Below are 52136 nucleotides of genomic sequence, written 5' to 3' on the forward strand. Positions count from 1 at the left end.
CAATATACCAAAGAATTCATTATATGTGTTTTTAGAGAGAGCAAAAGAGTTATTGAATGTATCTTCTTTCCATTTAATTTTTCTTCCGTATAGATACACAAATTCGCAGGTGAAAGAGATTGTGTCTATTTCGAATTCACGAGAGAGGCATATTCAATATATGTTTGAAGTAAATGAATCAGGATTTGTATTTAAAAATACCATTGTTTATATTGCTTCTGAATGGAATCAAGAGATGCAATTGAGGCTTTTGAAAGATTTATATCGTGTTAAGATGTGGAATGAACAAACACATGTATCTGAAGGTGATGTAAATGCAATTGTGAAATACATATATAATCATTATTTTATGAGGGAACAAAATATGCAAATATCAGCATGAAGAACTACATTCAAATTCATTTTTGATGTGGTTCTTTTGTTTTGGAATAAATGAATAGTGACTTCTCTATAATGAGATATGGTGTAAAATACCTACAAAATAGTTTTTCTTTTGAAAAGCATATACACAGGTTTCTGTGATTAATGTTATGAGAAGTACAGCTCGACTACCTATGACATTAATACTGTAATGAATGGCGAACCGAATAAGATGTGTAGCGAGCAGATAAAGTCGATAATGCGGGTGGTGACCCGTAAGACCCTTCTGTGTAAGGGTACTCAAGAGAAGGTAGATGAATGAAATATATTCATCTACCTTTTTCGTTCTATTTAAGGAAGTGAATACCTTTTTGGACGATTAATGATTGTATTTGTTCAATATCTTCATCTGTTAAACTACCTAACTCGCCATGTCGAGTAGAATCATATTTTGAAACAATCATTAACCCTGCAATCCCTAAAGGATTCTTAGGTAATTCTTTCATGAGGCCATCTTCATCACATAATCCTATAAATTCAAATCCGAAAGGAAATGATTCTAAATACCCGCCACCAATTAAATCTTTTAAGGATTCTAATGTATTCGGAACTTCTTTTATGTATGCTGTTTTACCATCAATCTATATTAATCGGATTGTCTCACTCATGAGATGGAAAACTCCCTTCAAATTAAAATAAATGCTATTAATAGTATTATACATGAAAAAAAGACATCCTAATATGGATGCCTAACTTTTAAGGTGTATTTTTGTAGGATTCGGATAAATCCATAATCATTAGTACAAGGTTTTTTTTGTGCTACCTCAGATTATTAGATGCTATCTCGAATGCTTTTCTGGCTTCATCATTTTGAAGATTTGCAGTTTCACCTGCTCCAACTTTTATTAATTCTTCCGCAAAACGAATATCTCTATCTCGATATTCCTCACCAGTTATATGTAAGTACCAGTGACATAATTCATGGAGAAGAATCTTCTCAAATTCATTTTCTTCAACTGAAATCAAAAATTCAGACCTAAAAATAAGAGATTGTGTTCCTGTGTCATATGCGCCCAAATACATTATTCCTAAAGGTTCATCGGGGTTAAACACAATGTTTGGTCGGTTGTTTATGCCCCAGTGTTTTGGAATAAGATAATCCATTTTATTTTTTACTGTTAAAGGGGTGAATGAACAATGACTTCTTAATTCATTAACTTCCTCTTTTGTAGCAAGTCTGATATTTTCATCTTGGAAAAACTCTACATCAAATTCAAGCTGATGTACTCCGAAAGAACCGAATAATGAGATGGTTTCATAAAACTCTGCGTCCTCATCTTCGTATTTCCCTTTGCGAATCACAAACATAATTTTTTTGTTTTTCGTTAGTCCATCATCATAAGTATAGTAGTCACCAATTATTATTGTTTCCATTATTAACTCTCCTCAATTTAGAATATTATAATCTCTTTTTATAATTATTTTTTACTTCTTTTTAATGAATGTTCCTGATGTGCTTTCATCATACAAGACTGAATTCTATTCAAATTATATTTTTTATGTATGTATTGCACGTATTTTTTGCTATCAGATACCTGACGTTCTCCAATCTTATTGCATTTTGGACAACGTAATAGTGATTTATTTGGTAAAATTCGTTTCCTTTTTGTATGGTCCACAATTAATGTGTCTTCTAACATAAGTAATTCCACCTTAAATTTTATTTCAATGCACGTTTGCATTACCTGGTTTTTATAAGTTATTTTATTATACTTCAATTTCTCAGCAATTATAATTTCTGAGAAAACTCAATAGAATACAGTAGATATTTTATAAATTAGGTATATTTCATATTGGATGAAGAGGAGCGGTTTCAGATGACTGTATTTTATGGAGTTGAATTAGTAGAGGAATCAGGCGTAATTAATGAATTAGGAAAGTTTAAAGATATATTTCCTGCCATTTTTACAGAAGAAGACGTGATGGAAGGTAAAGCCAAGATGGATATTGAAAAGGCAAAAGAACTATTGATGTTTGTTATTGGGAGAGAAAAAGTGGAAAAGAAGATTTTACGTGAAATTGAGAATGTAGGTATATTAAGAGGAGCAGATGTTTCGCCAAATATCCTTCAGATACGTAAGTTAAACGTATTAGAATGCTCTACAAAAGGTGATAAGCGTTTTTCTGCATTATCCGCAAAAGTTTCAGTACATGACGTATTTGACACCATAGAAAACCATTACCAGAAGTCTAAAGTGTTTAAAGACGAAAGTGGTTCTTATTACACTTGTAAAAAGTGGGAGAATGCAAAAGGGAAAAAACCTGTTGCGTGTAAAATAGGAAATACGATTCTATCAATTGAATATCTATCAATGTTTTATGAATTACTTTGGTACAAGTATTTAAAAAGTAATGAGTATTTAATAGATGTATTAGCTAAATTTGATGAGTACCATGATATGTTTAAAAGTAAAAAATCAATGGTATGTCAAGCAGATACAATTCGAGAATACATGAAAAATGAAAATGATGAATGGTATGCGAAAGACGAAAGAGGGAAAGCATTATTGGAGAAGTGTAAACCACTTAACCAAGCTCTTCGTATTGGAAAATCAGATGATAAATTTAAAGACATTCAAATTGAAGTGCGTTGATATCATGTACATAAAGAAAGGAATATTGTAAAGTAAGGTAGGGGTATCTCTCTGCCTTTTTTATATGGATAAAAGAATGATTTGCAAAAGTATTTTTTTAGGTTTGTTATGCAGTATGAAATAAAAGGAGATTAATGAATAATGAAAACAGAATTTCTAATAGATGAGAATATTGATAGGTTGTTAAATAGATTGGGTAAAGTGAAAGAAGAACACAAGCTAAATTTTGAAAGAATAGAAAACATAGTTGTTGTTACGAATGAATTGACTGGACAAAATATACGTGTTTATGTCTGGGGAAGTGAAGAGTTATTAGACATTGAAAGTGCCACAGAAAATCGAAATGGCTTAATCATTACTCGTAGAAATGGATTCTATGAAGTTTTTAGTAATGAAGTGAGGAATCAACTTGACCTTGTTGTTAGGTCAGAAAAATTGTTATATAAAGTTAATCAACCCAAACATATGGTAAATTGGATTGTGAAACAATTTCAAGATAAAGATTTTGAAAAGAAATTTGGTGTAAAGTAATACAAAAATTCTATAGTATAAATAACAGGTAGATAAGGATTCTTTCTTTTTTTATATACATAGAATAATGATATTTAAAATCGTTTATAATAAGTGATTATATAAATAGGTATTCAATACAGAATGAATTAAAAAGGAGATTGATTAATAATGAAAAAGCAATTTACAATGGATGAAAATATGGATAGATTACTGGATTTATTACACAAAAAGAAAGAAGAGCATGGATTAGATTATCAAGGTATTGGTGAAGTCGTTGCTGTTTCCAATCCATTAACAGGTCGAAGTATACTTGTTGATGTTTGGGGGCATGATGAGTTATCAGAATTAAAAGATGAGACTCGTCGCATAGCAATTTATGAAGTATTTAAAGATGCAAAAGAAAATCAATATGGTGTAGTGGTTGAGCCAGAAAAGTTATTGTATAAAGCGAGTCAACCAAAACGTATGATGGATTGGGTAGTTAGTGAGTTAAAAGATAATCAAAACAGAGAATTAATCGAAAAGAAAATAGAAACGATGGATGGATATTTTCAATTAAGCTGTTATGACTCATTGATTGAAAATCTATCAATAGAAGAATTAAACAAGGTTCTTGAGAGCTTAGAAGAGGAATGTACAGATGTTGCAGTTGTGATGGATAACAAAACATATATTGTTGAAATTAAAACTGTGGACGATGAAAAGGATTTACATGTTTTATCAGCAGAGGAATATAAGCGTAGATATGGAGTGTCAGAGGAAGATTTTAACGATAAATTTGATATGTAATATCGCCCATCAAGATAGAAAGGCTACGAAACTCGTAGTCTTTTTTGTTTATCTTAAATTTAATTTCTATTTGATTTCTTTTTGCAATTATTCACTTCTTTATATAATATGAATATATGAATGGAAAGGGGTTATTTTCTGTGGATAATATATTAGTTGAACAAATAAAAAAAGAGTTAGTGCAAACAATTGAATGTTTAAATTTGGAGCATTTAGATGAGTACAAAAAGGTAATAAAGAAATATTTTGATGTATTGGAGAGTATTAAGGGTTTAGAGAAGAAGAAAAAGAGTTTACAGAATGTTCTCGCTGATAATACAAGCCAATTAAAAGAAGATGTTTATATAGAGAATACAGAAGATAATAATGTAGAAGCAGAAACCACAGATTTTAAGGAGAAAGAATCTGATAGTATAAAGATTGAAGAAAAAGAAATAGAAGATGATAAAATACATAACTCCTTAGATATTGCCAAAAACAAGATGTATTTATTTGAACGGAAAATTAGAGGTGGGTTCGTACCTGAAATTGATGGTTTTGTACCTGAGAAAGTGATTAGAGAGTTAGGATTGAAACATCATGATTATGTCTATGCAATAGAAGATGGTTATGCAAATGGAGACATGAAAAAATACAAATATTCTTTAGCAAAACGAACAGAAAAACCTGTTGATGATAACCGAGTTCAAGTTAATTTATGCCCAATAGAAAAAGATGGCAATATGTTAGTTGTACGGAAAAGTTTAGAAGATGGACGAGATATAAAGTTTGGAGAGGTACCCTATTCATTCCTATTAAATGTGGATGAAGTTATTGATTTGAAACTAAAAGAAGAAATGATTGTAGACATTGCTTATCCTGCTGATAAACCAGATAGAGTAAAGGTTATTTGGATTTATGATGTAAGAGATAGTGAACCAGAAGCAACATTGGTTTTTCAAAGTAAGCGTACAGCAAGTAAAAAAGAAGAAAAACATGTGGAAGAAGATGAAATTGTAATAGATGAAGATGCTTTAAAAGGAAAAAGTATTCTCATTATAGGGAATGAGCCTAAAAAGGCCATCTATAAAGCCAGTATTGAGCAAAGAGGAGGTTCTTTTCTATGGGCAGATGCAAGAAGTCACGTTACGATACTGGAGCCACTTGTAAAGAAATCTGATATGGTTATATTTTTACTCAAAGTATCTAAACATGTTGCGATGAAGCAAATCAAGGCACTGTGTAAAGAAAGAGATATTCCATTCCTTACTACATTTAGCACAGGAAAATCTACCATTGTAAAAATGGCAGAAGAGACAGAAATTTAAAACATAAAGCAAAGAGAAAGCCGTCTTAATGATGGCTTTTTGTATGTATTCTTATGTGGTTTTCATTCTTTCTACTTCATCTGTAAAAATAATCTCTCCGTTTCCACCTTTGATAACCTCGAATCCTGCTTCAGTTAACTCTTTATCAAACTCTTCATCTGTCATGTTGTTAAACATGTTTGTAATCCGTTTTTCCATTTCTTCTATGCTCTCCATTTACGTCACCTTCTTTTAAATCATTCTGTAGACTTTCTAATTGAAATTCTATATAATTCATTATATATAGTCAATAAAAATAATATTTAAGGGGGATGGAATAATGAATGATGCTAAGATAGATTGGGAATCTGAATTAAGAGACAATCTCCTATTTCAATTACATATACATTATAAATATAAAAAAGAGGATTTAAAAAAACAAGCTACAAGAGATTTGTTTTGCTTATTCTATAAAGAATGGGAACGAGAAAATAAATCAGTGGAAATTACAGAAGGTATTAAGATGTGTATTCTTGCAATTAGTAAAAAAATAGGATGGGTAGCTGAAACAGATGGTGAGTTGGTATTGAATATAAACAGGAGCGATAGCAATGATGAAAATAAGTAAATCTGTTCAACGAAAACTGTACAAAATGTTTGAAGAAGTAGTTGATAGAGGGAGTTCTGATAAAATCCAAGTAATGTTAGACTTTAGTAATAAAGTGGATTTTAATAAAGAGCGTGAACGAACAGATTCTTTAAAGAAAGAATTTTTAAGTCATTTGGAAGATGGGATAGTTAATTAGAAAAAAGAGGGTGGAAAGAATAATGAAAAAGTCTGATAAAAAAGATGTTTTGGAAAGAATGCTTTATGAAGTAGAAGTGGAATCAGATTTAGCGGAAGAAGGCGGATTTTCCGAGTATGACCAGAGTGAAATAGAATTTTTACATAATACTTTAATAAACCATCTAAGTGCTAAAGGAATAGAACTTTATATGGATTTCATTGAGAATTGTACTAAAGTAGGTATACAAAAGAAAAAAGCCACTACAAAAGAAGAAATGATTGAGAATTTAAAAAAAGATGGCAGATATAGAGGTTGCAGATAAAATTAAGTATTATCTTTTTAAAATAATATAATTTTATGTTATATTTTATATGCAATATTTAAAAAAATATGTACATAACAAAACAAAATACAAAATAATAGGATGCTATAAAGTAGCGTCTTTTTTTATATAATAAATAGATTTCGATATAAATAAGGTATAAAAGATTATTGATTAAAAAGGAGAATTTAAAATGTTTACAGATGTACAACGAAAAATGATTAAAAATGGCGTAAGGAATTTAGAGATTTTTGGTTACTCAGGTAAAGTAACAGAAGAGAATATTTTAACTCATCCCTTCTTTTCAAAGTATTTCAAGAAAGAATTAGAAAATTGTTTAGGGGAAGGTTATGATAAAGATATTAAAGGATTATTGAGTGTAATCGAAAAAAGAAGTAAGATTGCATAAATGGATATAAATAAATTAATTAAAAAGGAGATTTTTATATGAGAACATTAGTTGTTTCAGAAACTTCATTTATAAAAAATGAAAATAAATTCAAGGTTGAAGGCGTTACTTCGGACGTAAGTCTTCGTAGAGGATACAAAACAGAAGATGATGGTGTATTATGGGGGATGCAACATGCTACTGTTATGAAAGCAAATTATAGTGAAGATGATAAGTTACATAGTAAAAGAATGAGAGAATACGCTCCAATTAAAAATGGAGAAACAGTTGTAATTGAGGGTAATGAATATGTAGCCAGACTTTTAGGTAACTATTCTTCTTGTGTTATTTTTGACCCGAAATAATTAGTGATAATGATGTATTTGTAATAAATATAGAAAGGACTTCTCATATATGAGAAGTCTCTTTTTTTAGTCATAGATTAGCATACTTTTACATATTATAAGTTACTAATATGTAAATCAGGTATTTCAAATGAAATTAATTCGTGATAAAAAGGGAGAGCTTATAAATGACAAATATTAAAAATGAACTTAAAGAATTCACTTAGTTCTATTACCACAATAAAATGAAAAAGACATTCGTTTCGATTATGATGAAATGAATGTCTTTTTATTTACTATAGTCAATATAATTTATTGTTGTTATAATAAAAATAGATACCTTATGAAGGGGAGACTGATGAAATGTTTAAGATTTTTGATGAAAATAGTAATAGATTATACGACTACCAGGATTTTTTGAGAAAAGATATACCTTATCAAATAGGCTTAGATGGAAAAGTATATAAAGCTATGAATGTCTTTGAATTAGTAGAGGTTCCTTATGCAAAATTACTCCATGTTTCTGAACGGAAGGATGAAAGAGGAACGTTAATAACAGAAGGTGATATTTTACAGTTTCCATTTGCGAGAGGTCTTGTAATCTACAAAGACTCAAGTTTTTGGATTCATTGGTTAGATTGGAACCAGAGATGCTGTTTCCCTGCATATGATTCGTTAGGAATGGAACGAATATTACACACTACGGAATTGAATTCTCTCATTATTGATAGTATTTATTTGAAAGAAGAGAATTTTGATGAAAAAGCTTTAAAACAAGCAAAGATTCATGTGAAAACACATCATGAGTATGAATTATTAACTCTCTTACTAATCCGTATGTCCAGTCTAAAAGATTTTGAAATGCGAACAGAAGACAAAAAATTATGGAAAGAAGAACCAAAGGATAATGATATTACAATTTATGCAAAATTAACTGAGAAAGAATTCTTTAGGATTTTACAACATCATGATTGTAAATGGAGTTAAAAACTAAGGTTATCTTCATAACTTTTAATGAATGAAGGATGAATGAGAAATGTATGTATATTTTTTAGGGGTTGATGACCATTTTTGTTTGCAATTCGTTTCAAACAGAAGGAAAGCTGAAAGATGGATAAATCAACAATTACAACTATATGAAATTTGCTATAAGGGAATGATTAGTGAATACAAAGTTTTGGCGAATAGAGAATTCGTTAAACAAATAGATAGATTTAAAGGATATGAAAGTAGTATCAATGAAAATACCTTCTCATGTAGAAGGTTAGGCAATCAGCTGAGAAAACGATTGGAAGAAGAAGGGGAAAGGAGAAAGTAATAATGGAGAAAAACTTGATTGAAGCAGATATAAAATACATAGAAGCAGAGAGAGACATAAATGAAATATATGAATTTCTTTCATTTTTAGGATGGGCAGTTTATTTCTCTTTCTTTAAGATTGTTTTGGGGAGAAACTTCCCGAATTGGGTAGACATTTCAACTATCAAAGGATTCTTTTTTTATGTAGTTGTGAATGGTTTACTGTTTGGAATAGCTGTATGTTTTGTAATTCGGGAGTGTTTATTAGCAGGAAAAATAGAGAAATTAGAAAGTCAATTGAAGAGAAAAGGAGTAGTTTAAAAATGAGTGTACAATCACATTACATCATGATTGGAGCTAACATTGGATACGACAAAGAGAATGAAGAGGATTGGGAAAAGTATGAGGTATATAGAGAGGGGAATCATCCATCTAAAATACGATATATAAGTGATGGAAATACAGGTAAATACTTTGTCATTGGTAAAGTATTAGCATATGACCCCGAAGGATTTGAAGGATTATCTTTGTTTGAATATGATGAATCGTTATACGTGGAGGATAAAAAAGAAATTAAAGAGCATGTGAAAGAGCATTTTGATATGGATATAGAGCCTACCTTAATTGTTTTTACACATTGGCGTTAGAAAGGAGAAATTGTATGAAACTCAGTGCCAAATCATTAGCATTACTATTAGGTTGTTCGTTCCTTTTATTTGGATGTAGTTCAGAAGATACAAAGGGAAACAATACTAAAGGAAATGAATCTATTAGCAAGAAAGAGAATGAAACAAAAACAGTAAGTAATCAAGGTCTGAAACCTATAGAAGAATTAGTTTATAACCAAGTTGATAGACAAGACGATAATACAATGTATACTTATAGAGTTTATTACAATCATACAAATAAATGTGTAGTAGAACAGCATGTAGCAGTAGATAACAGTCTTTATGGTGGAACGGCTATGACTTCGAATCCGTTATTAGATAGTGAGACAAAACAGCCTATGTGTGGGAAATCAATTGAAGAAGCAAAGGCACTATTTCAAGTGAAAGAAAAATCAAATGATTTAAATAAAGGATGAGTAGGTATGAATAAATATGTTGTGATTGTTTATCTGAGATATGATGATTGGGAAATTATAAATGTAGAAGCTAATTCAAAATTACATGCATCTATTAAAGCGGTAAATGAAGTAATGGGGTACGAAGTATATAAAGAAAACAACATTATCTTCGAATCAATTGAAGAATTAAATGATGTTGTAGGAAGTTTAGGGATTCTGCGTGTAGGAGAGGTTCTAACAAGAGATTAACTGGAGTTCTTTATATATAAAATCATAATAAAAAACTTATAAAAGGAACGGTTAATAGATTAAATTTATATGTAAAAAAGCCCGTAAAATAAGGGTTTTTCATGAAAAATATGGTATAATTAAAGGGTAACTGAATCGAATTGTAGGGTGGTATTGGTTCACTCTTTTCTACTTCAAGTAGGAAGGAGGTGAATGAATATGGATGAAATCTTCTTAGCGATTATTAAGGGTATGTCCAGTGGTGTTTCAAGAGCAATTACTGAACATATTCTGAAAAAGCCTTCAGATAAAGAAGAAACCACCCTGCACAAGTCGAAGAGTCAGGATGGTTCGAAAAAAGAAACAAATAATTAAATTATGAACCAAGCCACTTTGCAAGTAATTTGGTTACAAGAGCGGGAGTGTTGGAGCACTCTCGCTTTATTATTATACGTTGTTTGTTCGAAATTATGAGGTTCACAAATTGAATCCTCAAATACATTATAACATAAGCGATGTAATTTCAAACATTTATTTGATTGTCTACTCCACAAAAAAAGAACCGCTACTCGATTCTTTTTTTGTAGTATCAACTATAAATACTTTTTTAACTACACTTTAATGAAAAAGGAACAAGAAAACCTTCTTCTAATTCATCTTCCTCTATAAAATGGTCAAATGCTGATTGTTCAAATTTCACTCCCATTCGATGCCAAAAAGGTACAGCATCAGGGATAGCTTCGCCCCAAATTTCAGTAATGGTTTCCTGATTTTTAAAATGATTGATAATGTCTCTGCCATGGCCTTTTCTCTTTTCTATACATTGAATATATTCTATGTATACAGAGCCATCTTCTTCAAATGTAGTTTCTCCATAAGCGATTGGTACATCGTTGTTTAGATACAATATTCTATGTTCCATATGCTTTAAGTGCTTTAAAATATCTCCAGATACTTTTTCTTTCATAACCTTATAATCCTGTGTGTAAGTAATCATGTCCTACATCTCCTCATAATTCATTGATTTTCAATACCTGTTTTATAAATATCTACTTATCATATGAGAGAATAAATATTTTTATAATGAAATAAAAAAGACCTGGATAAATAATATCCAAGCCTAAAAATAACTTCTTATTGTCTTTATTACTCTTTCTAAATCCTGCTCTTGTAGTTTACCGATTTTGTACAATAGTTCTTTGTAATGGACAGTGTTTATTTTTGAACATCTGACTACAGATGGCTTAGTTAAACCTGCTTTTTCCCAATCTTCAAGAACTACATCAAATTCATTTCTTGCTTTTTGACTGGTAACAGTAGCAACTAAACGGTCTAATTCAACAACCATATTATCATTACTGATGATGACAACAGGTCTTCTTTTCCCGTTTATTTCTAAATACCAAATCTCGCCACGTTTATTCTTCATCATTCTCTCCCCAAAGCATTTTTTCTTTTTCTTTTTCTAATTCTTCTTTGGGTGGTCTATTGTCAAAATACTTATCAAATAGACTACCTAATAGTTTTATCCGTTCACTATTATCCATTTCATCAATAGAATTCATAATTTCTTCAGCAGTCTTTTTCATATTTTCACCTTCTCAAGGAATTGTTTTCTAAATTATATCACATCCTTTTATTTTAGAAGTGTAAAAAGATAAGATATAGACGCATCCATTCCTCTTATACTATTCTCAAACCTACCTAATTCTTTGTGCCGTAACGTTCAAGCAAGACTCTGTTTGCATAGGCTGTAATATAAACCGCTTCTTCTTCATTTTTGAATGAAACTGTCTGATTTGCCCATTCAGTGTAAATAGGTTCAACAATTGTTTCGTAGAAGTCATGAAGGTCATCAACTTCAAAATCAATTTTTCCAGACTTCTCAAATGTAGTAGCTATTACAGCTATTTCACACATTTTTGCTACTTCGTCAACTTCATACATTTTTGCCACCATAATAAATCTCTCCTCTTTATATCTCTTAATATAAGAACCAGTTTTTTAATATCAAAATATTATACGGAGTTTGTATGGATGGTATTCAATCGGATTCAGAGCATAAAAAAGAAAAGAAAATATTAATATAAACATAAAGAATGGTAATGAAGAATGATAAGGAGGTGAAGATATGAATAATAGATTATATACAGTTAAACAATCCATTGTACAAAAAATGTTTAATGTGAATCGTAATAAACTAAAATCAAATGTAGTTCTATCGGGGTTATTAGGATTTTGTATAGGTGATGCTTTGGGTGTTCCTGTTGAGTTTCAGCCAAGAGATAAAATGAATAAGATAATGACAATGACAGGTTATGGGACACATAATCAACCACCAGGTACATGGTCAGATGATAGTTCCCTCACTTTTTGCCTAACAGAAAGTTTAATTCATGGCTATAATTTGAACGATATAAAACAAAAGATGTGTGATTGGTATTACTTTGGATATTGGAATGTGAATGATAAATTGCCCTTTGATATCGGGAGAACAACATTCAAAGCTCTTTCAAAAATAAAGTCAGGGATAGTTTTGGAAGAAGCAGGAGAGAAGGATGAAAAAGATAATGGAAATAGTTCGTTGATGAGAGTATTACCGTTAGCTTTCTATTTAAAAGATAAAAAAGATGAAGAAAAATTCCCGATTATAGAAGAAGTATCAGGAATCACCCATGCTCATATCCGTTCAAAGATTGCTTGTAGTATTTATGTAGAGTTTGCTATTCAATTGATAAAATATCATTCACGAGAAAAGGCATATGCAGGAATGAAAGAAGTTATTATTTCTTATTACAATAACAAAGGGTATGAAGAAGAATTAAAGCACTTTGAACGAATTATAAAACGGGATATCTATACGTATCAGGAGCATGAGATAAAAAGTACAGGATATGTTGTAGACTCTTTAGAAGCTTGTTTATGGTCTTTATTAACAACAGAAACCTTTTCTGAGGCGGTATTAAAAGCTGTGAATTTAGGAGAGGATACGGATACAATCGGAGCTTTAACTGGTGGTTTAGCAGGGATATTCTACGGAGAAAACAATATTCCAAAAAAGTGGATTCGAACGATTAGTAAAAAATCGGATATATATGATTTAGCTAATAGATTTTATCAATCCCTTCAAAAATAAGAGCATAATGCTCTTTTTTATTTTGGTTCATCATTTATTTTTATGAAATTTTAGAAGAATGAATAACCCCATTATCAAAATCTAAAATAAAGAGAACATGAAAAAACAGGTATTTTTATAAATTGATTAAAAAGGTGGAATTAAAATGAGAAGCAAAGAGTTTGTTGAGAGATTAGTATATAGAGGGATTGAGTGTAACGTTCATAAAATCACTTCAAATGAAATGAATCGGAAAGGATTTTTAACAGTCACAGATGCACCAGTTGATGTTTCATTAAATCACGGATTTTATGTAAATACTGGAGCAATTAAAAGTTGCATCGACTTATACTTCAAAAGAAAAGAGTTAGAATTAAATCAATAGGGAATAAATTTTATTTTTGAATGTATAATAATTCGAATATAAAAAACAGGTATTTAACTAATTTATTTGACAGGGAGAGAATTAAAAATGGCTAACCATGAAGTTGTAGTAGAATTGAAAGTAAAAGGATTAAAAAAAGAGAATGATGCTTATGATTTAGTGAACTCTATGATGTATTGCGAGTTTTGTAATGCAAATGGTTTTATTCAAGGTCGTTTAGCAAATTTCACTTATGAGAAAAAAGAAAAAATAGGAATTTGCATAGTAGATTGTACAATCAATTCAAAAGAAGGTGGAGTTGATAGTGTATTAGAAACGTTAAGAAATTGTGAATTCTGTCATAAGGGACATGAAATTATTTGGACCAAACTAAGCGAAAAAGAAATTTCTTATAGTTGTATTGATGAAATTTCAAATGCGTTTGCTAATGATTTCTATGAACCTCAACAAGAATATCCATCTCACATAAAGTTTTCAGAAAACCATGTGTTTGATGAAGAAAAATCTGTAAAATGGAATCGAGAAGAAGTAGAAAGACAAAATGAACAAGTAAAACAACGAAAAATGGAATGGAATTCTGAAAAGAGCAGATTAAATGCTAAGTTACAAAATGACTGCGTTCAAATCTTGAAAGAAGATTACGGTCTAAATGAAGCTCAAGCTGAGAAACTATACGGATATGTTTACAATGATAAACATTCTTGTATGCATGACTTCTTTATTTATTTAGAAGAATTTGCGGGAGTTACAAAGGAAATCCTTTCATTAGGTTAAAAGAGACGAAAATTCGTCTCTTTTTTTATAAAAATACATGGAGGAGTGCTTTAAAATGTCAAATTTGAAAATTAATGAAGAGAATGGGATGTATATAGTATCAGATGTAACAGATGGCGGTTATGTAAATAGAGCTTGTTATCATAATTATCAAAAATGGGAAACAGTATGGAACTCTGAATTGGAGTTAAAAAATATATACTTAGACAAGGAATGTGTGAATAAGATTTTAATAGATAAGAGAAAAGAGGACTTGGATTATAACAAAATTATTAGAGCAAGAGGAAGACATTTAAGGGCCTTAAAAGAATACTTAGGGATTTCTAAAAAGAAAGTAGATACGCCAAAAAGATTCTTCTTATTAGGCTCCCACTTACTGTCTTCGAATTCTGGAATATCAGAAAAAGAATTCATTGAAAAGGAAGAAATTCTAATTGAAGCAAATGGAGGTCGTTCTCCATTACGGTTAAAAAAACGAATTACAACCCATACTGCGGTAACAGAAGAAAAGAAAAAATTAGTAGAGGAATATAATCAAAGACTACAAGAGTTTCGAGCGTATCATCAAGAAATGATACACAAGATTTTTAAAGAGAATAAGTAAATGTATGAAGAAGCATAATTTAAATGCTTCTTTTTTGAATAGGAAATTAAATATATTTCTATAATAGCAATGAATATAAAAAACAGGTGTTTCAATGAATCTAATCAAAAGGGAGAGAGTGTAAATGAATGTAAACTCAAATGGATATGTAAAAAAATCTGTAGTATTTGATGATATTTTAAAGGTGATTAAAGAGAAATATGCTGAAGTTATAAGAATCAGACGTTTTTCTTTTTTGAATACAAGTGGCTTAATGGATGTTAAATATCAAGTAGAGGACAGAACATATACGGGAGAAATATATTTTAATGAAGTGTATAAGGAAGATTATGAGTACACTGAAATGAATAGTCCACATGTGTTCCTTAGTATGAGAGGATATGGAGCTCCTGATATCATTCATGGTATTGTAAAAGAGTTTGGAGGATGTTTTGCAGTAAATCAACATAAATTAAAGGAAATGGTTAAGTATTAAATAGAAGGTATTGTAAATGTAGACTTTAATATATAAAAATACATAATTCATTAGGAGGGTGTAAGTAATGAGTAAATTATATTGGTATGCGTATAGATTAAGAGGATTTAGCCTTGGTTGTCAGCCGAAAGGTTTTATTGATAGAAATGATGAATATGGAAGATTCGGGTCCATAGCATATAATAGACCATTAACAGAACAAGAACTAAGTGATTACGAATTAGATGAGATTATAGAAGGAAAACCAATGGGCATTCAATTAAATTGCTTGCTGAATAAAGGTAATAAGTCTATTTCAGAAGAGGAAAAGGATGAATTCTTAAGTAAACTTGGGGATTTATTAGGAACTTACGGATTTGAAGTTAATGAAGACTTCACATGTGAGTTAGTGGAGTTAGAAGATTAAGGATGGAAAAGAGAAAGAGCAAGAAGTGAAGGAATAATCCTTTGCTTCTTTTTTGTATTTGCATAGAGACATGTGGAATAAGAGATAAGTAGAGTCAGTATAATACATGAATTATAGAAACAAGGTATTTTTTAAAAAATTTATTATAGGAGGCTCATAACAATGGGTGCATGTACAACAGGTTTATTAAACGAAAATATTTCGGTGTGGGATGTTTTTCACTACATAAAAGAAAATATTTGTAATGATGCAAGGGTAGAACATATTACGGACAGATATCTTGAAATATACTTTACAGAGAAAGTAACGATTGAGAAAAGAGTTCTTTCATTCTTCACTAATAATCGGGACTATGTAGAGGAAACAGGCCATAATGGAGAGTTAGTCTTAATTGACATGAGTAAAGGTGGATGCTCATTTGAAGTAATAGAATCTATTGTAAAACAATTTGGTGGTTGGTACATAAAAGACAATAACGAACCGAATGAATTAGATTTCTATGAATTTAATTTGGAGGCATCAAGTCTATCATCTATAGATAGAGAACTGCTTGAAAGGTTAAAAGATGAAAAAGATTGGAAAGTAAAAATAAAAACAATCTCATTCATAAAAAACAATTTAGATTTTATTAAATCTTTATAAGTAGGTAAGGGCTATAGAAATATCTATAGTCCTTTTCTTTTGCATAGATAAATTACTCTGTATATACATATAATAATTGAATTTATAAAACAGGTATTGAAATCAATTAAATTAATGGAGGGTCTACGATGACAGCTAAACAAATTTTATTATTAAATCAACTGAACGAGGTACTATTAGATTTAGAGGAAGAGTGTATTAAGGATGAGGAGTTTAATATAATAATTTCTGAAATGAATGGATTTAACTATTCATTAGAAGAGTTTTCAAGTTTGATTAGAAGTTGTATAGAAACAAGAGGAAGACTTAATTAATAATAGTAAGTTTTTTCTTTTGTTAATAATCCAAATAAACAAACATGTAGATGTATGTAATAAACGAAACTATAAAACAGGTATTTTAAATTAAATGAATTAATATTGGAGGAAAGTAAAATGACAACAGTTAAAAACACAATGGCAATCAATACAGCAAAAGGTGAAATCTCAGCACTTGCAGTAAATGATGATGCCTATCCATCTATTAAAATCATGATTAATGGAGAGCTTGTTACTGTAGTTGAATTAGATTCGGATAATGATAATTTTAGAATTCATAACTACCAAGGGAATGAAGATGAACCTATCGCAAGTTATGACTATAACCCTGCAAATATCTTTAATTATGAAATCGTACAAGATGAAATTGAACGAATTCGTGAATTAGAAGACGATGGAAGAGATATTGAAGGTGATATTTCCATTTTAAAGCAAGGTCTAAATGAGATTTATGCAATCGTAGTTGGGCAAACAGAACAAGCTATTATTAGCAATACGAATATGTGGGAAGAATGTCATACTTCATTAGATAAAATTTTAAAATTCTTTAATCTAATTGTGGTAGATGACTCTACATATTTTGATGATTACAAATTCTTAGTTGTGAAAAAATAAGGTCTGTAAAAGAACGTATGGTTAATCCGTACGTTCTTTTTTATTTTATAAAATAATTTCATTGACAATAGTCAATGAATAAATATATGATTTAATTGTGAAACTTGAAATTTTGGATTGGTAATGAAAGACATGAGAGGAGAAAAAAGAAACATGAAAAAGACGCTTAAATTTGTAATACCAATGGCAATTGCAACAGTTATGTTAACAGGTTGTGTAGAAGATGACGAAATGAGCAGACAGCAACAAGCGAAAGTTGCAAATGCGAAACATTTAATGGGGGAAACAAAAACACCTAATATTACTAAGAGTTTGGAACGTGAAAATATTCGTCAACGTATATTGGTGTCAAATGACCCAAATACTCTTCAATGGATTTATCCTATGAGTGCAGGTCGTGTAATTGGTCGTTTTCCTGTAAAGGGGAAAGTAACCAGTGGAAATAAAAGACTTACTACATCACAAGCGTATAGTTCAGGGACAGGTACACTTGTAGAGGCACCAGATGAAATGGGCACATATGGCTCAAGTGAAACGTATGTTTTTTGGTTTGACCCTGCTGGTCTTATTCATCAGCATAGGGGGGATTATTTTGTTAGTCCTGTTCCTTATAAGATTGAAGAAGGGTATGGCACTATTTCTACACAAGTTGATGAGTCTGAACAACAAAACACAACTCAATATAAAAAACAGATGGAAGTAGCAAATAAACAAATGGAGGAACTTTCGAAAAATAACGAAAAGGTTCAAGTTTCAAATCCAAAAGAACAAGGGGAGAATCAATAATGAAAACTACATTTAAAATTATTCTGACCCTTTTTGCTTTATCCTTTTTAGGTGTAGCAGTGAAAGTTATCTTTTTTCCCGCACATGTAGCAAGTAAAGCGATAGACACGACAACGGGAGTTATTGACAAAACGCTTAATGCTGATAATGCACTTACAAACTATGAACAGTTTAAAGATGGATATAATGGAGCAAAAGCGATGGTTCAAAACATTCAAAACGCTGAGAAGAGTTTAAAAGATATAGAATCTCTATATGGTGAGCCAAACACATGGACAAAAGATATTCGTTCAAAACATTCTTTCTTACAACAAAACATAGATGGATATCTTATGCAATATCAAAGTATTGTGAAAGATTACAATTCTAATAGTTCTAAAGTGAATCGTAATCTTTTCAAGGATAAAAACCTTCCATCAGAACTACCAGTAGATTATAAAGAGCTAAAATAAAATCAGAAGAGTAGCTGTTTTATACAGATAGCTACTCTTTTTATTGTTTTATATAAATTGAATAATGTAATTAGTTATGAAGCAGATACAACTTTGCTAAAATAGAGAAGGTTTATACAAAAGGTGTAGTTAATTTACATATGAAAAAGGATAGGTGCAATTATGACAACAGAAATTAAGAATATCATAGCTGAAGAATTCAAAAATGGAACGAAACTACTATCTCTGCATCATTACGCTAAAGATGGTGATGAGGTAAAATTAGCAATTGAAAAAGAATGGTTGCCTTACTTACATGACGAAGTAGACTTATTATCTCCTGAAAGCTTTCATGAACGACATCTTATATATATGTATACGCAAGAATTAATAGAGATGCTACCGAAATTAAAAGAAGAAGGAGCGATGGAAGAACAACTATTAATCGTTATAGAAACACTTCTGTTAGCGTTAGACTATATAACTCATGAACGCTTTGCTTATGCACCATTTACAAGCGAGCATAGGGAGGAAATAAATGGCATTATACAGGAATGTTTTTCGATAACAAAATCAAATACTTTCTCAAGCGATGCAAATCGTCCTTCTTTATTAAAATCTAAAATAATCGAAGGAGAAGAAAGCATTTACTGTTTAGATGAAAGAGAAGGAAAGAAAAGATTATATATGGCTGTGGTTTATAAGAAGCCTAAGGATTTACAAGACCGATTCAAACAAATTGCATTTTGGTTAGGTAAGGTTAACCTTAAGCCAAATTCAGATAGGGTGTCTTATCAAGATTCTATAGAAGGTAAAACCAATCATGATTTACATGTTGATTTATTATTCTACCTTAACATGGTAAAACAAACGTTATCCTGGTTCATACATTCGTATTCATGGAGAAATAATGAATTAGCAGGATGTGATGAGATTGATATTATATCTAAATTAGGACTGAGATTCAGTTAATTGTATTTGAAATCTACATTATGACAGAATAAGATAAGTTGAATTGAAAAAAGGTGTATGATTTTTATACGCCTTTTTATGTTGACTATAGTTAATATTATATGTATGATTTACTAAAAGGATAGTTAAATTACAGCGTTTCAAACACTTTTATATAAGAAGAACGATTGAATATATTATAGGGAGAGATGTGACATGGCTAAAAATAAATTTTATGCAGTCAAAAAGGGATTTGATAAACAAAAAAATGAGGTTGTTTCAAATTTAATTTTAACTTCGTGGAATGAAACTGCATCATTGGTTCAAGGTGTGAATAAGAAATCGCATGGTATTGCTTCTGAATACAAAGGATTCCCTACAAGAGAAGAAGCTGAAGCGTTTCTCCAACAGGAAGAGCCATACATTCGAAAAAGTGATGAGTCTTATCCGAAAGATGCTCTTCATTGTTATGTTGACGGAAGTTTCAGTAAAGAAATCGAGAATTACTCATATGGATTGATTTGTGTAGAAGATGGAAAAACAGTCGTTCATGTTGATAATGGAGTGGGAAGTAATAAAGATGCAGTTACTATGCAACAAATAGGTGGAGAATTACTTGGTACGATGAAAGCTCTTTTAGTAGCGAAAAAGAAAAAGCCTAAAAAGTTGGTCATTTTCTTTGATTATGAAGGTGTTGCTCTCCACGCTACTGGATATTGGAAAAGAGATAATCAATTTTCGGAGACTTATTATCAATGGATGCAGAAATTCTTTGCTGAAAACCCTGATATTGAGGTGACGTTCTGTAAAGTAGATGCACATACTGGTGATGATTTTAATGAATTAGCAGATGGATTTGCTAAATTAGCGTTAAATATTCAACCTGATAGTAACTTCTATAAGTTTGTTGAGAAATATGGAATTTCGAAAGAATTATAAATATATGGATTGTTTGCTAAAGGAGCGGTTTAGTATGACTAAAGAGATTGTGCAAATAGTGAAAGAAGAAATAAAAAAAGCTGAAGGATATCCTCTATTACAAAAAGCCATTCAAATCGCATTTGAGGCTCATGAAGGACAGACAGATAAAGGTGGAAACCCATACATTCTACACCCTCTGCATGTGATGAATCAGTTAGAAATGATTGATGAGAAGATAGTAGGGGTTTTACATGATACAAAAGAGGATGCAGGACTAACAGATGAATTTTTCCGTTCAGAAGGGTTCCCAGAAAGAATCATTAGAGGAATTGATTCTGTCACTCGAAGACCTGATGAAACCTATATGGAATTCGTTAAACGCTCTTCTGAAGATGAACTTGGTTGTAAAGTGAAGAAAGAAGATATCTTGCACAATATGGATTTGACTCGTATCCCTGTTATTACTGAAAAACATAAAAGTCTACAGAAGCGATACAAAAAGGGATTGGATTACTTGAATCAAGCAGAAGGGATGAAGTAGGAATGAAAAGAAAAGAAGTTCTGTTGGAAATGGTGAATCGTTATGATTCCTTATCAGATATTGAAAGGAGTTATTTAAATCATGCTGTGAATATCTACAGACCTCTCTTAAAAATCGAAAATGCTCCAAATAAAAGTGAACTATTAGAGGATGAATATTACAATTTACGCACATTAAATATGCAAGCGGTGGAGAGTTATCTATTACAAGAACTTCTTTGGAAATTTCTTAAACGAAAAGGACTTTCAAAATCCATGTTATCTATGGAAGAATTACATTCGATGGCATTTAAGGAATATGAAACTGTAAAAGATTTAAAGAGTGAAAAGCTCGAATCAATTGAAGGAATTCAAAAATTACTACAAGAATTAGAAGAGCAAAAAAATAAAAACATTGAAACTAATAAAGAAGGTTGTGAATCCTAATGTTAGTAGATTTAAAGGCGTTAAAAAAGCGTAGGAATAAAATGAGAATGGGTAAAGGGATGTATTTAGCGAAATCAGGATTTGAATTTAATTTTCATTTCTTATTAGAAATTTGTGGTGTTCAGATTATTGATAAGTATGAACCAATTGTAGACACAGAAGAACGTTATGTTAGTTGCAATGGTGTTTGCGATAATCCTCAACAAATTTTAGAGTATATTCCTGAATTAGAAACGTCAAAAGAGAAATATGTAGTTGCTTTGACAAGAGTAAGGAAGGTGGACCAGTCTCCATGGGGTGGTTGGAGATGGTGTAAGTGGGGGAAATACATCGGTACACAAACACTGACTGCCGAGTATTTATATGATGAAGATTTTATTGATGAAATCTATTGCTATAGAATTTTTAAGGTTAAATAGGAAAAAGGAGGTAGAAACGAATCTATCTCCTTTTTGTATGTTAGGAACATAACTTACCAAACATCAGCGTGTGAGTAGTAAATGACATGAGTTGCGTTCTCGGTAACAGGGGATGCTTTTTGTGTTTCGGTTCCAGAATTTAATCCAATTGATAATACTGCTACAGATACAAAACCTAATAGGGCAATTTTGAATTTTTTCATCATTGTAACGCTCCTTTTTTATCCAATTCTTTTTTCGCTTCATGTGCTTTAAAGAAATAATGAGAAGCTTTTTGATGATTTTCTACACTGTAGTATTTCACTGCTAACATTTCACTATATTCATTTACATATTCCCATAGACTTTCTTTTTCAAAATAAGTAAGTCCTAACGACACCACTTCATCGGTTTCTTCAATAGAAGCTCCACTTGTTAATGCTTTTAAAATAGCAAAATGCCATTTATATTCTTCATTTCCTAACTGGTGACAGATAGAAGAACCTTTTTCAATAAATGACCCTGCTGTTGTCAGTTCATTTAATTTGTAATACTCTCTGGCTTGTAAAAAAATAGCTTTAAAATGATTCGGTATGTTCTCTGATACTTCAGATAAGTGACGTATTGCCAATTCAGATAGGTTTTGACTCGCATAAAGCCAACCTAAGTTATTTCGAATACGTAGAACTAAATCATCTTTATTTGCTTTTTGCAATAGAGTAATAGCGGTATTGTAGCTCTCTTCAGCTTGTTCATATTGTTGCAACAAAACACATGTAGAGGCAAATGCATTTTCGCAGGATGCTATATTCAATTCGTTCCCTGGATATTGTTCATAAATTTCTTTCGCCTTTAATGTATTTTTAATTGCCAACATAGATTGGTTATTATGGTGATACAATACAGCAGTTCGATAATAGAACTCTGCCTTTTCTAATTCATCCGAAATACTCTCTAAGAGGTAAGATGCTTCATCAAAATGATAATGAGCTTCTTTTATGTTCAATAAGAAAGTGCAGTAAATCGCCTTGAATAGGTGATAATAGTAGGATAATACGTTATCTGAAGGAACTGGAAACTCATTGATTTTATCAAATGAGTCTTGCCCGATATGAATTCCATCCGTTAGAACCTGATGGCGAAATGAGATTAAGTGATAATGGAATTGAGATGTTTCACTCAACTTATTATTTTTGACATATCCAACTACTTCTTCTCGTAATTTCGTGGCCATATCGACATTTTGTTTCTTTATCTCTCTATACCATTCATCTAAGAGTTTAGCCAAAGCTTCTTGGGTCAAAAACTTAGTGTTCATAAAATCCCCTCTTCCCAAATGTTGTAATTAAATCATATCAATAAACCAGTTTTTAGTAAATTAAATATTCGAAAAACTTAATTTTCTCAAAAAATGTCTGACAATTGTAGATAGTAAAAAAGAACAGGTGAATACCTGCTCTTGTATTAAGTCTATGTTATTAATCCACTCATGAAAAACATATAGATAATTCCAAATGATAACGAAAAAACCATTATGATTAGAGACTCCATCATAAGAGGTCTATTAAAAGACCCTAAACATGGAGTTGCGATAATGAAAAGAAAAACTCCATAAAACATAATGGTTACTACTAAAACAAAAATAAAGATATTAAATATCATAGTGTCACCTCTTTTACACGATTATAAATAGAATGAATTGCTTGTTTAATGTTAACCACGCAAATAATGTGCTAACAATAGATACACTACCTTTAATGATATAAACTTTTTCTGAAGGGTGATGTATATCTTCTATATTCCTTGTTAGTGCATATTAAGTATATAAACTACAGAGCAAAGAGATTGTTGTGGAAATAATCTTTTCCATATAAAACACTCCTCTTTTCTTTGTTTTTATCAATATAGTTGTTTTTCTCCATTTGCATTCTATTATTCATACCTACAAACTTTTAGATTTAATGTTTATTGCATATAATGTCTGGAAGATAAAAAAAACAGGTATTTATTTGAATTGATTTTAGGAGGAAATGAAAATGAGTGTATTAATTAATATGTTGAGAAGAATTGTGGATAAGCATGATGAAAAGCATGGTTTACGGAAAAGAGAAGTATTCGAGTGTACAAGCTTGGGAAGACGTAACGAAAGAAGAAGAGAGGCGTTTCGAATCCCTTTAGAAGAAAATCAATGTCCAGTTTTTCAAGATAATCGTTGCTGTGGTTCTTGCGACTTATCACCTACCTGTGACTTTGCTACACTTTGTCAATGTTTTGGGTATGAAATGGGTGCTTTAGGTGGTACTGTGGAAGGGTACTACATGAGAGATAATGATTTTTCTAAATTTGGTCGAATCAAGGATGGAGAATTCGATTGGGATTTCTTTAAAATGAATAAAGCTAAATTTTCTTTAGAAGAAAAACCTTTTATGATTCGGGAAGTAGATGGAGAAAATAAAGTTTGTAAATATATAAATAGTAATGAAGAAGAAAAAGTATTTGTTTTACAGGTTTTAGATAAGGATGAGATAATAGAAAAAGAAGTAATAGTAGAGGTGAAAGAACTCGGATATCCAATTAGCTATGAGACATTCGAATTTGCTAAGTATAGAATGGAGAATTCACATTATTAATAACAAAATGAAGAGTATACAGGGTTATTCTGTATGCTCTTTATATTCGAAAAGGAATGGTGCAAATTGAAAACCTTTCAAAAGAATTTAAAAAAGGATTTTGCTTATCAATTAGGTGTAATTAAAACAATTATAGAAATTGAAAATAAATTAGACTATACGGATGATAATAAAGATGCAGAAATGTTTTTTTCTGGACTTTTTAATTTAATGTATGGATACAAGTTAAAGAATTTAAATGACCAAATTCAAAATACACCAGGCATTGATTTAGGAGATGAAAAGGCTAAAGTTTGCTATCAAATAACCTCAAGAAATGATAGAGAAAAAATCAAGGAATCATTACAAAAATTTAAAAAATTCAAGTGGAATGAAGTATATGATAGCTTATATATATTTATTATTGGCACAAAGAAAACATATAAAGATTTTCCAGAGTATGATTTCGATTTAGATAAAATAATTGACATACCCAAAATTATAAAAGAAATATGTAAATTACCGTATCCAAAACAAGAAAAAATATTGAAATATTTAATATCTGAGGGACCGTTATTGAAAAATAATGATGAATATATAGACGGTCAATTAAAAAAAGGGACGTATTCAAAATTCTTAAAAAAGTATTTTATAAGTGAATACCGAAAAACAGGTAAGAAAATAATTAATCAGTTTTCTGAAGAGTTAAGTGATTTAGATAGAACAACAAGAACGCTTATTTATGCCATCATGATGAAGTCTGTTGATGTTGAAGATGGAGGGATTTCTTTTGATTCTTATGACATTTTAAAAAGACTTAAATGGAGTGAAGATATATTCATTAAAGAATTAAACATATTGAGAAGGAAAGGTTGGGTTGATGTAAAAAACGAAATGGATATAATAGATATAATTAGGGACATTGATGATTGGGAGTGTTACAATAAATATTTGTTGTGTCTTTCCTATAGTAAGGATGGAAACGAATGGTTTAATATGTTATATGACTTTTTAAAAACAAAAAGTAAAAATAAAAAACAATTAGATGAATACTTTGAAAAATTAATTTTAAATTTAAATTTCACAGTATTAAATTAAGGAAACTCATATGAGTTTCCTTTTGTTTTAGTGGAGGATACAATAAATTAAATGAAAATTTATTTAGTGGAGTGAACTCATATGGCACTATTTGTTAGAACAGACGTGATAAATGAAATAACTGATGAATTAGCAAGGATTGCAATAAAATTGAAATTGGATACAAAAGCAAATACTATTGTTGAAAACGTAAGAGCAGAAACCTTTTTCTGTGATTTGTTTAACATCATATATGATTTAAATTTAAAAAATTTAAACTACGAGGATACAAATGCTCCAAGTATAGATTTAGGGGATGAAAAAGCAGGTGTGAGTTATCAAATTACATCAACAAATACCAAAGATAAAGTGTTAGATTGTACAAGTAAATTTCAAAAATATGATTGGGATAAAAAATTTAAGATATTGAATGTATTTATGATTGGAGAAAAAAAGAAATATTATAAATTACCTAAATTTGAAACGTTTGAGTTAAATGTTATTGACATTGTAGACATTGGCAAAGAAATTGAGAAATTATCTTTAGATAAATTAAAGTTAATCAATGAATATATGAAAAAAGAATTAAAATTTGAATACAATTCATATAAACCAGTATTTCATGAAAGGGAACACTACTTTGGGTTAACATTTATGTTAACTGGTCTTAATCGTAAAAGGATTAATAGCAAAGTTGTTGATGCAAACATAAATGAATTTGGAAATATATTAAGTCGAATAAATCCAAGGGCAAGAGAGCTAATGTATGCAATTTTACTAAATTCGAGTATGGGGGACAAAAATAATGATTTAGTTTATACATTTGACGAGATTCAAAAAGACCTAAAGTGGGATGATGAACTTTTATTAAGGGAATTTGACGTTCTTGTTAAATTTCACTTCACTCGTCCAATGAGTGGTATAGAAGAAATAACAAGAACGCATAATGGGTATAACATCGGAATTGGTTCAAAAAATACAAATATAATAGAAGAATATTTAAACGATTCACCCATGATTTTAGAATGTCCACAATTCAAAAGTCATGGAATTAAATTTTTTACGAGTGTCTTTAAATATGTCTTTGTAAAATCAGGTAATGAAAAATACAAATCAGAATTGCAGAAAATATTTATTGATTTAGATTTCACTATTTTAAATTAAATATCTTGATAAAAAGCATGTTTATAAAGACATGCTTTTTTTATTTGAATATGTTATCATTGACTATAGTTAATGAAAAAAGAGGTGCGGTAATGATTGATAAGTTTTTTGAAAAGAAAAAATTAGAGGAAGTTGAGCTGATAGAACCTGTTTTATCAAACACAATGAAGTTTAGATTCCTTGAACCTCAAATAAATAAAGTTTTATTAGAATTCTTTGGTTTTGTTTCTTTGGAATGGTCCGTTCTTGAAAGTAGGGAGAAGAGGCATTCCGAATATGCCCTGCATTTTATTCAAGAGTGTTATATAAGGCTTATGCCATGGTTTTTAAAAGAAGAGAGGTTGGAACCCTTCATTGTAAAATACGAGGATGATTTTTATGTGTTGTTGGCACAGTACATGCTCTTTCACTATAAAAACAACAATTTAGATTTTCTGGAAGAAGAACACCGATTTGCTTTCATAGATATCGTACATAAGTTGAAAATGCATAAAGGGCTAAAGTTAGCTTCATAACTTAAATAAAGTTGGATGGACGAACGAAAGGGGGATGAATCAAAGTGAAGATGTTCTACTTACTAATAAAAGGAATTATTCTTAGATTCAAGATAATGATTGGATTAAAAGGTTATATCCATGACGAGTATGTAATTCCTTTGTACATTATCGGGTTTCTGTTATCTTACATCGGTGCATTGACTTGTTTATCTGTAGGGTGGTGGATATATGAATGGGCTATTTTGGGACAGTTGAACCAAAATCAAGGTGATACAGTTACGGCATTGAAATGGTCCTTGTTACTTATGTTCCCCATTGCGGATTTGTACCTCATGTATTTAAAGAAAGAATTGAAGAAAGTATAAACACATTCATATATAAACTACATATAGAAAATCGTTGCAAATAGTCATTAGCATTACCTATGCAGTTTTGTGGAAGTACACCACTTGTCTTATATGCGATATTGATTATTAATCAGATAAAAACTGAAGCCCTTCTAAATAAGGGCTTTTTATTTTTAATTAACTGTTGACATTGAAAAAGAATAAGTGATAAGATACTCGTTGTTATAGTTTATAGCACCTATTAGCTATATACTACAACCGCACATGAAAGGTTTCTAAATGATAAATTATTATCTACCTTGTTATGGCGAGTCTTAGTAAAATGAGGAGGTGCAGGTATGTACGCTATTATTGAAACAGGCGGAAAACAATTAAAAGTTGAAGCAGGTCAAACTATCTATGTTGAGAAGTTGGACATAGAGGCAGGAGAAACTGTTACTTTTGATAAAGTTTTATTCGTTGGCGGTGATGCTGTTAAAGTAGGAAGCCCTGTAATTGAAGGCGCTTCAGTAACAGCTAAAGTTGAAAAGCAAGGTCGTTCAAAGAAAATCATCGTTTTTAAATACAAAGCGAAGAAGAACAACCGTAAAAAGCAAGGTCATCGTCAATCTTATACGAAGCTTGTAATTGAAAAAATCAACGCTTAAATTTTAAAATGATAAAAATAGTGATAAATAAAAAAGATTCAAATATTGTGTCTTTTAGTGTAAAAGGACATGCTGAATTTGCTGAACATGGAAAAGATATTGTATGTGCGGGAGTATCCACGGTTGTAATAGGAACGGTAAATGCCATTGAAAGGATTTGTGGCGTTCATGCCGACCATCATACAACTATGAATGATGGATTCCTTCAATACTCTTTACCAAGTTTATCAGGAGATGCTTACCGTAATGCACAGGTCTTATTATTAGGAATGGTCGTTTCGTTGGAAACTGTCCAATCTGAATACAGCAAATTCGTAAAAATTCATACAATAAAATAGGAGGTGTAACTATGTTAAAGTTAGAACTTCAGTTTTTCGCATCTAAGAAGGGTGTAGGTAGTACAAAGAATGGTCGTGATTCTCAATCAAAACGCCTTGGTGCAAAACGTGCAGATGGTCAACTTGTAACAGGTGGTTCTATTCTTTACCGTCAACGTGGAACTAAGATTTATCCAGGAGTGAACGTTGGTCGTGGTGGAGATGATACTTTATTCGCTAAAACAGACGGTGTTGTACGTTTCGAACGCCTTGGACGTGACCGTAAACAAGTAAGCGTATATCCTGTTTCTCAAGAAGCATAATATAACTCTTATAAAAGGAAACTCTAATCTTTGTTGAGATTAGAGTTTTTCTATATAAAAAGGTGGTTCTTTTATGTCTAAAAACAGTACGGTTCTTGATGCACTTCGTCATTCCAGACATGATTGGCTTAACCGATTACAATTGATTAAAATACATTTATCCATGGGAGATATGCATCGAATAGATGGTTTAATTCGTGAGTTTGTAGCAGAAGCGAATCATGAGTCACATCTTATGAATTTAAAGATGCCCCAATTTTCCGAGTTTATTCTCACTTATAATTGGTGTAGCAATCCATGTAAGTTATCATTTGAAGTTCTTGGTGAAAATAAAGATGTTTCATATTTAGATGAAAAATTGCTTTATTGGACAAAAGAACTATTTTTTATATTAAACAACTCAATTGATATGTGTATGGAGAATCACATATGCATTACAATCCAGATACTTGAAAAAAATTCTTTCTTTTTTGATTATAGAGGTCGGATACAAAATCTCAATGCAATACAACAATATCTTGAAATGAATAATCATTTTTCTATTACATATCAAATGAATGAAGATGAATTGTGCATTTCTTTAGAGGAAAAATAAAATAAAGTTTGGTGAAAAAATGTTTATAGAACAAGCAAAGATAAGTGTAAAAGGTGGAGACGGCGGGAACGGAATGATATCCTTTAGACGTGAAAAGTATGTTCCGAACGGTGGTCCTGCGGGTGGAAATGGCGGAAATGGAGGGAATGTAGTTTTTGTAGTAGATGAGGGACTCCGAACGTTAATGGATTTCCGCTATAAAAGACGCTTTTCAGCAGATAATGGACAACATGGTATGAGTAAACGTCAGCATGGAAGAAACTCTGAAGATTTAATGTTGAAGGTTCCACCAGGAACAATTATTAAAGATGAAAATTCTGGTCAAATACTGGCTGATTTAGTAACCCACGGACAAGAAGCAATTATAGTAAAAGGTGGTCGTGGTGGTAGAGGAAATGTATGTTTTTCTACTGCGAAAAATCCTGCTCCTAACATTGCTGAGAATGGAGAGCCTGGAGAAGAGAGAGACCTTGTTTTAGATTTAAAAGTAATGGCCGATGTAGGATTAGTTGGTTTTCCAAGTGTAGGGAAGTCAACGTTGCTATCAGTTGTTTCAAAAGCACGTCCTAAGATTGCTGATTATCACTTCACAACATTAGTACCTAATTTAGGTGTTGTGGCTACAGAAGACAATAGAAGCTTTGTAATGGCTGATTTACCAGGACTGATTGAAGGAGCTCATCAAGGAGTTGGACTTGGACATCAGTTCTTGCGACATATTGAAAGAACGAAAGTAATTGTTCATTTGGTTGACATGTCTGGATTAGAAGGAAGAAACCCTTATGAGGATTACAAAACAATTATTAATGAATTAAAAGAATATGATGCACGATTAGTTTCATTACCGCATGTTATTGTAGCCAGTAAAATGGATATGCCTGATGCTGAAGAAAATTTAGCTATATTTAAGGAAGAAATAGATGATGATATAGCTATTTTCCCTATATCAACACTAAATCAAAAAGGAATAAGAGAACTCTTATTCAGTGTAGCTGATTTGGTAGAAAAAACACCATCAAGTGTGATTGCCCAACATGAAGAAGAGGTTGGGAATGTAACCTATAAATTCGAAAGTGATAGAGATAAGCTATTTATCACAAGAGAAAGCAATGGGACATTCGTTGTATCTGGTCAAGAGCTTGAAAAACTATTCAAGATGACTAACTTCTCACATCATGAATCTGTACAACGTTTTGCTCGTCAATTGCGTAGCATGGGTGTAGATTCCGCATTGCGTGAACGAGGAGCTAAAGATGGAGATACCGTTAAAATATTAGAATATGAATTTAGTTTTGTAGACTAATGGTTAAAAAAGAAGCTGTTTTTCAACAGCTTCTTTTTTGTTATAAACTTTTATAAATGCGTTCCATGTTTGAATCACCCAAGACAAAAGCATTAAAAACAATTTCAAGACTTAATCTTTCTACCTGAGACTTAATAAAAGCATCCTTTTTAGCTAACTTCTTCATTCGTTCTTCACTAAACTCGATTCCTTCTCCATCCATTTCGCTCAATGTTTTCTCTACATATGGAGCATCGTAACAATCGTCTCGTCTTGCAAAACGATGAGCATATTTTAATCTTTCGTGTAAAACCACAATATTGGCAATCAATTCCTCTGCTATTTCGTTTCCTTTATTCGACTTTTTTAATTCATTTAATTGCTCTAATGAAAACATATCATTTTCTCCTTTTAAATTAATTTTTTAAAATTTCATATCTCTTAAATACCTTATATTATAGTGCTGTATAAGGGGTTGTATAATTGTTTCATTTAAACATTTCGCAATCATAATAATAATGTTATAATTTACTATAGTCAATAAAAAAAGAGGTGTTTTTATGCTGTCGAAACAATTAAATATATCCTTTGAGGAAAATGAAGTTCTTAGGGATGAGTATCCACCAAACTTATTTATTCCAATATTAGAAGTGTATATCCAAAAAGAAATATATAGAGGATATAACAAAATTTGTCCAATTCGACTCTCTAAATCAACGGGATTACCAGAAAAAGAATGTATTCGATTATTTTTAGGGCTATCAGATAATGAGGGACTAATTGATTTAAGGTTTCACGTATTTTGTCCCAATTGCAATAAGAAACAGCCTATCAATTTAGATTCGGATGAAGAACTCAAAGAATCGCTATTTTGCAAAGACTGTATGAGCAAAATGAAGTTTAGTAAAGAGAATATAGAGAAAGCTATAAAATGCGTTTTTCACTTAAATGAGAAGTTGTTTTTATACGAATCCAATCAATTAAAGAATAAAAAGGAGGAGAATTAATATGGCGATGTTAAAACAAGGGGAAAAGAAGGTCATTACAGATTTTAAATACGTTTTATTTGGCTATCAAGGACGTGTTGATTGTGATGTCATTGAAGTGTATTCAGGTGTAGGAGCAAGATTTTTAAAAAAGATTAATGGGTCACTGCAAGAAATTCTATTTATATCAGGAACTGCGGATAAAGTCGAGTTAGTGCAGATGCACGGGTTAAACCATTATTATATTCGAGTAGATTCTGTAAATATCTATGCAAAATTAATAGAAGAAGATATTAAAAAACTTTCTTTAAGGGTAGGAGACAAGATTTTTATCACAAATAATAGTGATTTAACATTTAATCTCATGATAGGTTTTGCTGAAAATCATCCAGAATTACCTAAGGTACTTCCTGACATTCAAAGAGATTTTGAATATGATGTTACGGAAGTTGTAAATGAGAATATTGTGCTTATTCAAAAAGGTGAAGATAAAAGATATATGAGTCGTGACAAAGTAACAACATTAGAGGAAATTATATTGAATGCAAAGTTATGGAATGAAAGAAAATTAGAAATTAGAAAGAGAAGTGAAGTAAAATGATGCGTTCATATAAAAAATCGTATTTAGAAGTAAAAAAGGAAAAAGAATTATTGGAAGAAGAAGTAGCAAATTTAAAAGAATCTCAGAAAAAACTAACGGAATTTAAAAACGATACAGTTTTTAATAATAGCATTGATAAAGTACAAGATGGTTTAGATGCAATTAATAGACATCTATATGATTCAAATATTATTTGTATTGAGGTTAATGCCAGAATGAGAACATCTGATGCAGATGAGTGTTTTGTGGGTATAGTGTATGAAGTTGTTTTATATGTCATTGATGATAAAAACAAGAAAACAGAGGTATTCTCATTACCTGTCTTTGCAGGTGCAGATGGCTGTATGATTAGCAAACGGGCTTGTGAAAGAAGAATGGATTATTTCGAATTAACACGTTCTATTGCACAATTCATTAAAAACAGAGTGAATTGGGAGTATGTCAGAGAAAAACGTGGGCTTGATATTATCATAACAGAGGACAAGAAAGAAGGTATGTTTAAATATCAATCTAAAATGACAATCCGAATAAATAAAGAGAATGTGGAAGAATTCAAAGAGTATGCAGAAAGAAGCGAGATTTCTATGTCTGATGTAGTAAAATCATCAGATAACAAAACAGTTCTTTTTGAGGTATTGATAGAAAATAGATATATAGATTATGTAAAAGATTTGCCGTATGTAGTTAATATGCAAGAAACAAAGTATTATTCGCCTTCATAATAAATGGAAGGAGCTATAGATATGATTAACTTGTAATGCAACTGAATCAGGGGAACTAAAACTTGGAGCGTTGAATTTTCATATATATAAAGACAATAATGAGTTTGCTTTTTCGTATAAGATGATTAATGGTGGATTCGTTGGAGGAAGTATTGATTTAGATTATGAAAGAGATATCTTACCTATCATAAATGATAAAAAACAATTTCAATATGGAAAGATTATCAATATTGCTAACAATAAAGAGGATGGAACGATATCGTTCTTTAAAGACAATGTATACATTCAAATTCCTTTCACAGTAACTCACTTATCATTAGATTTAATGGATGAGGACGAGGTTGGATATGAATATTTTGATTTTAGAAAGTATATGAAAACGGTTGAATAAAAATAGAATAGAAGTTTTTAGTAAAAAATTGTTGACTGAATTTCGAGTTGGTGATAATATTAAATCCAGATAAAGAAATATTCAAAACAATAGATTTAGGAGAGATATCTACTATGGGAAAATATACATTACAAGCAAATCGAATTCAAAAAGTATTTCATGTTTCTGTTGAGGGGAGCATGTCATCTGAAGATGGAGCGAACTTCATCAAAGACTACAAACAAAAAATTGCAGGAATTAATCCTAAAGAATATGTAATTGAATTAGACTGTACAAAGCTAAATGTAACATCAGCAGATGTAGTACCTATGTTGGAGAATTGTTATAAATTATATATCGCTGATGGATTTACAAAAGTAATCTTCAAGATTGCTCCGAAAAGTACCATCCTAAAGATGCAATTGAATCGAGTAGCAAAAAATACAGGTCTTGCAAATTACGAAATCAAAGAAGTTTGATGAAAGAAGGAAGGGCATGACGCTCTTCTTTTTTTATGCATACTCATACAAATGATTGTAATAAAAAGTTTCGCAATGAAATACAATACATAATCTTAATATATACAACAAGAGGAGGAGATAGCTTTGACAAACATTAGAATTAAAGCTGTTGATATTTATCATCCAAATACAGCACGAACGAACGATTTTTATTTAAAACACTTTGCAGAAAAGGGAAAGGATATTTCTCGATTTTTAAGAATGATGGGAAGAGAAAGTCGATATGTCATTGAAGATAAAAATGAAAATGGACTAACGATGGCAATTGAAGCTACGAAACGAGTGTTACGGCAAGTAAACATGTCAGGGGAAGAAGTGGACATGATTGTATTTTCAACGCAAACACCAGAGTATACATTCCCTACCAATGCGATTTTAGTACATAAAGAGATTCGAGGTAAGGCTGAAACGATTTGTATGGATTCTAATTCAAATTGTGCAGGAATGCTCGTAGCAGTGGAACAAACGTGTAGATACATGATGTCTAATCCGAATGTAAAATATGCATTAGTTGTAGGTTCTGACCATAACTCGATTCATTGTAATCCAGATGATGAAATCACTTATCCAAACTATGGAGATGCTTCTTCTGCAATTATTTTAGAAAAAGTGAAAGAGGACACAGGATTTATTGATTCCATGTATTACACAGATAGCAAAGATGCTCATAATATTTTATTCCCTGCATGTGGACTATCAAACATTTATAATCCAGAAAACAAACCAAAAGATATGCAGATTAATTGGATTCCCTTTGATGGAACTGTATGTGTTCCACCTGCCGTATCATCTATCAAATCTTTACTAACAAAACATGGCTTAGAAAAAGAAGATATTGGCTCGTATTGTTTTTCTCAATTTTCGCTAAAAAACATTGAGGTAATTCAAGAGAAGTTAGGAGAAGATAAACTTAAGTTTGTATATGTAGGAGATGAATTTGGATATACAGGAACAAGTAGCCCGTTTATTGCTCTATATAAAGGAATTCAAAGTGGACAAGTTAAAAGAGGAGACCATGTAGTGTTTTGGTCTGTAGGTACTGGTTGGCAAATCATTACGATGTTATTTAAATACTAAGAAAAACCCCTGTCTTTAAAAGAGAGGGGTTTAATTATGATTATAAGCTTACAAGAACTGCATGAGGAGGATATACTAATACATAACCTTCATTAACATCACCATCACATGTATGTGCGTTCTTTAATAATTCAGGTAGCATATCTTTCACTTCTTTTGCAGTTGAAAATTCATATCCGTGATGTTCACTATTATCATGAATATGAGAAATAAACCATCTTCCTCTTAAGTCATCTGGCATTTGTGCTAATGCATCATGAGAAATATTGGTTCCTTTTGCATAAATACGAAGAATGTCCTCAATATCACACTCATCAGCAACTTCACTTAAATCATTTGCTTCATAAAAAGTAAGACCAGTATTTGTTCTTAATACAACTGTATGTAATAAGAATTTAGCCATTCTTTCCTTGGTTTCTTTTCCTTTTTGAATCAGTTTGTTTAACACTTCCATAAAAGCAGTTAAAACATAGTGTTCACTACTTTCTGTGCTGAAAGGAATGTATTTAATGTCTTCATGGATAGGTAAACTATTAATTGTTGAAAACACTCTGTAAGAAGGTACTACTAATAGCTTCTCACCATCTGTCAAAACATCGTAATAAACATCTAAATAGACACGAGCAGGATTCGTAAAACCGTGTACTTTATCTAATTGAACAGACATTAATGCACATCCCCCATATGTTGGTGTGTCTTCTGGAGATAAAGCATCTTCAGTTACAAATGTATTTGCAATATCTTTTAGTCTATTAAAATTCGTGTTTTTAATATCTAATTTTACATCTAAATCCGTTAATTGTCCTAAGAAGTCTTTCATACCTAACTTCTCTTCAATTTCCTCCTGTTTTAACGCATTGTTAAGAGCTTTTACAAAGGCCCCTAAAGCAATTTGTTCAGCATTGTCTTGTTTAAGTGAAATACATTCATCAAATTCGATTTCTCCGCTTGCTTCAATAAACACACGATAAGAAATTGAAAGTTCATTAGCTTCTACATAGTCATGGAAAACGTCCATTTGAACAGATGCTCCTTCTTCAAAACCATGTTCGGAACCTAATTCAATATAGAATAAAGTATAATCACCGAAGTTCGGGCAAGGCTTGTTACAATTACGTTCAGCAAAAGAGATTGCCTTAAGTCGCATTTCCGATACTGTAAAACATTCTACTTTTATACCTACATTATGTTTTGCTACTTGTCCTAAAAAATCGTTCATCATTAAAAATCTCTCCTTTTTGTATCTCTTCTTTTGAAGACCTGTTTTATATAAATTCATGTATTATATGCAGTTCAAAAGGGAGAAATAATTCAAATGATAGCTTTATATAATAAGAGGAATATAAAAATGAGGTAGTCATAAAGACTATATTTAAATGAAGGATTTTTAAATGGAAATTATGGGGATTGCTTTTGTAAGTGTATTTGAAGAAGACGGATTTTCACATATCATGATAAGTGTGGAATGGAGTGACAAACATAAAAGTAAGAAAGCTTATTTAAGTCCTTTCACTACAGTTACAGTGGATTTGGAAGGAAATTTAATTGAAGAGAAAAGTAAAGGGTTAGGGATTGATAGCGAAGGAGAGCAAACCTTTGATAGCTTATCTCAAGTAGAAGAAGAACAGGTTTTCCAGTATGTAAGAGACAATAAAATCCTAATACAAGATGCGATACAGACAGGATTAAATATGTAACAGAAAAAGCATGTTAGTTATAATTACTAACATGCTTTTTCTTAACGTGTTTCTGATTTTAAATTTTCGTTATAAGAAGTAAATATAACTGCCTTATCTTCTGTAAATGGAGTTGCTTCTTCTTTTTTATTTGTTGTTTTAATGCCTGTTTTTGTTAATTGAATATATCTGTCATGCTTTGCTACTTCAGAAGCATTCACATCAATTAATACCATCTCTTTCATAATAAAAACCACCTTTTAAATTATAAGTACATCATTTTTCTCATTAATGGCATCATTTCATCTCTACCATATAGCTTCATTAATCTGTTCAATGCATCAATGGGTGCTTCTACCTCAAAATATTTCATATCAGCAGAATCAATGGCCACATCATTTCCATGTGCATTAGGAGAGTATTTCTGGATATTATCTAATACTCGTCTTTGTTCTGGAACAAAACTACTGAAAGCAGGATATTTCTTCGAAATTTCATGAACCTTTTTTAAATGTGATTTTGTTGTTACAACAATACTCATAACATAAACATCTCCTTGTATATTCATCTTTTGAAAGAACCTGTTTTATAACTTATCTTTACATTTTAGATTGTAGGAACGGAGATGATAACAAAAAATCCCTAAAAATAGGAGATATTAATTGTTCGGGAAAATAATATCAAAAACAATAAGCGTTTGCTTTGGAAAATGTTAGAATGTCTGCTATTATAGAACAACGTAATAATTACATTATTACATGAGGATATTTATATTTTAAAAGAAAGGAGGTCAACAAACCATGAATATTGTAACATTTGGAATTATTTTAGTTGTAACTACAATTATCATGATAATTCTATATGCTTTTAACCGAACAAAAGGCGTAGAAACTTTTGGGGGGCATACGTTTATATCATTTGGTCTTGGTTTGATTACAGGTTCGTTTGGTACGCTTGTAGACAAGATTCATTCAATTGTTATTGCAATTATCAAAGTCACAAACGATAAAACGCAAGCAAAGACATTAACCGATGCTACTGATGTAAACTACATTCAGTTGGTTACAGGGGTTGCCTTTGTTGCTCTTGGTATTTGGTTTATATATAAGTTGAAAAACCGTATATATATACTAAACATTAATGGGTATGCTGACCATCGAATTGAAAACAATCAAAAATCCTTAGGCTTAAACGAATTTGATTTTAAAGAAAGAGAGATTGAATTTGTAAAACGATTTACAAAAGCCCAGGATAATTCAATGGAGCAAAATGTTGTGCCTGAAATCATTGAAGAATTAGTTTTTAAAATTGAAGCATTTAAAAACGAAAGCGCAAATGTTAAGAGGGGATACACTGGCATTGCACCTATTCCGTTTATCTTGTACGCAGGAAAGCTCTTTAATGGACATAAAATTAATCATTTTTATGAACGTAACAAGCTAAAGCAGGATTATTACAAGTTAGCCAATAAAAAGAAAAATTTTGAAGAGCTAACCTTACAAACAAACTTGCAAGCTTTATCGAGCATATCTGCAACAGAAGCTATATTAAAAGTAAGTCTTACTTTTGATATTTCAACACACGATACATCACAGTTTGGTAGTAATGTTCCTGTGGTGGATTTGAAAGTGGATGAAACAAAAGAAAATATCATCCAGGGTAAAGACCAGTTAGAAGAGTACGTTAAAGTAGTCTACGAGACTATAAGAAAAATCAATCAATCAAATCCTTCTATCCAAAGGGTTCATTTATTGATAGCATCACAGAGTTGTTTACCGTTTGAATTGGGAAAACTATTAGATGATACAAGTATGCCTGAAGTTATTTCGTATCATTTTGTAAATCCTCGATATAAATGGGGAATTATCCTGAACAAGCACAACAAAGGGACATTTGTAACGGCTCCATAAAATAGAGAGGAGGATGGATATGTATAATTTGAGTTCAAAATTCAATACGTTTTACAATAATCACGTTGTATTGCAAGGGGAAAAACAGTCGGAATTGGTTAAGAAAAAGAAAACAAATATTGACCGATTAAAAGATGGATTAAAAGAATACAACGATGAACATGATACAACTTACAAGGTAGTGGATGATGCGATTCAAGGTAGTGTAGCAATGCATACAGTTACCCAAAACGATGAAAACGAATATGATATTGATGTCGCTATTATATTTGATAAATCAAACATTCCTGATTCTACGACACGAGTTAAAAACATCATGGTAGACGCATTGAAACGAAAATGTTCAGGGTTCCGTACTGAACCAGAAGCAAAAACGAATTGTATAAGAATTGAGTATGCATCTGGTTATCATATTGACTTTGCTATTTATCGTAGATTCCTAAATGATGATGGCAAGTATGAATATGAACATTGTGGCAGTGAATGGAGAAGTCGAGACCCATGGGCAATTACAAATTGGTTTAACACAGAAAATACAGCTTCTAATAGCAACCTAAGAAGTATTGTGAGATTGCTAAAAATGTTCTGTAAATCAAGAGATGGATGGTCTATGCCTGGAGGGTTAATTCAGTCTGTATTAGCTTCTGAATCAGTATCTTCAGATGAAAGATTGGATGTAACATTCTATGATACTATCTGCAATATACGAGATAGATTAGGAAAGAACCAAGAAGTTTACAATCCTACTAATACGGATTTAACGCTATTGTACACAGCGAAAGACAAACAAAAGGTTAAGAATCTGCACAGTAGGTTAACAAGCTATATCAATAAGCTGAGTGTACTGTTTGAAGATGATTGTACGAAAGAAAAGGCAATTGAAGCTTGGAATGATTTCTTTAACCATTCGTATTGGGCTGAACAACTACCTAAAAACGAAGAACGTATCCAAAAAACAATTGATATGTTTGCGGAAATGACTTCTGCAATAGGCACTCAAAAGGAAACAGTTACCGTACAAGTATTTACCGAGTTAGTATCTGGGCAACGTATTCCACTAAATGCATTTAAAGGTAAGCTTCCAAAAGGAAAACCAGTTACCTTTATTGCTGAACCGAGCTTTACAGACTACACGGACATTAAGTGGTTTGTAAACAATACGGGTGATGAGAGTGTGAATAACAGAAGTTATGACACAAACGGAAAAGAAAGTACGCATGAAACAAAATACAGAGGTAAACATACTGTGACTTGTAAAGTGTATAGAAATCAACAGGTCGTATGCCAGACGGTAAAGCGAGTAAGTGTCCGATAGAAGAGAGTTTTTAACTCTCTTCTTTTTTATTGACTATAGTTAATAAGAATGTTATTATAAATTTGTGCTTAAGAACATGATAATAAAAAACAAATAAGATGAATGTTCTACATCGGTAAGCACAAAAACTCAAATTTTAATAGGTACAGCGTACTTGTCTTCCCAAATGCTTGTACAAAAATTATGTATACGATTGAGAATCTAATACTATGTCATATGCAACAAGTTTGGATTCTCTATACTATCTCGTTTCTTGATTTCTATTTTTTCAATACAACCATGAGAATAGTATAAATGTAATCAATGAGGACATCTTCATTGAACGGTAAAAGACCACTTTTTAAGTTGGTCTTTTTTATTTATATATATGGTTTAATAAATAAAAAAGAGAGTAAAAACTCTCTCTTATCGTTTAGCCTTAAATTCAATAATATATCTAATCTTTACCTGACTTTCTTTGTAAACAATGTATTCATTATGTAATAAGTGTCTACCTTTCACACCCTTTACAGAGTTGTATCCCCAAGGAGCAGAACGTAGGTGGGACTGAGCAGAATCATATTCTTTGATTTTACCAGTCGCTACATCACAAAGGAATAAGTAGTGTGAGTCATTGTCTGAACGACTTCCAAATCCCCAACAATAGTTAGCACTCTTAGTTGAACAATCCGCAGTATAGATACCCCCACCAAACATGCTTCCTGTATGAACCGCAGACGATGGTTTTACTTTTAAACCGCTCTGTAGAATACTTAAAATGTTTTCGTTTCGGGAGCCATGGAATAATTCCATTGTTGAAACGTTGTAAGGATTAAAAGAATTATAGCCTGTCATATCTTCCACTTCATACACTTCCTGCACCTCGAAATCAAAGTGATGGTTATGTCCTTTTGTAGACATGACTTTTTCTACAATTCGTTTATATTCTTTTGTTCGTTTTGATAAAGCTTTTAAACTCACACCGAGAGCCTTGTATTTATCATCTAATGTTTTTTCTAAACTATTTTGTACTTTTACAACGGATTCAATAACACCTAATAAGTCTTTACGGTCATTTAATCGTTGGAATGAATTAATTATCATGTTTGAGTAATCAACTCTTGCTCCAAATACAAAGGGGATAATCGAGTAGAATTCATCGGATAGAATTTCAAACTCTTTAGTTGTTTTATTAGGAGAGTTTAACAATGCTTCAATCTTATCTAAAATTGCATGACCTTTTGCAACTTGGTTTCCACTTAATGCACCTAAAGGTGTTTGAATAGATTTTACTAAGTAACTTGTAGAAGACTTATAAAGTGTTCCAATGAAACGCAATACTTTATCTTTTACCTTGTCCAAATCTTCTTTTTTCGTATCTTTTGATACTTCTACTGTATTCTGAGAATTTCCACTTACATCTAATTCTACTTCTTTATAACCTTTTCGAATTTTTTGATTTAATGTTGTATTAAACTTGGATTTTGCCACTGGAAGTGTCTCACAGGTTTTTGACACTGTTTGAGGTGTCTTCCCTACACGACCATATTCAGAGTGGACAATATAAGTTCCATCTGCTAATTCTCGTAATTCGAGAATATAAAATTTATTACTATTTGCTCCTAAAGAAGCGTAGTTTAAAACCTTCTTTTCTACAACCTTATGATTTGCCAAGTTAATCAGCTCCTTATCTTTTTGTTTTTATTGACTATAGTTAATATATATTATAAATTAACTATAGTCAAAGTTAAATGTAAAAATCCTAACACGGAGGGAAAAAGAATTGAGTGAATTAATTGAGAGTATTCTTGTTTATGTAGTAATAGTTTTTATATGTTTTCTAATCGCTTGGTTTACAAAGAGTGAAGCTTTTAGCGTTGTAACATTCATTATGATAATAGGTGCACCCATTTCGATACCTATGGGTTATATTTGGCTTGAATATGGCAACATGGAAAAAAAAGTAGTGGAGATTTTCGGGGAAGACATACAAAAAGAATATGTTAAAAATGAAAATAAATTAATTGTAAAAAACAAAGAAGGCATTTATGAGATTTATTATGATAAAAATAAAAAGATAGACTTAATAAAAAACATAACTAAAAACAAGCAAGATGAAGAAAAACAAAGAGAAAAGACAAAAGAAATTCTGAAAAATTTGTAGTATGTAAATGTAAATAAAAAATATAGTAAACGGTTAAAAGAAGAAGGTGAAATGAATGAGTTTTTTGACAAAAATTATAATTTGCTATGCTATCGTGGTTGTTTTAAGTTTTATTGTAATGTTAATTGAAGTAGGAATAACAAAAAGTCCATTTCCTGGAACCCTGGTGGTATTTATAGTTCTCATAGCAAGTAGTCCATATTTTATTCCTATGATGAACAAAGCACATAATTTAGAATTAGTGGAAGAAAAAGTGGCTCGTATCTTTGGAGATGATATAAAAAAAGAAAATATTTCTGATGACAAATTGATTGTTTATAGTAAAGAAGGGACATTTGAAATTACATATAATGATGATACCAATATTGAATTGATAAAAAGCATTACAGGAAGTCAGAGTAAAGAGAAAGAGCAAAGAGAAAAAACAAAAGAACTTTTAAAAAATATATAACGTAACTTTAGAGGAGGAAATGAATTGAATGATTTTACATATTTTATATGTTTTCTCACAGCAATCATTGGTATAGGGGGATTAATTAAAAGATTTAACAAGGGAATTGCTATATTTATATGGACGTTAGCAGGGGTTTACATTATATTGGGTCCTATTTGTATACAAATTATTAGACCTGTAATGGAAGACAGTATGCTACATGCACAGATAGAGAAAAATTTGGAGAAAGATGTGACAATTGAAAAACAAACAGATGACACCTCTATGATTGCAAAAAGTAAAACAGATACATACATCGTAAAGTATAATGATAAAAAGGAAATCGAGGAAATAAAGAATATAACAGAAAATGAACAAAAGAAGAGAGAAAAGATAAAAGAAATTTTGAAAACCTTATAGGTCATATAACTGAGCCATCTTAACTGCATGGCTTTTTTATTCACTGTACAAATGCCAATAACCGTTTAAATGTATTTAATTATTATTAACATTCTTTAAGTAAGTGGTTTTTTATTGTTTGTATATAGGTTTATGTTTCGGAGGGTTTTAATATTCTGTCAATTAATTTATAACAACTTTCAAAAGTATTTTTATTGACTATAGTTTATGCAATGGTGTAATATATTAACTATAGTCAATGAAAGAGGGTGATGGATTGATTGCCATGCAAATTGTATGGGCTCTTGTTTCTCTTGCTTTTATTGTAATTGAATTATGTTCAGGAACACTGCTTATTTTTGGATTTGGAATAGGAGCACTTGTTTCTTATTTCTTAGCAGGAGATTTTTCGGTTACTGTTCAAATTGCAGTATTTCTTACTGTTGGAACACTTATCTTAGGCATGATGTATCCATTGCGTGGATACATTTTTGCAAGGGATAGTGGGGGTGAACTACCTTCAAATTCATTAGAGGGAAAAACATTTACATCTCCAGTTGCAATTGAAGAACAAGTTGAGCAACAAGTTTCTCTTGGTGATACACATTGGTTTGTTATTAATCAAGGAAGCCCTATAAAAAAAGGTGAGAATTTTATTGTTCTTGGATATAAAGGCAATAAATTGCTTATCAAGAAGGAAGGAGAATGAGACTTGTTTCAGTCTATTGTTGAGTTTTCTAAAGACATGTGTATTATTCTTGGTGGAACAATATCTACATCAGCGATGGTTGCATTAATTTTCTTTTTAGGAAGTTTTATTGTGCGAACAGTTTTGAACTTTCGATACGATAGGAAACAAAAAAGACAATTGAATATGATTCAAGCTACTCGTCCTTCAAACCTCGTTAATTTTAATGAGTATAAAAAAAGGAAAACGCTAAAGAAAATGGCGTAATGGAAGGAGTTTGAATAGTCATGGGAATGATTATTGCTGGCATTATTGGATTGATTGTACTTGGTGTTGTAATTTCTTCAATTAAAGTTGTTACAACTGGTCAAGTTTATATTGTAGAGAGGTTTGGTAAGTTTCATCGTCAATTAGAACCAGGATGGCACTTCACAGTTCCATTTATTGATTTTGTTCGCGCAAAGGTTTCAACAAAACAACAAATTATTGATATTGACCCGCAAAAGGTTATCACTTCTGATAATGTTTCTATTCAAATGGATAATGTAGTATTCTTTAAAATTTTAGACCCGAAAGCGGCCGTATACAATATCGAGAATTTTAGAGCAGGTATTGTGTACTCAACTATTGCGAACGTTCGTAACATCGTTGGTGATATGGACTTAGATGATGTATCTAAAAAACGTGATGACCTAAATAGCAAACTATTAGATGCTGTTGATAAAATTACAGATGCATATGGGATTAAAATCCTTTCTGTAGAAATCAATAACATTATTCCTCCAAGAGAAATCCAGGAAGCTATGGAACGTCAGATGCAAGCTGAACGTTTACGAAGAGAAGAAATCTTACGAGCTGAAGGGGAAAAGAAATCTTCTGTCTTACGAGCTGAAGGACAAAAAGAGAGTAGGATTGCGGAAGCAGAAGGTAATAAACAGGCTCGTATTTTAAATGCGGAAGCACAGAAGGAAGAAAGTGTCCGTTTAGCAGAAGGTAAAAAAGAAGCAACATTACTCAATGCACAAGCACAAGCTGAGTCTATTGAGATTGTTTCAGAGGCAGAGGCGAAAAAAATCGTTAGAATCAATGAAGCGATTACACAATCTGATAATATTGATGCTGTATTAAGATGGAAGCAGATTGAGGCTAATAAAGAAATGGCATATGGTCCTGCAAATAAATTAGTCATTCCAACAGATATGATGAATAGCGTAGGAGCAATTGCTACAGTCGCTGAAACGGTTCAATTGACGAAAAAAGCAAGTTAGTAAAAGGAGCTATTATGGCTCCTTTTTGTATGTAAAATAATGCTTTTATATACATAATAAGGTATACTAATAAAGACGAGATACCCTATATCTTATCTTCTTGAATGCAGATGCCAATCTACTGGTATCTGCTTTTTTTATGCTTACAGAATGAAATAAAAAAAAGACATTCTAATGAATGTCTCTTTTTAACGCATATTAATTAGCAAAGAAATTTGTGTAATGTTCTAAACCAATTGAGTTTTTGCGTTTTACTGATTCTAACTTAGTAGTACCAGAAGTTGTTGCATATCCAGTGTGATTGTACTCTTTCACAAATAATGTATGAATCCATTTAGCAAAATCTTCAGGTGAACAATTATCTTTCATTGCTTGTTTTGCAACGTAGATTAATGTTACAGATTTTGAAGCACCAAATGATTTTTTAATACCTTTTTCATCCATAAGCTTAAATGCTTCATTTAGATATAGTGCAAGTTCTTTAACCTCTGCAATATCCTCTTTTTTGAAGGCATCTTTCTCAAGGAAGTTGTTGATAGTTTTGCTGTCTAAAGCAGTGTTGTTTTGGGTTTTTAAAACACATAACGCTTTTAATACCATATCTGAATGGTTATCATTTCTAAGAGCGCTTGCACTAAATCCTGCTTGGACAACCTCTAATTCTTTCATTTCAGCAATGGCATGTAATAGTTCGTAAGACATCATAGCCTTGCGGATTTGAGAAGGTTTTAAAGCCATTCCATTATTCCATCTTCTAAATAAATCTGCCTTTTTAGAATCGTCTAAATCCTCGTAGCTCTTAATATTTAAAATTAGAGCCATGATACGACTTTGGTAGTGAGGTGGTAAGTCTTTGAAATACATATCACTAACATCAATGCGTACTTCCTCTCCAGTTGCATCAAAACTTTCTACCAATGTATTTTTTAAAGCAAAACGATTTCTAACAAAGTCACGAATCGTTGTTAAACGTTGTTTTCCATCTAATACATTTCTGTATTTTTTTCTGCTTTTACGAATGATTTGAGTTTTGATTTCACCAATTGATACTTCCTCTAAAATAGATTTAATACATAAAGATTTCATATCAACTGACCATACCGTATTTCTTTGGATAGGGTCATTAAATTTAAAGATTGATAGTCTGTCCATGAATTGTGCTACTGACATTTCATCTTTGGTTGCATCGTAACAAACAAATTCAGTGTCTAAATCAGCAGTACATTTTATTACTCTAATTTCCTTTTTGATTTCTGAACCAGTTTCAATAATTGTTGTTGTTGTCATTATAATTCTCTCCCTGTTAAATAAATTAGTTAAATACCTGTTTTATAAATTATCCTCATATTATATGCAGAAGATAAGAGATTCATAATTTTATAAGCATAAAAAATGACTAACATCAAAAGAAATTTAGACTTATTTAGAGATATAAACAGGCACACAACCATCTATAATAGGTAGTTATTTATAAATTAGGTATTTTATTGCGTGAAATAAAGTTAGATAGGGAGTGTGTATAAATGAAGGTGTACCATGTTTCTTTAGACTATAAGAAAACGAATGTATTTGCTCCAAGAGTTCCAAAGGAAGAAATGCGATTGGCAGAAGAAGATTGTACCAGTGCCCGTTTTTGTGTCTCTACGACTATTGAAGGATGTTTATCTGCGGTTCCTTGGGGTGGAGAGTCATTAAGTTTACATGATAATAAAGTGATTACGGTTTATGAGTTTGATACAAATGATTTAGTGAATCAAGAGAATTTAATTTTTCCATCGACACTATATCAAAAAGGTTTTGTTCCTGATGCAATGTATACGAATGAGCATTGGATTGTAAATGAATCTATACAGCCTAAAAATGTTTTTTGTATTACTTTAGATTCATATAAGGAAATAGTAGTTCCAGATGTTTCGTATGAAGATAGTTTAGTTTTAGAAACAGGTCTTGTAACGTTAGATGAGGTTTGGCAAGGAGATTTTGTCATGATTGAAAATATAAAATATCAACTATGTAAAGAAAAGAATGTAGCGTGATACATTCTTTTTTATTTTTACTAAAGTATAAAGTGTTTATATTTTATTGACAATAGTAAATAAAATATTCTATAATGTAACCATAGCAAGGAAAAATACATATGTAGGAGTGTGATTGAGATGGGTTTAGTAACTCGCTTTAAAAATGTTTGTAAGGGGTATTTTAATAAATGGCTTACAAAAGCAGAAAACCCTGAAGTGATGTTAGAGCAATTAATTGCAGAAAGTAAAACAAAGTATGAAAAAGTACAGATTGAAACTGCGAAAGCTATTTCCTCACGAGCAATGGTTTCAAAAGACTATGAAGCTCAATTGAAAAAATGTGATGACTTAGTTGCAAAAGCGAAAGCATCTATTAAAGCAGGGAATGATAAACTTGCTACCGATTTCTTAGAGCAAAAGAAAGATGAAGAGGAAATTCTTCAAGAAATCAAATTGAGTTTAGAAACGGCCGAGAGACAAGAAGAGTCATTAAAAGATGAATTAAAACGTTTGACAAAAGTAATGAAAAAAGCCGAAACAAAAAAACAATTACTTATCGCTAAGAATAATAGGGCACAAGCTCAAAAAACAGCTCAAGAGATTCGCCATGATTTAGATGGAGGAAACACTCTAACTGAAATTGGTAAAATCGAGAGAAAAATTGACGAGAAAGAATCTTTAATTTCTGCAAACGAAGACGTTCACTCTATTATTACAAAATCAGATGTAGAGCGTGAATTTGAAGAAATTAAAGCAAATGAAGTAAGTGAAGAAATTCAAACTGAATTAGAAACTTTAAAAGCTCAAATGGCAAGTGAAGAGTCCAAAGAAGTTGCACTAACAAAAGAAGCGTAAGTTAAAGAAAAACCTCTCTCTTATATAGTAGGAGGGAGGTTTTTTATAAGGAGATAATTTTCGTGTCAGATGAAAAAGTAATGATTATTCTTTTTTATATTGTAATTCCGTTATTTGCTCTATTTACGTCTTTTTTTCCTTTTATAGCAATTGTAGTGCTTTTAGGGATTATCCTTTTATTTTTACTCTGGTATCTATCTAAAGATTCTTATGTAAAAGTTAGTGATGTTAAAAAATCTATATCTACCAGATTAGATATATCAACGAGCGAGATTTTCTTTGATTTAAACAAAAAGAACGCTACCTATTTGAGACCTGGAAACTATAGAGTGTTTACTTCAAAAGGAGAATTTATTTTAGAGTTAGGAATTGAGTATAACAACTTCTATTCGATTGAATTAAGTCAAGTATCGGATGTTAATTTCATAGATGAATTAAACATATGAGATAGGAGGGATAGCTAATGGATGAAGAAGGAATTGTAGGCTGTTTTGGTGTCTTAGCAATTTTGGGAGCATTGTTCTACTGTTTTCCAATTCTTATGACCGTTATTACATGTACGATTATAATAATTGGTGTTTGGGCGTTTCGCTCTGAGTCTAAAGATAATAGAAAAAAGTTTCTTACTGATTTGCAATCTGAAATACCTCAGAAGCTTAGAATTACAAAAGATGAAGTGATTTATGATTTCGGAGAAAAAGGTGAATCTTCATGGAAATACGAAGACTTTCGAATTTTTACTTCCAGAGGAGAATTCATTGTAAAGATTAAAGATGTAGATAAGAAAGATATTGAGTTAGAGCAAGTGTCTGATATTGATTTTATGAAGGGGTCAAAACAATGATTGTCACACAGGTTTTACTTCTATTGGCAATAACATATGCGTTGATTACAGTCCTATTTATCATATCTCCTGTAGCTGGAATTATTTTCTTAATTATGATACCGATTGCAGGAATTGTCTTTATACATAAATGTAGAAAAGACGAGTTTGAGGAGTTAAAGGGATTGATAGCTCATAACCTGTCCATTTCACAGGAAGAGATGTTATTTGATGTTGAACGCATGAAAAAATCGTTCTTAGGATGGGAAAAACTATATGTTTTTACATCAAAGGGAGAATTTGAAGTCAATATACATAGAGATGATGGTGAATGGGTAGGTATAGATTTGATTTCTATTTCACATGTCGATTATATGAAAGAATTAAACTACTAAACAAAATGAAGAGAGGTGTAAACATAATGGTTATGCGTTTTATTGATGGATATTGCAACAGCGTATGTTTTTACATATTCTCTTCATTTTTCTATAAATAAAGTCTTTGGGAGTGTCTATATGGATAAAAAGAATTATGAAAGTTTATTCATGATGGGTCTGGCAATTATGTCGATTATGGCTATAGTGGAAGAGAATTTTCAACGATATTTTATTATTTTATTGATATATATATGCTTCATTACTATGATTCATTTCTTCCTCAATTATACAAAATCAAAAACAAAAAACATGTTAGTCATTGAAGAATGCGTGAGAGAAGGTTTTACAAAATTAATAAATGACTCCTATTATAAACTTTACGAAAATCAGCACCCTAAAGAAGTGGAAGAGAAATTCTTAGAGACAGTTAGAGAAATGAACATTATCATTCATCGAAACGGAGCGTTGAATAAAAGCTCTTTCAAAGATAGATGCTTAAAAGGTTTTTACGAAGAAGACATCCGATTCTTTACAATGTTTGGGGAGTATACATGTACTGTGAATGTATTAAAAGATGGATTAGGTGAACTGAAGAACCTCGACCAAATTTCTGATTTGGATTTTGATAAAGCGTTGAAAGGGATTTAAAAATGGTAATATTTATTTGTTTTAGAATTTAGTCCTTAAGGAGTTTTATGTGAATTGAAAAATAGGAAGATGGAGTGATTTGGATGTTTGATGATGAATCTAACGATTTATTAGTTTGTATAATGTTTGCACCAGTAGTTATTACGATTATAGCGTTTCTAACTATCTCTTTTGTACATATGTTTGTTAATCTCTATAATACAAATATATTTTACTTTATAACAGGGGTTTCTGCTTTTGTTAGCTTAGTTGCAGGAAATGTGTATTGTGAATATAACCGAATTAAAACAAATGATTTCAATCGAATAAAAGAAGAAATCAAAAAACATATTCGTAGTTTTTATCCAGAAGAGACTTTCTTTTTAATTGATGAAAAAGAAGTTTCAAAAAGAGAAATCTTGAAAAGATGTTTTCGTACATACGAATTGTCGATTCATGTTTTTGCTCATCATGGAGAATTGGTATATCAAGTGAAGGTGAATAAAAATGAGGTATGGCTCAAAGATTTCAAACAAGTTTCAAATATGAATTTTGCAAAAGAATTTTATAAGAAATAAAAAATATAGGAATAGATACTTTATCAATTCCTATATAAATCCAAAGATATTTAAAGTTTAGCAGTTAAAGGGAGGGCTTAAGATGTTTGACAAGGAGTCGGAAGAATATTCAAATTTATTCCTGTATGCACTTCTGCCTTTAATATCGTTCTTTATTCCAATTCTTACACCAAAGCTGAATTCCGAGAATGTTATAAAATTCATTGTTATACTAATAGGCATTTTTGTATTTGTGATTGCATGTATTTCTATAACCTTTTTAAGAAGAGAATATAACCGCATTAAAAGGAAAGATTTTGTTCGAATAAAAGAACAAGTCACACAGCATGTAAAAGAGCACTATTATTTAGGGATGCAAGACAGCTTTATTTTAATGGATAAGGAGAAAAGTCTAACAAGAAAAGAAATCCTAAAAAGATGTTTTTCTACATACAAGGTAAAGATTCCAGTATTTGCTCCAAGTGGAGAGTTTCTATATGAAGTGAAGGTGAATGAACAGGCTGTGGAAATAGTAAATTCTAAACGAGTATCACATGTAAGCTATGGTAGAGAGCTATATGTATATAAATAAATGGGTATGTTAAAAACCAATATTTTATTATATTAATAAAAAAATATAAGAAGGAAGGAGATGTAGAAATGTTTCATAAAGATGACCCAGAAGTAGTTCTGATGAAATATACAATTTTTTTGGGAATAGGATTAATCGTTTTGAACATCATAGTATGGGGTGTTTTATGGGTTAAGAATCTTGTTATGAATAATCTAACTGTAGTTATGTATGGAATTACAGGGATTGTTTTTATCGGAGTAGGGATTTTGATGTATTTTATCAAGAAAGAATATGAACGTATTACCAAATATGATTTTGACAGGGTTAAACGCTTATTAAGTCAGTATCTTAACGAAAATTATTTTACTGGTCAGAATGATAGTTTTGTTTTAGTAGAAGAAGAAAAAGGAGTAACAAGGAAAGATTTTTTAAAGAGATGCTTTGCCTCCTATCATATAGATTTAAAGGTGTTCGTTCCAGATGGAGAACTTTTATGTACTGTGAAGGTATATAAAGAAGGAATACGAGTGAAAAACGTTGAGCGTATTTCTCATACGGATTATAGAAAAGAATTTGCAAAATAAATACATAATAAATATTTTTGGGTTTATATAAGAATTGATAATAGATAAAAAGGAGAGATTTAAAATGTTAAAAAATTGGTTAAAAAAAGTAGGTTCAATGCAGAATGTAATTTCAGCTTCTTGTATTGGGGGAGGAGCAATTCTATTCAATTGGTTATTCCCTAAAATCACACTCTTTATCATTATCGGATTGTTAATTTTTAAGTATAACGAACCAGTAAAAAAACGACTTTTTAAAGATAAATAAGAAAGGGAATTCAAATGAAAACGAATAAAATTCAAATCGCAGTAGTAGTAGTTCCTTATTTTGTTTTATTAACAAAGTTTGTTATGAATCATAATATAGCAGGTTCTGTTATTTTGACCATATATGCTGTACTTATTTACAATTTCATCTCTTTATTTAAATTAATTGATATGAAAGAGGTTAATTTTAAGAGAATTCATAGGAAATTAAAAAGTGTCATGAAGTTAAAAAATGATGATTGCATTGTAAAGTGTGACCAAAAGGTTCCTTTTATACATGTATTACTTGGAAAAGAACAATCTTACCTTTCAACATGCAATGTCTTAACGGCAAAAGGAGAGTTCAAACTTCTACTTGAGGTAACACCAAAAGAAATCATTATTAAACATAAAGAGTGCATTCAAAATCATTAATTTTTAGAGAGAATAGGAGGTTAAGACAAATGAATACGTTAAAGATTATATCAGGTTTAATTAATCAAGCGATGGATACATTGTTAGTGATAGCGGGATTCCTGTTGTTTTGTATAATTGTTATTGGCCCGCTATTCTATTTATTACCCTTGTATAAGAAGTATATAAAGAATAGAGATTCAGATGAACAAAAAGGCATTATGACAGTAAAAGAATTTGTTTCAAAGCGGTTTGAAGTGGAAAAAGAATCAATTATTGTAGAATGTTTAGA

General features: G+C 31.0%; 86 protein-coding genes and 1 other annotated feature (1 of these 87 running past the window's edge). Of the genes, 70 read left to right on the top strand and 16 right to left on the bottom strand.

Annotated features, from left to right (window positions below):
- The coding region (locus MR160_RS13275; protein WP_242297465.1) for a hypothetical protein at positions 1-382 on the top strand (382 nt) is incomplete at its 5' end.
- Positions 383-707: 325 nt separating this feature from the next.
- On the opposite strand, the gene MR160_RS35315 is transcribed toward MR160_RS13275, so the two are convergent.
- The 3 genes from MR160_RS35315 to MR160_RS13290 all read right to left on the bottom strand — a co-directional run bounded on the left by MR160_RS35315 (position 708) and on the right by MR160_RS13290 (position 2060).
- Positions 708-1001, bottom strand: coding sequence for a DUF3846 domain-containing protein (locus MR160_RS35315; RefSeq protein WP_481746733.1), 294 nt, complete (start codon positions 999-1001; stop codon positions 708-710).
- Between the two features lie 178 nt (positions 1002-1179).
- Positions 1180-1794 carry a SprT family zinc-dependent metalloprotease gene (locus MR160_RS13285; RefSeq protein ID WP_242297469.1) on the bottom strand — a complete coding sequence of 205 codons (615 nt, stop codon included), beginning with the start codon at positions 1792-1794 and terminating at the stop codon, positions 1180-1182.
- 44 nt (positions 1795-1838) lie between these two features.
- Entirely contained in the window at positions 1839-2060 is a 222-nt protein-coding gene (locus tag MR160_RS13290) for a hypothetical protein (protein WP_242297471.1), read from the bottom strand.
- Between the two features lie 177 nt (positions 2061-2237).
- Here MR160_RS13290 and MR160_RS13295 point away from each other — a divergent pair, with 177 nt between their 5' ends.
- The 4 genes from MR160_RS13295 to MR160_RS13310 all read left to right on the top strand — a co-directional run bounded on the left by MR160_RS13295 (position 2238) and on the right by MR160_RS13310 (position 5623).
- Positions 2238-3014 carry a DarT1-associated NADAR antitoxin family protein gene (locus tag MR160_RS13295; RefSeq protein WP_242297474.1) on the top strand — a complete coding sequence of 259 codons (777 nt, stop codon included), beginning with the start codon at positions 2238-2240 and terminating at the stop codon, positions 3012-3014.
- A gap of 141 nt (positions 3015-3155) precedes the next feature.
- Complete coding sequence (locus MR160_RS13300; protein ID WP_242297476.1) at positions 3156-3545, top strand: hypothetical protein; 390 nt, start codon at positions 3156-3158, stop codon at positions 3543-3545.
- Positions 3546-3695: 150 nt separating this feature from the next.
- Positions 3696-4316: a hypothetical protein gene (locus MR160_RS13305; RefSeq protein ID WP_242297478.1), complete on the top strand. Its 621-nt coding sequence runs from the start codon at positions 3696-3698 to the stop codon at positions 4314-4316.
- A 140-nt stretch (positions 4317-4456) separates the two neighbouring features.
- Positions 4457-5623, top strand: coding sequence for a DUF2325 domain-containing protein (locus tag MR160_RS13310; RefSeq protein WP_242297480.1), 1167 nt, complete (start codon positions 4457-4459; stop codon positions 5621-5623).
- Between the two features lie 51 nt (positions 5624-5674).
- On the opposite strand, the gene MR160_RS13315 is transcribed toward MR160_RS13310, so the two are convergent.
- Complete coding sequence (locus MR160_RS13315; RefSeq protein WP_242297482.1) at positions 5675-5839, bottom strand: hypothetical protein; 165 nt, start codon at positions 5837-5839, stop codon at positions 5675-5677.
- A 103-nt stretch (positions 5840-5942) separates the two neighbouring features.
- Between MR160_RS13315 and MR160_RS13320 the strand changes: the two genes are divergently transcribed.
- From MR160_RS13320 to MR160_RS13375, 12 genes are all read left to right on the top strand, one after another.
- Entirely contained in the window at positions 5943-6230 is a 288-nt protein-coding gene (locus tag MR160_RS13320) for a hypothetical protein (protein WP_242297484.1), read from the top strand.
- Positions 6214-6408, top strand: coding sequence for a hypothetical protein (locus MR160_RS13325; RefSeq protein ID WP_242297486.1), 195 nt, complete (start codon positions 6214-6216; stop codon positions 6406-6408). Before MR160_RS13320 ends, MR160_RS13325 begins: the two co-directional genes overlap by 17 nt.
- Positions 6409-6430: 22 nt before the next feature.
- Positions 6431-6712, top strand: a complete 282-nt coding sequence (locus MR160_RS13330; RefSeq protein ID WP_086877322.1) for a hypothetical protein — start codon at positions 6431-6433, stop codon at positions 6710-6712.
- 193 nt (positions 6713-6905) lie between these two features.
- Positions 6906-7121, top strand: coding sequence for a hypothetical protein (locus MR160_RS13335; protein WP_098434273.1), 216 nt, complete (start codon positions 6906-6908; stop codon positions 7119-7121).
- Between the two features lie 38 nt (positions 7122-7159).
- Entirely contained in the window at positions 7160-7465 is a 306-nt protein-coding gene (locus MR160_RS13340) for a hypothetical protein (RefSeq protein ID WP_242297488.1), read from the top strand.
- A 342-nt stretch (positions 7466-7807) separates the two neighbouring features.
- A complete protein-coding gene (locus MR160_RS13345; RefSeq protein WP_242297490.1) occupies positions 7808-8431 on the top strand; it encodes a hypothetical protein in 624 nt (207 codons plus the stop codon).
- Between the two features lie 49 nt (positions 8432-8480).
- The gene (locus MR160_RS13350) at positions 8481-8762 is read left to right on the top strand and encodes a hypothetical protein (protein ID WP_242297491.1); all 282 of its coding nucleotides are present in this window, start codon (positions 8481-8483) and stop codon (positions 8760-8762) included.
- Between the two features lie 2 nt (positions 8763-8764).
- Positions 8765-9064, top strand: a complete 300-nt coding sequence (locus tag MR160_RS13355) for a hypothetical protein (protein ID WP_242297494.1) — start codon at positions 8765-8767, stop codon at positions 9062-9064.
- A 2-nt stretch (positions 9065-9066) separates the two neighbouring features.
- Positions 9067-9390, top strand: a complete 324-nt coding sequence (locus MR160_RS13360; RefSeq protein WP_242297496.1) for a hypothetical protein — start codon at positions 9067-9069, stop codon at positions 9388-9390.
- A gap of 14 nt (positions 9391-9404) precedes the next feature.
- Positions 9405-9827: a hypothetical protein gene (locus MR160_RS13365; RefSeq protein ID WP_242297498.1), complete on the top strand. Its 423-nt coding sequence runs from the start codon at positions 9405-9407 to the stop codon at positions 9825-9827.
- A 6-nt stretch (positions 9828-9833) separates the two neighbouring features.
- On the top strand, positions 9834-10058 hold the full coding sequence (locus MR160_RS13370) for a hypothetical protein (RefSeq protein ID WP_242297500.1): 225 nt from the start codon (positions 9834-9836) through the stop codon (positions 10056-10058).
- Positions 10059-10256: 198 nt separating this feature from the next.
- The gene (locus MR160_RS13375) at positions 10257-10412 is read left to right on the top strand and encodes a hypothetical protein (protein WP_000343341.1); all 156 of its coding nucleotides are present in this window, start codon (positions 10257-10259) and stop codon (positions 10410-10412) included.
- A 232-nt stretch (positions 10413-10644) separates the two neighbouring features.
- Here MR160_RS13375 and MR160_RS13380 read toward each other — a convergent pair whose 3' ends face one another.
- The 4 genes from MR160_RS13380 to MR160_RS13395 all read right to left on the bottom strand — a co-directional run bounded on the left by MR160_RS13380 (position 10645) and on the right by MR160_RS13395 (position 11996).
- The gene (locus tag MR160_RS13380; protein WP_242297502.1) at positions 10645-11034 is read right to left on the bottom strand and encodes a GNAT family N-acetyltransferase; all 390 of its coding nucleotides are present in this window, start codon (positions 11032-11034) and stop codon (positions 10645-10647) included.
- A gap of 123 nt (positions 11035-11157) precedes the next feature.
- The gene (locus tag MR160_RS13385; protein ID WP_098368826.1) at positions 11158-11466 is read right to left on the bottom strand and encodes a type II toxin-antitoxin system PemK/MazF family toxin; all 309 of its coding nucleotides are present in this window, start codon (positions 11464-11466) and stop codon (positions 11158-11160) included.
- Positions 11456-11626 carry a hypothetical protein gene (locus MR160_RS13390; RefSeq protein ID WP_000750403.1) on the bottom strand — a complete coding sequence of 57 codons (171 nt, stop codon included), beginning with the start codon at positions 11624-11626 and terminating at the stop codon, positions 11456-11458. The genes MR160_RS13385 and MR160_RS13390 overlap by 11 nt, the downstream gene beginning before the upstream one ends.
- Before the next feature lie 115 nt (positions 11627-11741).
- Positions 11742-11996: a hypothetical protein gene (locus MR160_RS13395; RefSeq protein WP_242297504.1), complete on the bottom strand. Its 255-nt coding sequence runs from the start codon at positions 11994-11996 to the stop codon at positions 11742-11744.
- Positions 11997-12168: 172 nt separating this feature from the next.
- Here MR160_RS13395 and MR160_RS13400 point away from each other — a divergent pair, with 172 nt between their 5' ends.
- The 16 genes from MR160_RS13400 (at position 12169) to MR160_RS13475 (ending at position 21844) form a co-directional block, all read left to right on the top strand.
- A complete protein-coding gene (locus MR160_RS13400) occupies positions 12169-13173 on the top strand; it encodes an ADP-ribosylglycohydrolase family protein (protein ID WP_242297512.1) in 1005 nt (334 codons plus the stop codon).
- Positions 13174-13318: 145 nt separating this feature from the next.
- Positions 13319-13537 carry a hypothetical protein gene (locus MR160_RS13405; protein ID WP_061662559.1) on the top strand — a complete coding sequence of 73 codons (219 nt, stop codon included), beginning with the start codon at positions 13319-13321 and terminating at the stop codon, positions 13535-13537.
- Positions 13538-13624: 87 nt separating this feature from the next.
- On the top strand, positions 13625-14311 hold the full coding sequence (locus MR160_RS13410; protein WP_242297514.1) for a hypothetical protein: 687 nt from the start codon (positions 13625-13627) through the stop codon (positions 14309-14311).
- Positions 14312-14366: 55 nt separating this feature from the next.
- Positions 14367-14915 carry a hypothetical protein gene (locus MR160_RS13415; RefSeq protein WP_000067283.1) on the top strand — a complete coding sequence of 183 codons (549 nt, stop codon included), beginning with the start codon at positions 14367-14369 and terminating at the stop codon, positions 14913-14915.
- Positions 14916-15039: 124 nt separating this feature from the next.
- Positions 15040-15390, top strand: coding sequence for a hypothetical protein (locus MR160_RS13420; RefSeq protein WP_242297516.1), 351 nt, complete (start codon positions 15040-15042; stop codon positions 15388-15390).
- A 67-nt stretch (positions 15391-15457) separates the two neighbouring features.
- The gene (locus tag MR160_RS13425; protein WP_098297120.1) at positions 15458-15796 is read left to right on the top strand and encodes a defense against restriction DarA-related protein; all 339 of its coding nucleotides are present in this window, start codon (positions 15458-15460) and stop codon (positions 15794-15796) included.
- Positions 15797-15958: 162 nt separating this feature from the next.
- On the top strand, positions 15959-16438 hold the full coding sequence (locus MR160_RS13430; protein ID WP_242297518.1) for a hypothetical protein: 480 nt from the start codon (positions 15959-15961) through the stop codon (positions 16436-16438).
- Positions 16439-16566: 128 nt separating this feature from the next.
- Positions 16567-16752, top strand: a complete 186-nt coding sequence (locus tag MR160_RS13435; protein ID WP_098297118.1) for a hypothetical protein — start codon at positions 16567-16569, stop codon at positions 16750-16752.
- A 120-nt stretch (positions 16753-16872) separates the two neighbouring features.
- Complete coding sequence (locus MR160_RS13440; protein WP_242297520.1) at positions 16873-17370, top strand: hypothetical protein; 498 nt, start codon at positions 16873-16875, stop codon at positions 17368-17370.
- Positions 17371-17523: 153 nt separating this feature from the next.
- Positions 17524-18156: a hypothetical protein gene (locus MR160_RS13445; RefSeq protein ID WP_000751884.1), complete on the top strand. Its 633-nt coding sequence runs from the start codon at positions 17524-17526 to the stop codon at positions 18154-18156.
- The gene (locus MR160_RS13450; RefSeq protein ID WP_242297527.1) at positions 18156-18608 is read left to right on the top strand and encodes a hypothetical protein; all 453 of its coding nucleotides are present in this window, start codon (positions 18156-18158) and stop codon (positions 18606-18608) included. The genes MR160_RS13445 and MR160_RS13450 overlap by 1 nt, the downstream gene beginning before the upstream one ends.
- 162 nt (positions 18609-18770) lie before the next feature.
- Positions 18771-19559, top strand: a complete 789-nt coding sequence (locus MR160_RS13455) for a hypothetical protein (protein WP_242297528.1) — start codon at positions 18771-18773, stop codon at positions 19557-19559.
- Positions 19560-19754: 195 nt separating this feature from the next.
- Complete coding sequence (locus MR160_RS13460) at positions 19755-20477, top strand: ribonuclease H1 domain-containing protein (RefSeq protein WP_242297529.1); 723 nt, start codon at positions 19755-19757, stop codon at positions 20475-20477.
- A gap of 34 nt (positions 20478-20511) precedes the next feature.
- Positions 20512-21000: a hypothetical protein gene (locus tag MR160_RS13465; RefSeq protein ID WP_242297530.1), complete on the top strand. Its 489-nt coding sequence runs from the start codon at positions 20512-20514 to the stop codon at positions 20998-21000.
- Between the two features lie 2 nt (positions 21001-21002).
- The gene (locus MR160_RS13470) at positions 21003-21425 is read left to right on the top strand and encodes a hypothetical protein (RefSeq protein ID WP_098367195.1); all 423 of its coding nucleotides are present in this window, start codon (positions 21003-21005) and stop codon (positions 21423-21425) included.
- Positions 21425-21844, top strand: coding sequence for a hypothetical protein (locus MR160_RS13475; protein WP_242297531.1), 420 nt, complete (start codon positions 21425-21427; stop codon positions 21842-21844). The genes MR160_RS13470 and MR160_RS13475 overlap by 1 nt, the downstream gene beginning before the upstream one ends.
- 53 nt (positions 21845-21897) lie before the next feature.
- Here MR160_RS13475 and MR160_RS13480 read toward each other — a convergent pair whose 3' ends face one another.
- On the bottom strand, positions 21898-22050 hold the full coding sequence (locus tag MR160_RS13480) for a Phr family secreted Rap phosphatase inhibitor (RefSeq protein WP_242297532.1): 153 nt from the start codon (positions 22048-22050) through the stop codon (positions 21898-21900).
- Positions 22047-23141 (bottom strand): tetratricopeptide repeat protein, encoded by a 1095-nt coding sequence (locus MR160_RS13485; protein ID WP_242297533.1) that lies wholly within the window; start codon positions 23139-23141, stop codon positions 22047-22049. Before MR160_RS13485 ends, MR160_RS13480 begins: the two co-directional genes overlap by 4 nt.
- A 718-nt stretch (positions 23142-23859) precedes the next feature.
- Here MR160_RS13485 and MR160_RS13490 point away from each other — a divergent pair.
- The 10 genes from MR160_RS13490 (at position 23860) to obgE (ending at position 30702) form a co-directional block, all read left to right on the top strand.
- Positions 23860-24453: a hypothetical protein gene (locus tag MR160_RS13490; protein WP_242297535.1), complete on the top strand. Its 594-nt coding sequence runs from the start codon at positions 23860-23862 to the stop codon at positions 24451-24453.
- Between the two features lie 66 nt (positions 24454-24519).
- On the top strand, positions 24520-25530 hold the full coding sequence (locus MR160_RS13495; RefSeq protein ID WP_242297537.1) for an SMEK domain-containing protein: 1011 nt from the start codon (positions 24520-24522) through the stop codon (positions 25528-25530).
- 81 nt (positions 25531-25611) lie between these two features.
- Positions 25612-26673, top strand: coding sequence for an SMEK domain-containing protein (locus MR160_RS13500; protein WP_061662540.1), 1062 nt, complete (start codon positions 25612-25614; stop codon positions 26671-26673).
- A gap of 92 nt (positions 26674-26765) precedes the next feature.
- Positions 26766-27188, top strand: a complete 423-nt coding sequence (locus MR160_RS13505; protein ID WP_242297538.1) for a hypothetical protein — start codon at positions 26766-26768, stop codon at positions 27186-27188.
- 50 nt (positions 27189-27238) lie between these two features.
- Positions 27239-27535, top strand: a complete 297-nt coding sequence (locus MR160_RS13510; protein ID WP_242297590.1) for a hypothetical protein — start codon at positions 27239-27241, stop codon at positions 27533-27535.
- Between the two features lie 228 nt (positions 27536-27763).
- Positions 27764-27842 (top strand) — a sequence feature (ribosomal protein L21 leader region).
- 13 nt (positions 27843-27855) lie between these two features.
- Positions 27856-28164, top strand: coding sequence for a 50S ribosomal protein L21 (gene rplU / locus MR160_RS13515; RefSeq protein ID WP_086877273.1), 309 nt, complete (start codon positions 27856-27858; stop codon positions 28162-28164).
- An 8-nt stretch (positions 28165-28172) separates the two neighbouring features.
- Complete coding sequence (locus MR160_RS13520; protein ID WP_255805096.1) at positions 28173-28502, top strand: ribosomal-processing cysteine protease Prp; 330 nt, start codon at positions 28173-28175, stop codon at positions 28500-28502.
- An 11-nt stretch (positions 28503-28513) separates the two neighbouring features.
- On the top strand, positions 28514-28804 hold the full coding sequence (gene rpmA, locus MR160_RS13525; RefSeq protein ID WP_000915492.1) for a 50S ribosomal protein L27: 291 nt from the start codon (positions 28514-28516) through the stop codon (positions 28802-28804).
- Positions 28805-28877: 73 nt separating this feature from the next.
- Positions 28878-29399, top strand: a complete 522-nt coding sequence (locus MR160_RS13530) for a Spo0B C-terminal domain-containing protein (protein WP_242297542.1) — start codon at positions 28878-28880, stop codon at positions 29397-29399.
- 19 nt (positions 29400-29418) lie between these two features.
- A complete protein-coding gene (gene obgE / locus MR160_RS13535; RefSeq protein WP_242297543.1) occupies positions 29419-30702 on the top strand; it encodes a GTPase ObgE in 1284 nt (427 codons plus the stop codon).
- Positions 30703-30742: 40 nt separating this feature from the next.
- Here the strand turns inward: obgE and MR160_RS13540 are convergent, their stop codons facing one another.
- A complete protein-coding gene (locus MR160_RS13540; protein WP_242297544.1) occupies positions 30743-31078 on the bottom strand; it encodes a hypothetical protein in 336 nt (111 codons plus the stop codon).
- A 163-nt stretch (positions 31079-31241) separates the two neighbouring features.
- On the opposite strand from MR160_RS13540, the gene MR160_RS13545 reads away from it, so the two are divergent.
- The 6 genes from MR160_RS13545 to MR160_RS13570 all read left to right on the top strand — a co-directional run bounded on the left by MR160_RS13545 (position 31242) and on the right by MR160_RS13570 (position 34958).
- Entirely contained in the window at positions 31242-31688 is a 447-nt protein-coding gene (locus MR160_RS13545; RefSeq protein ID WP_242297545.1) for a hypothetical protein, read from the top strand.
- Position 31689: 1 nt separating this feature from the next.
- Positions 31690-32268: a hypothetical protein gene (locus MR160_RS13550; RefSeq protein ID WP_242297546.1), complete on the top strand. Its 579-nt coding sequence runs from the start codon at positions 31690-31692 to the stop codon at positions 32266-32268.
- The gene (locus tag MR160_RS13555; RefSeq protein ID WP_242297547.1) at positions 32265-32990 is read left to right on the top strand and encodes a hypothetical protein; all 726 of its coding nucleotides are present in this window, start codon (positions 32265-32267) and stop codon (positions 32988-32990) included. The genes MR160_RS13550 and MR160_RS13555 overlap by 4 nt, the downstream gene beginning before the upstream one ends.
- Before the next feature lie 70 nt (positions 32991-33060).
- Positions 33061-33381 carry a hypothetical protein gene (locus MR160_RS13560; protein ID WP_242297548.1) on the top strand — a complete coding sequence of 107 codons (321 nt, stop codon included), beginning with the start codon at positions 33061-33063 and terminating at the stop codon, positions 33379-33381.
- Positions 33382-33494: 113 nt separating this feature from the next.
- Positions 33495-33839, top strand: coding sequence for a hypothetical protein (locus MR160_RS13565; RefSeq protein WP_000521666.1), 345 nt, complete (start codon positions 33495-33497; stop codon positions 33837-33839).
- Between the two features lie 126 nt (positions 33840-33965).
- On the top strand, positions 33966-34958 hold the full coding sequence (locus tag MR160_RS13570; RefSeq protein ID WP_242297553.1) for a 3-oxoacyl-[acyl-carrier-protein] synthase III C-terminal domain-containing protein: 993 nt from the start codon (positions 33966-33968) through the stop codon (positions 34956-34958).
- A 40-nt stretch (positions 34959-34998) separates the two neighbouring features.
- On the opposite strand, the gene MR160_RS13575 is transcribed toward MR160_RS13570, so the two are convergent.
- Complete coding sequence (locus tag MR160_RS13575) at positions 34999-36180, bottom strand: hypothetical protein (protein WP_242297554.1); 1182 nt, start codon at positions 36178-36180, stop codon at positions 34999-35001.
- A 169-nt stretch (positions 36181-36349) separates the two neighbouring features.
- On the opposite strand from MR160_RS13575, the gene MR160_RS13580 reads away from it, so the two are divergent.
- Complete coding sequence (locus MR160_RS13580) at positions 36350-36655, top strand: hypothetical protein (RefSeq protein ID WP_242297555.1); 306 nt, start codon at positions 36350-36352, stop codon at positions 36653-36655.
- Between the two features lie 41 nt (positions 36656-36696).
- Here the strand turns inward: MR160_RS13580 and MR160_RS13585 are convergent, their stop codons facing one another.
- Both MR160_RS13585 and MR160_RS13590 read right to left on the bottom strand, forming a co-directional pair.
- Positions 36697-36879, bottom strand: coding sequence for a hypothetical protein (locus MR160_RS13585; RefSeq protein ID WP_242297556.1), 183 nt, complete (start codon positions 36877-36879; stop codon positions 36697-36699).
- Between the two features lie 20 nt (positions 36880-36899).
- Positions 36900-37175 (bottom strand): hypothetical protein, encoded by a 276-nt coding sequence (locus MR160_RS13590; RefSeq protein WP_240522590.1) that lies wholly within the window; start codon positions 37173-37175, stop codon positions 36900-36902.
- A gap of 259 nt (positions 37176-37434) precedes the next feature.
- Here MR160_RS13590 and MR160_RS13595 point away from each other — a divergent pair, with 259 nt between their 5' ends.
- Positions 37435-38544, top strand: coding sequence for an SAVED domain-containing protein (locus MR160_RS13595; protein ID WP_242297558.1), 1110 nt, complete (start codon positions 37435-37437; stop codon positions 38542-38544).
- A gap of 19 nt (positions 38545-38563) precedes the next feature.
- On the top strand, positions 38564-39859 hold the full coding sequence (locus tag MR160_RS13600) for a cyclic GMP-AMP synthase DncV-like nucleotidyltransferase (RefSeq protein ID WP_242297560.1): 1296 nt from the start codon (positions 38564-38566) through the stop codon (positions 39857-39859).
- A 405-nt stretch (positions 39860-40264) separates the two neighbouring features.
- Here the strand turns inward: MR160_RS13600 and MR160_RS13605 are convergent, their stop codons facing one another.
- On the bottom strand, positions 40265-41512 hold the full coding sequence (locus MR160_RS13605) for a WGR domain-containing protein (RefSeq protein WP_242297562.1): 1248 nt from the start codon (positions 41510-41512) through the stop codon (positions 40265-40267).
- A gap of 109 nt (positions 41513-41621) precedes the next feature.
- Between MR160_RS13605 and MR160_RS13610 the strand changes: the two genes are divergently transcribed.
- The 6 genes from MR160_RS13610 (at position 41622) to MR160_RS13635 (ending at position 44790) form a co-directional block, all read left to right on the top strand.
- Positions 41622-42002: a hypothetical protein gene (locus MR160_RS13610; RefSeq protein ID WP_242297564.1), complete on the top strand. Its 381-nt coding sequence runs from the start codon at positions 41622-41624 to the stop codon at positions 42000-42002.
- 55 nt (positions 42003-42057) lie between these two features.
- Positions 42058-42453, top strand: coding sequence for a hypothetical protein (locus MR160_RS13615; protein WP_242289216.1), 396 nt, complete (start codon positions 42058-42060; stop codon positions 42451-42453).
- A 24-nt stretch (positions 42454-42477) separates the two neighbouring features.
- Positions 42478-42855 carry a hypothetical protein gene (locus MR160_RS13620; RefSeq protein ID WP_242297566.1) on the top strand — a complete coding sequence of 126 codons (378 nt, stop codon included), beginning with the start codon at positions 42478-42480 and terminating at the stop codon, positions 42853-42855.
- Positions 42856-43120: 265 nt separating this feature from the next.
- Entirely contained in the window at positions 43121-43543 is a 423-nt protein-coding gene (locus MR160_RS13625) for an NfeD family protein (RefSeq protein ID WP_242297591.1), read from the top strand.
- 3 nt (positions 43544-43546) lie between these two features.
- Positions 43547-43789, top strand: coding sequence for a hypothetical protein (locus MR160_RS13630; RefSeq protein WP_240522588.1), 243 nt, complete (start codon positions 43547-43549; stop codon positions 43787-43789).
- Positions 43790-43809: 20 nt separating this feature from the next.
- Positions 43810-44790, top strand: a complete 981-nt coding sequence (locus MR160_RS13635) for an SPFH domain-containing protein (protein ID WP_242297568.1) — start codon at positions 43810-43812, stop codon at positions 44788-44790.
- Positions 44791-44988: 198 nt separating this feature from the next.
- Here MR160_RS13635 and MR160_RS13640 read toward each other — a convergent pair whose 3' ends face one another.
- On the bottom strand, positions 44989-46077 hold the full coding sequence (locus MR160_RS13640; protein ID WP_086877233.1) for a DUF262 domain-containing protein: 1089 nt from the start codon (positions 46075-46077) through the stop codon (positions 44989-44991).
- Positions 46078-46313: 236 nt separating this feature from the next.
- Here MR160_RS13640 and MR160_RS13645 point away from each other — a divergent pair, with 236 nt between their 5' ends.
- The 12 genes from MR160_RS13645 to MR160_RS13700 all read left to right on the top strand — a co-directional run.
- Positions 46314-46826 (top strand): hypothetical protein, encoded by a 513-nt coding sequence (locus tag MR160_RS13645; RefSeq protein WP_242297570.1) that lies wholly within the window; start codon positions 46314-46316, stop codon positions 46824-46826.
- Positions 46827-46946: 120 nt separating this feature from the next.
- Positions 46947-47663, top strand: a complete 717-nt coding sequence (locus MR160_RS13650; protein ID WP_242297572.1) for a PspA/IM30 family protein — start codon at positions 46947-46949, stop codon at positions 47661-47663.
- Positions 47664-47725: 62 nt separating this feature from the next.
- A complete protein-coding gene (locus MR160_RS13655; protein WP_242297573.1) occupies positions 47726-48109 on the top strand; it encodes a hypothetical protein in 384 nt (127 codons plus the stop codon).
- Positions 48110-48126: 17 nt separating this feature from the next.
- Positions 48127-48507: a hypothetical protein gene (locus tag MR160_RS13660; RefSeq protein WP_242297574.1), complete on the top strand. Its 381-nt coding sequence runs from the start codon at positions 48127-48129 to the stop codon at positions 48505-48507.
- Positions 48504-48881, top strand: coding sequence for a hypothetical protein (locus MR160_RS13665; protein ID WP_242297575.1), 378 nt, complete (start codon positions 48504-48506; stop codon positions 48879-48881). The genes MR160_RS13660 and MR160_RS13665 overlap by 4 nt, the downstream gene beginning before the upstream one ends.
- Before the next feature lie 120 nt (positions 48882-49001).
- On the top strand, positions 49002-49511 hold the full coding sequence (locus MR160_RS13670; protein WP_242297576.1) for a hypothetical protein: 510 nt from the start codon (positions 49002-49004) through the stop codon (positions 49509-49511).
- An 83-nt stretch (positions 49512-49594) separates the two neighbouring features.
- Positions 49595-50068, top strand: a complete 474-nt coding sequence (locus MR160_RS13675) for a hypothetical protein (RefSeq protein WP_242297577.1) — start codon at positions 49595-49597, stop codon at positions 50066-50068.
- A gap of 82 nt (positions 50069-50150) precedes the next feature.
- Positions 50151-50639: a hypothetical protein gene (locus MR160_RS13680; protein WP_242297578.1), complete on the top strand. Its 489-nt coding sequence runs from the start codon at positions 50151-50153 to the stop codon at positions 50637-50639.
- A 68-nt stretch (positions 50640-50707) separates the two neighbouring features.
- On the top strand, positions 50708-51205 hold the full coding sequence (locus MR160_RS13685; RefSeq protein WP_242297579.1) for a hypothetical protein: 498 nt from the start codon (positions 50708-50710) through the stop codon (positions 51203-51205).
- Between the two features lie 64 nt (positions 51206-51269).
- Positions 51270-51452, top strand: coding sequence for a hypothetical protein (locus tag MR160_RS13690; RefSeq protein ID WP_242297580.1), 183 nt, complete (start codon positions 51270-51272; stop codon positions 51450-51452).
- Between the two features lie 14 nt (positions 51453-51466).
- Positions 51467-51865 (top strand): hypothetical protein, encoded by a 399-nt coding sequence (locus MR160_RS13695; RefSeq protein ID WP_098297497.1) that lies wholly within the window; start codon positions 51467-51469, stop codon positions 51863-51865.
- A gap of 29 nt (positions 51866-51894) precedes the next feature.
- Positions 51895-52136 carry the 5' portion of a hypothetical protein gene (locus MR160_RS13700; protein ID WP_242297581.1) on the top strand. 202 nt of this gene lie beyond the right edge of the window, so only the first 242 of its 444 coding nucleotides appear in the window; the start codon lies at positions 51895-51897; its stop codon lies beyond the right edge, outside the window.

The sequence above is a fragment of the Bacillus cereus group sp. BfR-BA-01382 genome, assembly GCF_022663475.1.
GTDB classification, from domain to species: domain Bacteria; phylum Bacillota; class Bacilli; order Bacillales; family Bacillaceae_G; genus Bacillus_A; species Bacillus_A thuringiensis_S.

What these genes read in the sequence shown, in the direction of transcription:
- MR160_RS13285 (WP_242297469.1), bottom strand. Translation starts at nt 1,794, where the DNA reads ATGGAAACAATAATAATTGGTGACTACTATACTTATGATGATGGACTA.
- MR160_RS13290 (WP_242297471.1), bottom strand. Translation starts at nt 2,060, where the DNA reads ATGTTAGAAGACACATTAATTGTGGACCATACAAAAAGGAAACGAATT.
- MR160_RS13295 (WP_242297474.1), top strand. Translation starts at nt 2,238, where the DNA reads ATGACTGTATTTTATGGAGTTGAATTAGTAGAGGAATCAGGCGTAATT.
- MR160_RS13300 (WP_242297476.1), top strand. Translation starts at nt 3,156, where the DNA reads ATGAAAACAGAATTTCTAATAGATGAGAATATTGATAGGTTGTTAAAT.
- MR160_RS13305 (WP_242297478.1), top strand. Translation starts at nt 3,696, where the DNA reads ATGAAAAAGCAATTTACAATGGATGAAAATATGGATAGATTACTGGAT.
- MR160_RS13315 (WP_242297482.1), bottom strand. Translation starts at nt 5,839, where the DNA reads ATGGAGAGCATAGAAGAAATGGAAAAACGGATTACAAACATGTTTAAC.
- MR160_RS13320 (WP_242297484.1), top strand. Translation starts at nt 5,943, where the DNA reads ATGAATGATGCTAAGATAGATTGGGAATCTGAATTAAGAGACAATCTC.
- MR160_RS13325 (WP_242297486.1), top strand. Translation starts at nt 6,214, where the DNA reads ATGATGAAAATAAGTAAATCTGTTCAACGAAAACTGTACAAAATGTTT.
- MR160_RS13330 (WP_086877322.1), top strand. Translation starts at nt 6,431, where the DNA reads ATGAAAAAGTCTGATAAAAAAGATGTTTTGGAAAGAATGCTTTATGAA.
- MR160_RS13335 (WP_098434273.1), top strand. Translation starts at nt 6,906, where the DNA reads ATGTTTACAGATGTACAACGAAAAATGATTAAAAATGGCGTAAGGAAT.
- MR160_RS13340 (WP_242297488.1), top strand. Translation starts at nt 7,160, where the DNA reads ATGAGAACATTAGTTGTTTCAGAAACTTCATTTATAAAAAATGAAAAT.
- MR160_RS13345 (WP_242297490.1), top strand. Translation starts at nt 7,808, where the DNA reads ATGTTTAAGATTTTTGATGAAAATAGTAATAGATTATACGACTACCAG.
- MR160_RS13350 (WP_242297491.1), top strand. Translation starts at nt 8,481, where the DNA reads ATGTATGTATATTTTTTAGGGGTTGATGACCATTTTTGTTTGCAATTC.
- MR160_RS13355 (WP_242297494.1), top strand. Translation starts at nt 8,765, where the DNA reads ATGGAGAAAAACTTGATTGAAGCAGATATAAAATACATAGAAGCAGAG.
- MR160_RS13360 (WP_242297496.1), top strand. Translation starts at nt 9,067, where the DNA reads ATGAGTGTACAATCACATTACATCATGATTGGAGCTAACATTGGATAC.
- MR160_RS13365 (WP_242297498.1), top strand. Translation starts at nt 9,405, where the DNA reads ATGAAACTCAGTGCCAAATCATTAGCATTACTATTAGGTTGTTCGTTC.
- MR160_RS13370 (WP_242297500.1), top strand. Translation starts at nt 9,834, where the DNA reads ATGAATAAATATGTTGTGATTGTTTATCTGAGATATGATGATTGGGAA.
- MR160_RS13375 (WP_000343341.1), top strand. Translation starts at nt 10,257, where the DNA reads ATGGATGAAATCTTCTTAGCGATTATTAAGGGTATGTCCAGTGGTGTT.
- MR160_RS13380 (WP_242297502.1), bottom strand. Translation starts at nt 11,034, where the DNA reads ATGATTACTTACACACAGGATTATAAGGTTATGAAAGAAAAAGTATCT.
- MR160_RS13385 (WP_098368826.1), bottom strand. Translation starts at nt 11,466, where the DNA reads ATGAAGAATAAACGTGGCGAGATTTGGTATTTAGAAATAAACGGGAAA.
- MR160_RS13390 (WP_000750403.1), bottom strand. Translation starts at nt 11,626, where the DNA reads ATGAAAAAGACTGCTGAAGAAATTATGAATTCTATTGATGAAATGGAT.
- MR160_RS13395 (WP_242297504.1), bottom strand. Translation starts at nt 11,996, where the DNA reads ATGGTGGCAAAAATGTATGAAGTTGACGAAGTAGCAAAAATGTGTGAA.
- MR160_RS13400 (WP_242297512.1), top strand. Translation starts at nt 12,169, where the DNA reads ATGAATAATAGATTATATACAGTTAAACAATCCATTGTACAAAAAATG.
- MR160_RS13405 (WP_061662559.1), top strand. Translation starts at nt 13,319, where the DNA reads ATGAGAAGCAAAGAGTTTGTTGAGAGATTAGTATATAGAGGGATTGAG.
- MR160_RS13410 (WP_242297514.1), top strand. Translation starts at nt 13,625, where the DNA reads ATGGCTAACCATGAAGTTGTAGTAGAATTGAAAGTAAAAGGATTAAAA.
- MR160_RS13415 (WP_000067283.1), top strand. Translation starts at nt 14,367, where the DNA reads ATGTCAAATTTGAAAATTAATGAAGAGAATGGGATGTATATAGTATCA.
- MR160_RS13420 (WP_242297516.1), top strand. Translation starts at nt 15,040, where the DNA reads ATGAATGTAAACTCAAATGGATATGTAAAAAAATCTGTAGTATTTGAT.
- MR160_RS13425 (WP_098297120.1), top strand. Translation starts at nt 15,458, where the DNA reads ATGAGTAAATTATATTGGTATGCGTATAGATTAAGAGGATTTAGCCTT.
- MR160_RS13430 (WP_242297518.1), top strand. Translation starts at nt 15,959, where the DNA reads ATGGGTGCATGTACAACAGGTTTATTAAACGAAAATATTTCGGTGTGG.
- MR160_RS13435 (WP_098297118.1), top strand. Translation starts at nt 16,567, where the DNA reads ATGACAGCTAAACAAATTTTATTATTAAATCAACTGAACGAGGTACTA.
- MR160_RS13440 (WP_242297520.1), top strand. Translation starts at nt 16,873, where the DNA reads ATGACAACAGTTAAAAACACAATGGCAATCAATACAGCAAAAGGTGAA.
- MR160_RS13445 (WP_000751884.1), top strand. Translation starts at nt 17,524, where the DNA reads ATGAAAAAGACGCTTAAATTTGTAATACCAATGGCAATTGCAACAGTT.
- MR160_RS13450 (WP_242297527.1), top strand. Translation starts at nt 18,156, where the DNA reads ATGAAAACTACATTTAAAATTATTCTGACCCTTTTTGCTTTATCCTTT.
- MR160_RS13455 (WP_242297528.1), top strand. Translation starts at nt 18,771, where the DNA reads ATGACAACAGAAATTAAGAATATCATAGCTGAAGAATTCAAAAATGGA.
- MR160_RS13460 (WP_242297529.1), top strand. Translation starts at nt 19,755, where the DNA reads ATGGCTAAAAATAAATTTTATGCAGTCAAAAAGGGATTTGATAAACAA.
- MR160_RS13465 (WP_242297530.1), top strand. Translation starts at nt 20,512, where the DNA reads ATGACTAAAGAGATTGTGCAAATAGTGAAAGAAGAAATAAAAAAAGCT.
- MR160_RS13470 (WP_098367195.1), top strand. Translation starts at nt 21,003, where the DNA reads ATGAAAAGAAAAGAAGTTCTGTTGGAAATGGTGAATCGTTATGATTCC.
- MR160_RS13475 (WP_242297531.1), top strand. Translation starts at nt 21,425, where the DNA reads ATGTTAGTAGATTTAAAGGCGTTAAAAAAGCGTAGGAATAAAATGAGA.
- MR160_RS13480 (WP_242297532.1), bottom strand. Translation starts at nt 22,050, where the DNA reads ATGATGAAAAAATTCAAAATTGCCCTATTAGGTTTTGTATCTGTAGCA.
- MR160_RS13485 (WP_242297533.1), bottom strand. Translation starts at nt 23,141, where the DNA reads ATGAACACTAAGTTTTTGACCCAAGAAGCTTTGGCTAAACTCTTAGAT.
- MR160_RS13490 (WP_242297535.1), top strand. Translation starts at nt 23,860, where the DNA reads ATGAGTGTATTAATTAATATGTTGAGAAGAATTGTGGATAAGCATGAT.
- MR160_RS13500 (WP_061662540.1), top strand. Translation starts at nt 25,612, where the DNA reads ATGGCACTATTTGTTAGAACAGACGTGATAAATGAAATAACTGATGAA.
- MR160_RS13505 (WP_242297538.1), top strand. Translation starts at nt 26,766, where the DNA reads ATGATTGATAAGTTTTTTGAAAAGAAAAAATTAGAGGAAGTTGAGCTG.
- MR160_RS13510 (WP_242297590.1), top strand. Translation starts at nt 27,239, where the DNA reads ATGTTCTACTTACTAATAAAAGGAATTATTCTTAGATTCAAGATAATG.
- rplU (WP_086877273.1), top strand. Translation starts at nt 27,856, where the DNA reads ATGTACGCTATTATTGAAACAGGCGGAAAACAATTAAAAGTTGAAGCA.
- MR160_RS13520 (WP_255805096.1), top strand. Translation starts at nt 28,173, where the DNA reads ATGATAAAAATAGTGATAAATAAAAAAGATTCAAATATTGTGTCTTTT.
- rpmA (WP_000915492.1), top strand. Translation starts at nt 28,514, where the DNA reads ATGTTAAAGTTAGAACTTCAGTTTTTCGCATCTAAGAAGGGTGTAGGT.
- MR160_RS13530 (WP_242297542.1), top strand. Translation starts at nt 28,878, where the DNA reads ATGTCTAAAAACAGTACGGTTCTTGATGCACTTCGTCATTCCAGACAT.
- obgE (WP_242297543.1), top strand. Translation starts at nt 29,419, where the DNA reads ATGTTTATAGAACAAGCAAAGATAAGTGTAAAAGGTGGAGACGGCGGG.
- MR160_RS13540 (WP_242297544.1), bottom strand. Translation starts at nt 31,078, where the DNA reads ATGTTTTCATTAGAGCAATTAAATGAATTAAAAAAGTCGAATAAAGGA.
- MR160_RS13545 (WP_242297545.1), top strand. Translation starts at nt 31,242, where the DNA reads ATGCTGTCGAAACAATTAAATATATCCTTTGAGGAAAATGAAGTTCTT.
- MR160_RS13550 (WP_242297546.1), top strand. Translation starts at nt 31,690, where the DNA reads ATGGCGATGTTAAAACAAGGGGAAAAGAAGGTCATTACAGATTTTAAA.
- MR160_RS13555 (WP_242297547.1), top strand. Translation starts at nt 32,265, where the DNA reads ATGATGCGTTCATATAAAAAATCGTATTTAGAAGTAAAAAAGGAAAAA.
- MR160_RS13565 (WP_000521666.1), top strand. Translation starts at nt 33,495, where the DNA reads ATGGGAAAATATACATTACAAGCAAATCGAATTCAAAAAGTATTTCAT.
- MR160_RS13575 (WP_242297554.1), bottom strand. Translation starts at nt 36,180, where the DNA reads ATGATGAACGATTTTTTAGGACAAGTAGCAAAACATAATGTAGGTATA.
- MR160_RS13580 (WP_242297555.1), top strand. Translation starts at nt 36,350, where the DNA reads ATGGAAATTATGGGGATTGCTTTTGTAAGTGTATTTGAAGAAGACGGA.
- MR160_RS13585 (WP_242297556.1), bottom strand. Translation starts at nt 36,879, where the DNA reads ATGAAAGAGATGGTATTAATTGATGTGAATGCTTCTGAAGTAGCAAAG.
- MR160_RS13590 (WP_240522590.1), bottom strand. Translation starts at nt 37,175, where the DNA reads ATGAGTATTGTTGTAACAACAAAATCACATTTAAAAAAGGTTCATGAA.
- MR160_RS13595 (WP_242297558.1), top strand. Translation starts at nt 37,435, where the DNA reads ATGAATATTGTAACATTTGGAATTATTTTAGTTGTAACTACAATTATC.
- MR160_RS13600 (WP_242297560.1), top strand. Translation starts at nt 38,564, where the DNA reads ATGTATAATTTGAGTTCAAAATTCAATACGTTTTACAATAATCACGTT.
- MR160_RS13615 (WP_242289216.1), top strand. Translation starts at nt 42,058, where the DNA reads ATGAGTTTTTTGACAAAAATTATAATTTGCTATGCTATCGTGGTTGTT.
- MR160_RS13625 (WP_242297591.1), top strand. Translation starts at nt 43,121, where the DNA reads ATGCAAATTGTATGGGCTCTTGTTTCTCTTGCTTTTATTGTAATTGAA.
- MR160_RS13635 (WP_242297568.1), top strand. Translation starts at nt 43,810, where the DNA reads ATGGGAATGATTATTGCTGGCATTATTGGATTGATTGTACTTGGTGTT.
- MR160_RS13640 (WP_086877233.1), bottom strand. Translation starts at nt 46,077, where the DNA reads ATGACAACAACAACAATTATTGAAACTGGTTCAGAAATCAAAAAGGAA.
- MR160_RS13645 (WP_242297570.1), top strand. Translation starts at nt 46,314, where the DNA reads ATGAAGGTGTACCATGTTTCTTTAGACTATAAGAAAACGAATGTATTT.
- MR160_RS13650 (WP_242297572.1), top strand. Translation starts at nt 46,947, where the DNA reads ATGGGTTTAGTAACTCGCTTTAAAAATGTTTGTAAGGGGTATTTTAAT.
- MR160_RS13660 (WP_242297574.1), top strand. Translation starts at nt 48,127, where the DNA reads ATGGATGAAGAAGGAATTGTAGGCTGTTTTGGTGTCTTAGCAATTTTG.
- MR160_RS13665 (WP_242297575.1), top strand. Translation starts at nt 48,504, where the DNA reads ATGATTGTCACACAGGTTTTACTTCTATTGGCAATAACATATGCGTTG.
- MR160_RS13670 (WP_242297576.1), top strand. Translation starts at nt 49,002, where the DNA reads ATGGATAAAAAGAATTATGAAAGTTTATTCATGATGGGTCTGGCAATT.
- MR160_RS13675 (WP_242297577.1), top strand. Translation starts at nt 49,595, where the DNA reads ATGTTTGATGATGAATCTAACGATTTATTAGTTTGTATAATGTTTGCA.
- MR160_RS13680 (WP_242297578.1), top strand. Translation starts at nt 50,151, where the DNA reads ATGTTTGACAAGGAGTCGGAAGAATATTCAAATTTATTCCTGTATGCA.
- MR160_RS13685 (WP_242297579.1), top strand. Translation starts at nt 50,708, where the DNA reads ATGTTTCATAAAGATGACCCAGAAGTAGTTCTGATGAAATATACAATT.
- MR160_RS13690 (WP_242297580.1), top strand. Translation starts at nt 51,270, where the DNA reads ATGTTAAAAAATTGGTTAAAAAAAGTAGGTTCAATGCAGAATGTAATT.
- MR160_RS13695 (WP_098297497.1), top strand. Translation starts at nt 51,467, where the DNA reads ATGAAAACGAATAAAATTCAAATCGCAGTAGTAGTAGTTCCTTATTTT.